The 43,567-nt window shown below is 72.2% G+C and carries 40 protein-coding genes and 1 pseudogene; 21 read left to right on the forward strand and 20 right to left on the reverse strand.

Going from position 1 to position 43,567, the window contains the following annotated elements:
* Positions 1-43 precede the first annotated feature (43 nt).
* Both FRZ03_RS23190 and miaB read right to left on the reverse strand, forming a co-directional pair.
* The gene (locus FRZ03_RS23190) at positions 44-751 is read right to left on the reverse strand and encodes a class III extradiol dioxygenase subunit B-like domain-containing protein (protein ID WP_146467079.1); all 708 of its coding nucleotides are present in this window, start codon (positions 749-751) and stop codon (positions 44-46) included.
* A gap of 316 nt (positions 752-1,067) precedes the next feature.
* Positions 1,068-2,594: a tRNA (N6-isopentenyl adenosine(37)-C2)-methylthiotransferase MiaB gene (miaB, locus tag FRZ03_RS23195; RefSeq protein WP_146467080.1), complete on the reverse strand. Its 1,527-nt coding sequence runs from the start codon at positions 2,592-2,594 to the stop codon at positions 1,068-1,070.
* 141 nt (positions 2,595-2,735) lie between these two features.
* On the opposite strand from miaB, the gene FRZ03_RS23200 reads away from it, so the two are divergent.
* Both FRZ03_RS23200 and FRZ03_RS23205 read left to right on the forward strand, forming a co-directional pair.
* A complete protein-coding gene (locus tag FRZ03_RS23200; RefSeq protein ID WP_146467081.1) occupies positions 2,736-3,095 on the forward strand; it encodes a DUF6204 family protein in 360 nt (119 codons plus the stop codon).
* Positions 3,096-3,169: 74 nt separating this feature from the next.
* Positions 3,170-3,610 (forward strand): MarR family winged helix-turn-helix transcriptional regulator, encoded by a 441-nt coding sequence (locus FRZ03_RS23205; protein WP_146467082.1) that lies wholly within the window; start codon positions 3,170-3,172, stop codon positions 3,608-3,610.
* 45 nt (positions 3,611-3,655) lie between these two features.
* On the opposite strand, the gene FRZ03_RS23210 is transcribed toward FRZ03_RS23205, so the two are convergent.
* Positions 3,656-4,099 (reverse strand): pyrophosphohydrolase domain-containing protein, encoded by a 444-nt coding sequence (locus FRZ03_RS23210; protein WP_146467083.1) that lies wholly within the window; start codon positions 4,097-4,099, stop codon positions 3,656-3,658.
* A gap of 107 nt (positions 4,100-4,206) precedes the next feature.
* Between FRZ03_RS23210 and FRZ03_RS23215 the strand changes: the two genes are divergently transcribed.
* Positions 4,207-5,205, forward strand: a complete 999-nt coding sequence (locus tag FRZ03_RS23215) for a TAXI family TRAP transporter solute-binding subunit (protein ID WP_146467084.1) — start codon at positions 4,207-4,209, stop codon at positions 5,203-5,205.
* Here the strand turns inward: FRZ03_RS23215 and FRZ03_RS23220 are convergent.
* Complete coding sequence (locus tag FRZ03_RS23220; protein ID WP_146467085.1) at positions 5,195-6,640, reverse strand: sensor histidine kinase; 1,446 nt, start codon at positions 6,638-6,640, stop codon at positions 5,195-5,197. The genes FRZ03_RS23215 and FRZ03_RS23220 overlap by 11 nt on opposite strands.
* Before the next feature lie 9 nt (positions 6,641-6,649).
* Complete coding sequence (locus tag FRZ03_RS23225) at positions 6,650-7,336, reverse strand: response regulator transcription factor (protein ID WP_146467086.1); 687 nt, start codon at positions 7,334-7,336, stop codon at positions 6,650-6,652.
* A gap of 295 nt (positions 7,337-7,631) precedes the next feature.
* On the opposite strand from FRZ03_RS23225, the gene FRZ03_RS23230 reads away from it, so the two are divergent.
* The 8 genes from FRZ03_RS23230 to FRZ03_RS23260 all read left to right on the forward strand — a co-directional run bounded on the left by FRZ03_RS23230 (position 7,632) and on the right by FRZ03_RS23260 (position 14,072).
* Positions 7,632-8,408, forward strand: a complete 777-nt coding sequence (locus FRZ03_RS23230; protein WP_146467087.1) for an amino acid ABC transporter ATP-binding protein — start codon at positions 7,632-7,634, stop codon at positions 8,406-8,408.
* Positions 8,409-8,516: 108 nt separating this feature from the next.
* Entirely contained in the window at positions 8,517-9,350 is an 834-nt protein-coding gene (locus FRZ03_RS23235) for a glutamate ABC transporter substrate-binding protein (RefSeq protein ID WP_146467088.1), read from the forward strand.
* A gap of 75 nt (positions 9,351-9,425) precedes the next feature.
* The gene (locus tag FRZ03_RS23240; protein WP_146467089.1) at positions 9,426-10,091 is read left to right on the forward strand and encodes an amino acid ABC transporter permease; all 666 of its coding nucleotides are present in this window, start codon (positions 9,426-9,428) and stop codon (positions 10,089-10,091) included.
* Positions 10,088-11,023, forward strand: coding sequence for an amino acid ABC transporter permease (locus tag FRZ03_RS23245; RefSeq protein WP_146467090.1), 936 nt, complete (start codon positions 10,088-10,090; stop codon positions 11,021-11,023). The genes FRZ03_RS23240 and FRZ03_RS23245 overlap by 4 nt, the downstream gene beginning before the upstream one ends.
* Before the next feature lie 179 nt (positions 11,024-11,202).
* Positions 11,203-12,804: an FAD-dependent monooxygenase gene (locus FRZ03_RS23250; protein WP_146467151.1), complete on the forward strand. Its 1,602-nt coding sequence runs from the start codon at positions 11,203-11,205 to the stop codon at positions 12,802-12,804.
* Between the two features lie 161 nt (positions 12,805-12,965).
* On the forward strand, positions 12,966-13,037 hold the full coding sequence (locus FRZ03_RS41030) for a putative leader peptide (protein ID WP_309544753.1): 72 nt from the start codon (positions 12,966-12,968) through the stop codon (positions 13,035-13,037).
* Positions 13,038-13,104: 67 nt separating this feature from the next.
* The gene (locus FRZ03_RS23255; protein ID WP_261399308.1) at positions 13,105-13,662 is read left to right on the forward strand and encodes a cupin domain-containing protein; all 558 of its coding nucleotides are present in this window, start codon (positions 13,105-13,107) and stop codon (positions 13,660-13,662) included.
* Positions 13,659-14,072: a rhodanese-like domain-containing protein gene (locus tag FRZ03_RS23260; RefSeq protein ID WP_261399309.1), complete on the forward strand. Its 414-nt coding sequence runs from the start codon at positions 13,659-13,661 to the stop codon at positions 14,070-14,072. The genes FRZ03_RS23255 and FRZ03_RS23260 overlap by 4 nt, the downstream gene beginning before the upstream one ends.
* A 3-nt stretch (positions 14,073-14,075) precedes the next feature.
* Here FRZ03_RS23260 and FRZ03_RS23265 read toward each other — a convergent pair whose 3' ends face one another.
* Both FRZ03_RS23265 and recX read right to left on the reverse strand, forming a co-directional pair.
* Positions 14,076-16,604 (reverse strand): FtsX-like permease family protein, encoded by a 2,529-nt coding sequence (locus FRZ03_RS23265; protein ID WP_146467092.1) that lies wholly within the window; start codon positions 16,602-16,604, stop codon positions 14,076-14,078.
* A gap of 180 nt (positions 16,605-16,784) precedes the next feature.
* A complete protein-coding gene (gene recX, locus FRZ03_RS40505; RefSeq protein WP_261399310.1) occupies positions 16,785-17,717 on the reverse strand; it encodes a recombination regulator RecX in 933 nt (310 codons plus the stop codon).
* Positions 17,718-17,784: 67 nt separating this feature from the next.
* Between recX and FRZ03_RS23275 the strand changes: the two genes are divergently transcribed.
* Complete coding sequence (locus FRZ03_RS23275) at positions 17,785-18,429, forward strand: nucleoside/nucleotide kinase family protein (RefSeq protein WP_146467093.1); 645 nt, start codon at positions 17,785-17,787, stop codon at positions 18,427-18,429.
* 48 nt (positions 18,430-18,477) lie between these two features.
* On the opposite strand, the gene corA is transcribed toward FRZ03_RS23275, so the two are convergent.
* Positions 18,478-19,605: a magnesium/cobalt transporter CorA gene (gene corA / locus FRZ03_RS23280; protein WP_146467094.1), complete on the reverse strand. Its 1,128-nt coding sequence runs from the start codon at positions 19,603-19,605 to the stop codon at positions 18,478-18,480.
* A gap of 203 nt (positions 19,606-19,808) precedes the next feature.
* On the opposite strand from corA, the gene FRZ03_RS23285 reads away from it, so the two are divergent.
* The gene (locus FRZ03_RS23285; protein ID WP_146467095.1) at positions 19,809-20,603 is read left to right on the forward strand and encodes a class I SAM-dependent methyltransferase; all 795 of its coding nucleotides are present in this window, start codon (positions 19,809-19,811) and stop codon (positions 20,601-20,603) included.
* A gap of 374 nt (positions 20,604-20,977) precedes the next feature.
* Here the strand turns inward: FRZ03_RS23285 and FRZ03_RS23290 are convergent, their stop codons facing one another.
* From FRZ03_RS23290 to FRZ03_RS23305, 4 genes are all read right to left on the reverse strand, one after another.
* Positions 20,978-21,901: a carbohydrate kinase family protein gene (locus FRZ03_RS23290; protein WP_146467096.1), complete on the reverse strand. Its 924-nt coding sequence runs from the start codon at positions 21,899-21,901 to the stop codon at positions 20,978-20,980.
* Positions 21,886-22,794, reverse strand: coding sequence for a pseudouridine-5'-phosphate glycosidase (locus FRZ03_RS23295; RefSeq protein WP_146467097.1), 909 nt, complete (start codon positions 22,792-22,794; stop codon positions 21,886-21,888). Before FRZ03_RS23295 ends, FRZ03_RS23290 begins: the two co-directional genes overlap by 16 nt.
* A 153-nt stretch (positions 22,795-22,947) precedes the next feature.
* Positions 22,948-23,502 (reverse strand): methylated-DNA--[protein]-cysteine S-methyltransferase, encoded by a 555-nt coding sequence (locus FRZ03_RS23300; RefSeq protein ID WP_146467098.1) that lies wholly within the window; start codon positions 23,500-23,502, stop codon positions 22,948-22,950.
* A 44-nt stretch (positions 23,503-23,546) separates the two neighbouring features.
* Positions 23,547-24,416, reverse strand: coding sequence for a glycerophosphodiester phosphodiesterase (locus FRZ03_RS23305; protein WP_146467099.1), 870 nt, complete (start codon positions 24,414-24,416; stop codon positions 23,547-23,549).
* 277 nt (positions 24,417-24,693) lie between these two features.
* Between FRZ03_RS23305 and FRZ03_RS23310 the strand changes: the two genes are divergently transcribed.
* From FRZ03_RS23310 to FRZ03_RS23335, 6 genes and pseudogenes are all read left to right on the forward strand, one after another.
* Positions 24,694-25,551, forward strand: a complete 858-nt coding sequence (locus FRZ03_RS23310) for an MHYT domain-containing protein (RefSeq protein WP_146467100.1) — start codon at positions 24,694-24,696, stop codon at positions 25,549-25,551.
* A 40-nt stretch (positions 25,552-25,591) separates the two neighbouring features.
* Positions 25,592-27,742 carry an excinuclease ABC subunit UvrB gene (gene uvrB, locus FRZ03_RS23315; protein ID WP_146467101.1) on the forward strand — a complete coding sequence of 717 codons (2,151 nt, stop codon included), beginning with the start codon at positions 25,592-25,594 and terminating at the stop codon, positions 27,740-27,742.
* Between the two features lie 156 nt (positions 27,743-27,898).
* Positions 27,899-28,474, forward strand: coding sequence for a TerD family protein (locus tag FRZ03_RS23320; protein WP_146467102.1), 576 nt, complete (start codon positions 27,899-27,901; stop codon positions 28,472-28,474).
* Between the two features lie 55 nt (positions 28,475-28,529).
* Positions 28,530-28,883 (forward strand): annotated as a pseudogene (locus FRZ03_RS41265) (TerD family protein); the annotation flags it as partial.
* 449 nt (positions 28,884-29,332) lie between these two features.
* Entirely contained in the window at positions 29,333-30,334 is a 1,002-nt protein-coding gene (locus FRZ03_RS23330) for a TerC/Alx family metal homeostasis membrane protein (RefSeq protein WP_146467153.1), read from the forward strand.
* A gap of 136 nt (positions 30,335-30,470) precedes the next feature.
* Positions 30,471-31,571, forward strand: a complete 1,101-nt coding sequence (locus tag FRZ03_RS23335; RefSeq protein ID WP_146467103.1) for a calcium:cation antiporter — start codon at positions 30,471-30,473, stop codon at positions 31,569-31,571.
* Positions 31,572-31,755: 184 nt separating this feature from the next.
* Here the strand turns inward: FRZ03_RS23335 and FRZ03_RS23340 are convergent, their stop codons facing one another.
* Complete coding sequence (locus tag FRZ03_RS23340; protein ID WP_261399313.1) at positions 31,756-33,060, reverse strand: MFS transporter; 1,305 nt, start codon at positions 33,058-33,060, stop codon at positions 31,756-31,758.
* A gap of 174 nt (positions 33,061-33,234) precedes the next feature.
* On the opposite strand from FRZ03_RS23340, the gene aroQ reads away from it, so the two are divergent.
* Positions 33,235-33,696 carry a type II 3-dehydroquinate dehydratase gene (gene aroQ / locus FRZ03_RS23345; protein WP_146467104.1) on the forward strand — a complete coding sequence of 154 codons (462 nt, stop codon included), beginning with the start codon at positions 33,235-33,237 and terminating at the stop codon, positions 33,694-33,696.
* A gap of 13 nt (positions 33,697-33,709) precedes the next feature.
* Here aroQ and FRZ03_RS23350 read toward each other — a convergent pair whose 3' ends face one another.
* The 5 genes from FRZ03_RS23350 to FRZ03_RS23370 all read right to left on the reverse strand — a co-directional run bounded on the left by FRZ03_RS23350 (position 33,710) and on the right by FRZ03_RS23370 (position 38,046).
* Complete coding sequence (locus tag FRZ03_RS23350; RefSeq protein ID WP_146467105.1) at positions 33,710-34,462, reverse strand: amino acid ABC transporter ATP-binding protein; 753 nt, start codon at positions 34,460-34,462, stop codon at positions 33,710-33,712.
* Complete coding sequence (locus FRZ03_RS23355) at positions 34,459-35,370, reverse strand: amino acid ABC transporter permease (protein ID WP_146467106.1); 912 nt, start codon at positions 35,368-35,370, stop codon at positions 34,459-34,461. Before FRZ03_RS23355 ends, FRZ03_RS23350 begins: the two co-directional genes overlap by 4 nt.
* Positions 35,367-36,251: an ABC transporter substrate-binding protein gene (locus FRZ03_RS23360; protein ID WP_146467107.1), complete on the reverse strand. Its 885-nt coding sequence runs from the start codon at positions 36,249-36,251 to the stop codon at positions 35,367-35,369. The genes FRZ03_RS23355 and FRZ03_RS23360 overlap by 4 nt, the downstream gene beginning before the upstream one ends.
* A gap of 391 nt (positions 36,252-36,642) precedes the next feature.
* Positions 36,643-37,299, reverse strand: a complete 657-nt coding sequence (locus FRZ03_RS23365) for an MBL fold metallo-hydrolase (protein ID WP_146467108.1) — start codon at positions 37,297-37,299, stop codon at positions 36,643-36,645.
* Positions 37,300-37,359: 60 nt separating this feature from the next.
* Positions 37,360-38,046 (reverse strand): maleylpyruvate isomerase family mycothiol-dependent enzyme, encoded by a 687-nt coding sequence (locus FRZ03_RS23370; RefSeq protein ID WP_146467109.1) that lies wholly within the window; start codon positions 38,044-38,046, stop codon positions 37,360-37,362.
* A 222-nt stretch (positions 38,047-38,268) separates the two neighbouring features.
* On the opposite strand from FRZ03_RS23370, the gene uvrA reads away from it, so the two are divergent.
* Entirely contained in the window at positions 38,269-41,322 is a 3,054-nt protein-coding gene (gene uvrA / locus FRZ03_RS23375; RefSeq protein WP_146467110.1) for an excinuclease ABC subunit UvrA, read from the forward strand.
* Positions 41,323-41,515: 193 nt separating this feature from the next.
* Here uvrA and FRZ03_RS23380 read toward each other — a convergent pair whose 3' ends face one another.
* Together FRZ03_RS23380 and FRZ03_RS23385 are read right to left on the reverse strand one after the other, a co-directional pair.
* Positions 41,516-42,424, reverse strand: coding sequence for a carbohydrate kinase family protein (locus FRZ03_RS23380; RefSeq protein WP_146467111.1), 909 nt, complete (start codon positions 42,422-42,424; stop codon positions 41,516-41,518).
* On the reverse strand, positions 42,421-43,542 hold the full coding sequence (locus FRZ03_RS23385; protein WP_146467112.1) for a LacI family DNA-binding transcriptional regulator: 1,122 nt from the start codon (positions 43,540-43,542) through the stop codon (positions 42,421-42,423). Before FRZ03_RS23385 ends, FRZ03_RS23380 begins: the two co-directional genes overlap by 4 nt.
* Positions 43,543-43,567 lie beyond the last annotated feature (25 nt).

Consider the following 43,567-nt stretch of genomic DNA (forward strand, 5'->3'; position numbering starts at 1 on the left):
CTCCTGACCCCGCGGGGTCCGGGACCGGCCGACCCCGGAGGGTCTAGGACCAGGTGGCGACCAGATAGCCGACGCCGTAGGGCGCGTCCTCGTGGAGCAGGGCGCCGTCGAGGTCCGTGTCCTCGGCGGCGCCCGCGAGGATCTGCCAGGGGGCGCGGCCGGACGCCTTCAGTTCGCGGGCGAGCCCGGCGTCCAGCGCCCGGACGGCCTCGAGGTCGGCCGCGCCCAGTGCCCGGGCGACCGCCGCGTCGAACGGTGCCGCCCGCTCGTCCAGATAGCCCGGCGCCTTGACCGTGCGGCAGGCGCTGGCGTCCCCCATGACCAGCAGCGCCACGCGCCCGGCCCGGGCCGCGAGTTCCCGTCCGGTCAGCACACACCGCTCGGGCGTGAGCGTCTCCTCGACACCGAGCCCCTCGACCGGGGCGTCCCGCCGGCCGGTCCGCTCCAGCAGCCAGGCGCCGACCGCCAAGGACGACGGCAACTGCGGACCGTCGGCGGCGCCTTGGCCCAGCCGCACGTCCAGCTCCACCCCGAACCCCCGGAACGACCCCGGCGCGCCCTGCGGGAACACCCCGCCTCCGCCCTGTCCGGCGGGGCCGATCACCACCAGCAGATCGGGGCGGGCGGCCGCGAGCACCCCGAGCGCGTCCGTGCACGCCGCGCGGAGGGTGTCCAGTTCGGGTGCGGCCCCCGCGGCGACCTCGGGCACGAGCAGCGGCGGGCAGGGGCAGACGGCGGCGGCGACAAGCATGATCGGCAGCGTAACGCGGCCCCGGTGCGCACGGGCAGCCCCCATGGGGGTGCCCGTGCCGGCGGCCGGGGTCAGTAGCGCTGCGGCACCTCGCTGTCGGGCACCGGCTCGGCCACCGTGAACCGGGTCAGGTACGCGTCCCACCGGCCGTCGCTGACCAGCCGAAAGCCGTCAGCCTGCCAGAACAGGCCGGTCCTCCGGGGCCGGCGCGGATGCGCGGGCCGGGGCCGTCTCGACGATCAGTCCCCGTACGGCCGGCCAGCCCCCTCCCCTCCGGGTCGCCCGCCTGGGCGTCACCGCGCGGGCACCGCTCCGGTCAGTCGCAGCCGCAGCCGCTCGCGACGGCCGGCAGCGGGGCCGGGACGCCGACCTTCGGCAGGCCGAGCATGACGCCGACGGGCTTGGCGGCCTCTTCGGCGGTGCGCTTCTCCCAGGCGTCGCCCGCGCGCGTGCGGCGCACGTCGAGCACCGCGCCCTCGGCGAGGAGGTGGTGCGGGGCGGCGTACGTCACCTCGACCGTGACCACGTCGCCGGGGCGGACCTCCTGTTCCGGCTTGGTGAAGTGGACCAGGCGGTTGTCGGGGGCGCGGCCGGAGAGCCGGTGCGTGGCGCCGTCCTTGCGGCCCTCGCCCTCGGCCACCATCAGTTCGAGGGTGCGGCCGACCTGCTTCTTGTTCTCCTCCCAGGAGATCTCCTCCTGGAGGGCGACCAGCCGCTCGTAGCGCGCCTGCACGACCTCCTTGGGGATCTGGTTCTCCATGGTCGCGGCCGGGGTGCCGGGGCGCTTGGAGTACTGGAAGGTGAAGGCCTGCGCGAACCGCGCCTCGCGGACCACGTGCAGGGTCTGCTCGAAGTCCTCCTCGGTCTCGCCGGGGAAGCCCACGATGATGTCGGTGGTGATGGCCGCGTGCGGGATGGCGGCGCGCACCTTCTCGATGATGCCGAGGTAGCGCTCCTGCCGGTACGAGCGGCGCATGGCCTTGAGGACCGGGTCCGAGCCGGACTGGAGCGGCATGTGCAGCTGCGGCATCACGTTCGGCGTCTCGGCCATGGCGGCGATGACGTCGTCGGTGAAGTCGCGCGGGTGCGGGGAGGTGAAGCGGACGCGCTCCAGGCCGTCGATCGTGCCGCAGGCGCGCAGCAGCTTGCTGAAGGCCTCGCGGTCGCCGATGTCGGAGCCGTACGCGTTGACGTTCTGGCCGAGCAGGGTGATCTCGGAGACGCCCTCGGCGACCAGCGCCTCGACCTCGGCGAGGATGTCGCCGGGGCGGCGGTCCTTCTCCTTGCCGCGCAGCGCCGGGACGATGCAGAAGGTGCAGGTGTTGTTGCAGCCGACGGAGATCGACACCCAGGCCGCGTAGGCGCTCTCGCGCCGGGTGGGCAGGGTGGAGGGGAACGCCTCCAGGGACTCGGCGATCTCGACCTGCGCCTCCTCCTGGACGCGGGCGCGCTCCAGCAGGACGGGCAGCTTGCCGATGTTGTGCGTGCCGAAGACGACGTCCACCCAGGGCGCCTTCTTGACGATGGTGTCGCGGTCCTTCTGCGCGAGGCAGCCGCCGACCGCGATCTGCATGCCGGGCCGGGAGGCCTTCTTCGGCGCGAGCCGGCCGAGGTTGCCGTACAGCCGGTTGTCGGCGTTCTCGCGCACCGCGCAGGTGTTGAAGACGACCACGTCCGCGTCGCCGTCCGCGCCCTCCGGGGCCCGTACGTACCCGGCGTCCTCCAGCAGACCGGCCAATCGCTCGGAATCGTGGACGTTCATCTGGCACCCATAGGTGCGGATCTCGTAGCTCTTGGGTGCGGGCACGTCCACTGCGGGGCTCCGGTCGCTGCTGCTGGTCATGGGTCAAGGGTAGGCGGTCCCGGACGCGCCACGGCCCGCGCTGTGGACAACCCCGCCCGTCCCGCCCGGGGCCCGGACGGGACGGGCCGTGGCGGGAAAAGCCGGTGGTGGACCGGGCGCCGGTCCGCCTAAGGTCGCCGGATGAGCATGCGAACATTCCGTATCACCGTGCGCGGTGTCTTCGACGGCCTCACCGAGGACCAGCGGGCCGCGCTGCTGGCGGACGCCGCCGCCCATGACGTGCTGCGCGCGGCCTTCACCCCCGAGGGGACCCTGACCTACGACATCGCCGCCCGTCCGGCCTTCGTCTTCCGCTTCTCCGCCACCGGGGAGGAAGAGGAGGACATCCTGGAGGCGACCGAGCAGGCCGAGGCGGCGGCCGAGGCGTGGCTGACCGAGCGCGGCTACGGTTTCAAGAACCTCCGCTCCTCGGCCGAGGACCTCTCCCAGGCGCCGTTGAGCAAGCGGCAGCGCCGCGCGGCCCGTTCGACGGAGGCATGAGGCAGTGACCTTTCACCCCATAAACTTGAGTAGTCAAGGAATACGCAAGGAACCCGGCAAGGGAACGGCGGGTCATGAGTGACACCCTGGACGCGGCGCTGCGGCTGATGCGGGCCCAGGCGGCGCTCGTACGGCGGTTCGACGCGCGGCTGGGCGGGCTGCACGGCGTGAGCCTCGCGGACTTCACGCTGCTGCTCCGGCTGGCACAGGCGCCCGGCGGCCGGATGCGCCGGGTCGACCTCGCTGAGGCGCTGGGGCTGACCGCGTCCGGGGTCACCCGGGCGCTGGCCCCGCTGGAGCGGATCGGCCTGGTGTCCCGGGAGCCGGACGCCCGGGACGCGCGCGTGGCCTATGCGTCACTGACCGGGACGGGCCGCGAGCGGCTGCCGGAGATGCTGGCCACGGCCGAGGAGACGGCCGACGAGCTCTTCGCCGCCCCGGCCTGGGGCGAGCGGGACGTCCCCGTGCTCGCGGGCCTGCTGACCCGGCTCGGCGGCACCGGGCTGCGCTCCTGATCCGGCCGCACGGCGGACGGTGGGTGCCTAGCCCGCGCCCGCGGGCTAGGCACCCACCTCCGTGGCACCCACCTCCGTGGCACCCTCCTGCGCCGCCGGCGTCCAGCCCTGGCGGCGCAGGACGGAGGACACGTCGGGCGCCCGGTAGAACTCGCCCTTGAGCACCTTGCCGTCGGCCCGGCGCGCGACCTGTCCGTCCGGGCCGAGTTTGCTCATGTTGGCGCGGTGGATCTCGGCGATCACCTCGTCCAGGTCGATGCCGTGGACCAGGGCGGTGCCGTACGCCACGTAGACCACGTCCGCCAGTTCGTGCGCCAGCTTGTCCAGCGGGCCCTCGACGGAGACCTCCTCGACCTCCGCGGCCTCCTCGGCGAGCATGTCCCGGCGGTGGGCGGCCAGTTCGGGGGACACCTCGGCCGGCGTGCTGCGGACGTCGAGGCCGAAGGCGCGGTGGAACTCACGGACGAGGTCGGCGGGGGAAGTGCTCATGCGACGACTCTAGCCGCGGCCACCGACGGCGCCCGCCGCCCGGTCCCGGGCCGCCGTACCGCCCCGGCCCTGGTCAGCGCCGTACCTCGGCTGGCAGGATCACCGCCATGTCCAAGCTGTTCCTCCGGGTCGGCGGGCGCCGGGCGCTGCCGGGCGCGGCCGCCGGTGTCGTCGCCCTCGGCCTGCTGCTGTGGTGGCTGCTGCCCCTGGGCGAGAAGCCGCCGAGCGGGACGATCGTCTTCAGCACCGGCACGCCCAAGGGTGTCTACCAGGAGTACGGCGAGCGGTTGCGCAGCGAGCTGGCCAAGGACATGCCCGGGCTGAAGGTGAAGCTGCTCAACAGCGCGGGCTCGCAGGAGAACGTCCAGCGGGTGGCGACCGGGAAGGCCGACTTCACCATCGCGGCGGCCGACGCCGTGCAGACGTACGAGGTGGCGCACCGCAGCGGTGCCGGGCGGCTGCGCGGGGTGGCCCGGCTCTACGACGACTACGTGCACCTCATAGTGCGCAGCGACTCGGGCATCCGGAGCGTCGGCGACCTGCGGCACAAGCGGGTGGCGACCGGGCTGCCCGACTCCGGGGTGAAGCTGATCGCCGACCGGGTGCTGCGCGCCGCCGGCATCGACCCGCTCAAGGACATCACGCCGGCCGCCGACGGCATCGACGTCGGGCCCGACCGGCTCGAACAGGGCGGCATCGACGCGTTCTTCTGGTCGGGCGGCCTGCCCACCCGGGGGCTGGTCTCCCTGGCGAAGAAGGGTGCCTTCCGGTTCGTCCCGATCGAGGCCGACCTGGTCACCAAGCTGCACGCGCAGGGGCAGGAGACGCGCTACTACCGGGCCACGAACATGCCCGAGTCGGCGTATCCGGGTGTCCAGCAGGGCGAGGAGGTGCCGACGATCGCGGTGTCCAACCTGCTGATGACCCGCGCGGACGTGGACCCGCGGCTGACCGAGTGGGTGACCCGCACGGTGATCAAGAGCCGGGACGGCATCGGCGCCCATGTCCACTCCGCCCAGCTCGTCGACCTGCGCACCGCCATCTACACCGACCCGATCCCCCTCCAGGCGGGCGCACGGCGCTACTACCGCTCGGTCAAGCCCTGAGCGTCCGCGCCGCCGGCGCCCCGTGCGCCCCCTCGCCGTCCGTGTGCCTGGGCACCGACACCGTCACCCGCAGACCGCGCGGCTCGTGGTGGCCGTACTCGATCGAGCCGCCGCCGGCCGCGAGGAGGGCACGGGTGATGGACAGGCCGAGGCCGGAACCCTTGACGTTCTGGTGGCGGCCGCTGCGCCAGAAACGGTCGCCCACGCGCGCGAGCTCCTCGTCGGTGAGACCGGGTCCGGTGTCGGTGACGACGACCCTCGCGCTGTCGCCGTCGGCGGCGACGGTGACCTCGACCCGGCCGCCCCCGGGGGTGAACTTCACCGCGTTGTCGATCACCGCGTCCAGCGCGCTGGACAGGGCGATCGGATCGGCCCAGCCGGTGGTGGCCGGGCAGTCGCCGGTCAGCAGCACCCCCTTGGCCTCGGCGGCCGGTGCCCAGGCGGCCAGCCGCTCCTCGGCCATCTCGCCGATGTCGGTCAGGCACAGCTCGGCCTCGGCGTGCTCGGCGAGCGCCAGGTCGAGCAGGTCGTCCAGGACCTGGGCGAGGCGCTTGCCCTCGGTACGCACCGAGGCGATCTCCTCGTTGTCCTCCGGGAGTTCGAGTGCCAGCAGTTCGATGCGCAGCAGCAGCGCCGACAGCGGGTTGCGCAACTGGTGCGAGGCGTCCGCGACGAAGGCGCGCTGCTGCTCCAGCACGTCCTCGACATGGTCCGCCATCTCGTTGAACGACCGGGCCAGGCGCCGCAGTTCCGGCGGTCCGCCGGCCGCCGCCACCCGGGACTTCAGACGCCCGGTGGCGATGTCGTGGGTGGTGGCGTCCAGGACCCGGACCGGCCGGAGCACCCACCCGGTCAGCCGCAGCGCCGCGCCGACGGCCAGCAGCATGGCCGCGCACTCGCCGGCCGCGATGAGCAGCCAGTCGTGCAGGGTCCGCGAGCGCAGCGGCCCGGTCGGCGAGTCGGTGACGACGACCGCGACGACGTCGCCGTCCCGGATCACCGGTGAGGCGACGACCAGCCGGCCGCGCCGCCAGGGCCACACCTGCTCGGGGTCGTGGCTGCGCCGGCTGAGCAGCGCCTCGTCGAAGGCCGAGCGCACCTCCCCCGCCGGCGGTACGAACCAGTCGCCGGGTGCGTTGGCCATGGCGGAGCCGTTGCGGTAGAAGACGCCCGCGCGAATGCCGTAGACCTCGTGGTAGCTGTCCAGTTCGCTGCGCAGGGCCTCCCAGCGCTCGTCCGTGCTGGTGTGCCGGGAGCCGCTGGGCCCGTCGGTGACGAACTGGGCGAGGGCGGCGAAGCGCGCGGTGTCGTCGATCCGGTCCACGACGACCTTCTGCTGCTCGGCGGCGGCCATGCTGGCGGCCAGCGGTACGCCGAGGGCGAGGAGGACGGCCGCCATCAGGACGATGAGCAGCGGCAGCAGCCGTGTGCGCACCCGTCCCCGCTAGGCGGCCGAGGCGACGAGACGGTAGCCGACGCCGCGTACGGTCTCGATCAGGGCGGGCATGCGCAGCTTGGCGCGCAGGGAGGCGACGTGCACCTCCAGGGTGCGGCCCGTGCCCTCCCAACTGGTGCGCCAGACCTCGCTGATTATCTGTTCCCGCCGGAACACCACGCCGGGGCGCTGGGCGAGCAGGGCCAGCAGGTCGAACTCCTTGCGGGTCAGCTGGACGACCGAGCCCTCCACGCTGACCTGGCGGGTGGGCAGTTCGATCCGCACCACTCCGAGGTGCAGGCTGCTCTCCCCGCCCTGCGCCGACTCCTCGTGGGTGGTGCGCCGGCTGACGGCGTGGATCCGGGCGAGCAGTTCCCCGGTGTCGTACGGCTTCACCACGTAGTCGTCGGCGCCCAGGTTGAGCCCGTGGATGCGCGAGCGCACGTCGGAGCGGGCGGTGACCATGATGACCGGGGTGGTGGTGCGCTTGCGGATCTTGCCGCAGACCTCGTAGCCGTCCTGGTCGGGCAGGCCGAGGTCGAGCAGGACCACGCCGAAGCCGGCGCCCTCCGGGACGAGCGCCTGGAGGGCCTCCTCGCCGTTGCGCGCGTGGGTGACGTCGAAGCCGTGCCGCTTGAGCACGGCGGACAGGGCCGCGGCGACGTGGTTGTCGTCCTCGACGAGCAGCAGTCTCATTCCGGCCCCCTCCGGTTCAGCGGTCGTACGGACGCGGTTCGCGTTCGCCCTGTAGATCGGATGCACACGCGCGTGCACCAAGGCAGTGACGCCGATGGAGCCGGACCCCGTCAAGAGGGTTCCGGTCGCCACCCGCTTCCGTTATCCGGCCGATATCCATCTGGTCACATCGTGCTACGAGATGTTGCCGATGGTTGTCCGATCGTGATGCTCAGATCTCCCTCAGATGTGATGACGCAGGTCACAGCCCCTCATTACTGTCCTCCGAAACCGAGGAGGACGGAGCCGGAAAGCGATGACCGAAGTACAGGTGGCCAAGGAGGACAGGGCCGCTTCCGACGAACTGGTCGTCCTGAAGAGCGTCAACAAGCACTTCGGCGCGTTGCACGTGCTCCAGGACATCGACCTGACGATCGACCGCGGTGAGGTGGTGGTGGTCATCGGACCCTCCGGGTCCGGCAAGTCGACCTTGTGCCGCACCATCAACCGCCTGGAGACGATCGACTCGGGCACCATCACGATCGACGGCAAGCCCCTGCCGCACGAGGGCCGGGAGCTGGCGCGGCTGCGCGCCGACGTCGGGATGGTCTTCCAGTCCTTCAACCTCTTCGCGCACAAGACCGTGCTCGAGAACGTGATGCTGGGCCAGATCAAGGTCCGCAGGGCGGACAAGAAGGCGGCCGAGGAGAAGGCGCGGGCCCTGCTGGACCGGGTCGGGGTCGGCACCCAGGCCGACAAGTACCCCGCACAGCTCTCCGGCGGCCAGCAGCAGCGTGTCGCCATCGCCCGGGCGCTGGCGATGAACCCGAAGGTGATGCTCTTCGACGAGCCGACCTCGGCCCTCGACCCCGAGATGATCAACGAGGTCCTGGACGTCATGCAGCAGCTGGCGCGCGAGGGCATGACGATGATCGTCGTCACCCACGAGATGGGCTTCGCGCGGTCGGCCGCCAACCGCGTGGTCTTCATGGCGGACGGCCGGATCCTCGAACAGGCCAGCCCCGAGCAGTTCTTCAGCAACCCGCGCAGCGACCGGGCCAAGGACTTCCTGTCCAAGATCCTGCACCACTGAGGGTGCGGGCGGCCACGGCCGCCGCGCCTCACCGGGTCCGGTTTCCCCACGGACCTCGGTCGCCTTTTCCGACGGACCTCGTTCTCTCCACTTCGAAGGATGTTCAGCATGCAGCTCCGCAAGGTCACCGCCGCCTCGGCCGTCGTCCTCGCCCTCGCCCTGTCCGCCACCGCGTGCGGCGGCGACAAGAAGGACGACAAGGGTTCCTCCGGCGGCAAGAAGATCGCCATCGGCATCAAGTTCGACCAGCCGGGCCTCGGCCAGAAGACCCCGCAGGGCTACTCGGGCTTCGACGTCGACGTGGCCACCTATGTCGCCAAGAAGCTCGGCTACGGCCCCGACCAGATCGAGTGGAAGGAGTCGAAGAGCGCCGACCGCGAGACCATGCTGCAGCGCGGTGACGTCCAGTTCATCGCCGCCACCTACTCGATCACCCCGGAGCGCGAGCAGAAGGTCGACTTCGCCGGCCCCTACCTGCTGGCCCACCAGGACGTGCTGCTGCGCGCCGACGAGTCGGGCATCAAGGCGCCGGGCGACCTGAACGGCAAGAAGCTGTGTTCGGTCTCCGGGTCGACCTCCGCGCAGAACGTCAAGGCCAAGCTGGCCCCGAAGGCGAACCTCCAGACGTACCCGACCTACTCGGCCTGTCTGTCGGGCCTCCAGAGCGGCGCCATCGACGCCCTCACCACGGACGACTCGATCCTCGCCGGTTACGCCGCCCAGACCCAGTTCAAGGGCAAGTTCAAGCTCGGCGGTCTCAAGATGACCAACGAGAACTACGGCATCGGCGTCAAGAAGGGCAGCGACCTCAAGGCCAAGATCAACAAGGCCCTGGAGTCGATGGTGTCCGACGGTTCCTGGGAAGCGGCCGTGAAGAAGAACTTCGGCCCGGCCGACTACCGCAACGAGCCCGCCCCGAAGATCGGCGACATCAAGAGCTGAGGCAACGCCCTGCCGGTGCGCCGCCCCTGACGGCGGCGCACCGGGGCATCCCTACACGCGGAAGCGCGGGAGATCGTGTTCGATTTTCTAGGACATTACGACGTACTGGGCGCCTTCTGGAAGACGGTGCAGCTCACCCTGCTGTCCGCCGTGGGCTCCCTGGTCTGGGGCACTCTGCTGGCCGCCATGCGGGTGGGCCCGGTACCGCTGATGCGCGGTTTCGGCACCGCCTACGTGAACATCGTGCGGAACATCCCGCTCACGGTGATCATTCTCTACTCCTCGCTCGGCCTGAACCAGACGCTGGGCGTCAACCTGGGCGCCAAGGGCTTCGAAACGATCAATTTCCGGCTGGCCGTGCTCGGTCTGATCGTCTACACCTCGGCCTTCGTGTGCGAGGCGATCCGGGCCGGCATCAACACGGTGCCGGTCGGCCAGGCGGAGGCGGCCCGGGCCATCGGTCTCGGTTTCTCCCAGGTGCTGGGCCTGGTCGTGCTGCCGCAGGCCTTCCGCGCGGCCGTCGGCCCGCTGACCAACGTGCTGATCGCGTTGACGAAGAACACGACGGTGGCCGCCGCGATCGGCGTGGCGGAGGCAGCCCTGCTGATGAAGTCGATGATCGAGAACGAGGCGCAGCTGCTGGCGATCTCGGCCGTCATCGCCTTCGGGTTCGTCTGCCTGACCCTGCCGACCGGGCTGATCCTCGGCTGGGTGGGCAAGAAGGTGGCGGTGAAGCGATGAGTTCGGTCCTGTTCGACACGCCGGGGCCCCGCGCCAAGCGGCGCAACGTTCTGTACACGGCGGGCTTCCTGGTCGTCCTCGCGGCCGTCGTCTGGTTCGTGTACTCCGCACTGGACGAGAAGGGACAGCTGGCCTGGTCCCTGTGGAAGCCGTTCTTCACCGGCACCGAGGCGTACACGACATACATCTGGCCCGGCCTGAAGAACACCCTGGAAGCGGCGGCGCTGGCGATGGTCATCGCGCTTCCGCTCGGTGCCGTGCTCGGCATCGCCCGGCTCTCGGACCACGCATGGGTGCGGGTCACGGCCTCGGTCGTGGTGGAGTTCTTCCGCGCGATCCCGGTGCTGGTCCTGATGATCTTCGGGCTGGCGCTCTTCGCCCAGTACACCGACGTCAGTTCGGACGACCGGCCCTTCTACGCGGTCGTCACCGGCCTGGTGCTCTACAACGCGTCGGTGCTCGCGGAGATCGTCCGCTCGGGCATCCTCTCCCTGCCCAAGGGCCAGTCCGAGGCGGCTCAGGCGATCGGCCTGCGCAAGGGCCAGATGATGCGGCTGGTGCTGCTGCCGCAGTCGGTCACCGTGATGCTCCCGGCCATCGTCAGCCAGCTGGTGGTCATCGTGAAGGACACCGCCCTCGGCGGCGCGGTCCTCACCTTCCCCGAACTGCTGGCCTCGGCCAACACCATGAGCGGCTACTACGGCAACATCATCGCCTCGCTCACCGCCGTGGCCGTGATCTACGTGGTCGTCAACTTCTCGCTGACCTCCTTCGCGCACTGGCTGGAGGGCCGGCTGCGGCGCGGCAAGAAGTCCACCGGTGCGGTGCTGGGTGCGCAGGACGTCGTGGACGTCGCGGGTGCGGCGGCGACCGGCGCCGATCCGGCCGGCGGTCCCTCCGGCACCAGTGACACCGTCGGCACCAGGAAGTGACGATCATTCAAGTCGCATGATTCGGCCGGGGGCAGTGGCATGATCGCCACTGCCCCCGAGGGTCACTTGACGCATACTCTGCCAATGGGTTGCATACGTTCTGTGATCGTGCACCCGGCCTCACCTTGCTGTTCACCCACCGCCGTCGAGGCATCGCCGCGGACGGGGGGCGCCGCGCCGTGGACCCGGTGATCATCGTCGGAGCGGGGCCCGTCGGGCTCACGCTCGCCCTGGCGCTGGCCCGCCAGGAGGTCCCGTCCGTCGTCCTGGACGAGGGACCGGGCAAGGAGGAGGCGCGCCCGGCGCGGACCGCCGTGCTCTTCGAGGACACGGCCGCCCTGCTGGCCCGTCTGACCGGCACCGATCTCGCGGCGCACGGGGTGCGCTGGACCGGCTGGCGCTCGCTGCGGCGCAAACAGGTGGTGAGCGAGATCGCCTTCGCCGAGGACGAGCCCGCGCCGCTGCACATCGCCCAGCATGTGATCACCGGGCTGCTGCGGGCGGCCGTGGCCGGCGAACCGCTGGTGGAGATCGCCACGGACAGCCGCCTGGACGCCGTCGAGCAGGAGGGCTCCGGCGTCACCGCGCACACCCGCGGCCCCAAGGGCACCTGGTGGCGCGGCAGTTACCTGGTGGGCTGCGACGGCACCCGGTCCACCGTGCGCAAACTTCAGGACATTCGCTTCCCCGGCCGTACGGCGGTGGAGCGGCACGCGGTCGCCGCGCTGCGCGCGGAACTCCCGTGGCAGGGCGAGGCGGTGCTCCACCGGTCGCCGCCGTGGCGGTCGTCCGGGCCCTTCGCGGACGAGGTGACCGCCCGCCCCCTCCCGGACGGCGTGTGGCGCCTGGACTGGCTGCTGCCGCCGGGCAAGGACCTGGTCACACCCGAACTCCTCGTGACCCGCGTCCGCGAGACCCTCGCGGGCTGGACCGACGGCTCGACACCGCCGTACGACCTGCTCGACACCGGTGTCCACACGGTGCACCACCGGCTGGCCCGCCGGTGGCGCGACGGCCGCGTCTTCCTCGCCGGGGACGCGGCGCACCTGCTGGGCGCGCTGGGCACCCAGGGGCTGGACGAAGGGCTGCGGGACGCCGACAACCTCTCCTGGAAGCTGGCCCCCGCCTGGCACCACGGGCCGCACGAACGGCTGCTGGACAGCTACCAGGCCGAGCGGCGCGCGGCGATCGCCGCCCGGCTGCGCGCCGCCGACCAGGCGCTGCCGGGGCTGCGCGGCGGGGGCGGGCTGCGCCACATCGTGCCGGTCAAGGCCCGCAACCAGGACGCGCTGCTCACCGATGGTCACGTGGGGCGGGGAACGCTCGGCGCGCCCGGGGCGTACGCCGGCTCCCCGCTCACGCCCCGTCAGCTGGAGGGCGAGATCGCCGTCGACACCCCGCGCGGCGCCCCGGTGGCCGATGTGCGGGTGACGGCGGAGGACGGCTCCTTCGTCCGGCTGCGCGACCGTCTCGGCCGCGGTGCCCTCCTCGTCGTCCTGGTCGCCCCGGGCACGGGCGTCTGGGACCGCAAACACTGGGTCTCCGCGGGTGTGATGCCCCGCCTCGCGGCGGCCGTCACCGCCCTCCCGCACGCCGCCGAACTCCTCGTCGCCGAGAGCTACCCGGGCGCCCCCGCCCACAGCGTCCTGCTGGTCCGCCCCGACAGCCACCTGGTCACCGCGCTGAGCGGAGTCCGCCCGGCCGCCCTGTACGCGGCGGCCGAGGCCACGGTGGGCGGACCCGTCGAGGAGGGGGCCGAGGCGGAGGCGGGGGCGCGGTGAGCACCGGTCCCGGGGCGTACGGGCCGTGATGCGCCGGGGCACGCCGAACCACGAGCCCCTGCCGTACCGCCGTGAGCCCCGTCACGCTCTGTCCACATGGTGACGGTCGGTTGACCCGCCCCCGGTGGCGTGCTGTACTCCCGATCGTGACCGACACCTATGTGCGCCTGTGGCGGAGGGTCCATATGGACCTCGTCCGCTATGCGGGCTGCGTGTGTCGGCCGTCCTGCTGAATTCGCCTTCCCTTTTTCCGGGCGCCTTCGTGCGCCCGTTCCGCGAACCCTCTTCAGGACGGTGCACGTGTCCCTCTCGTCTCCTTCGACGTCTCTTCCCGCATCCCCCGCCACCGCGCCGGCGCCGGCCTCCGCGCCCACGCAGGCGGACCTCCTCGACTTCGTGCGGCGGGCGGCGGCCGACGCCGAACTGCTCGCCTCCCTCCCGCTCGACCCCGAGGACCGCACCTGGGTGCGACTGGCGGGCCCCGGCGGCAGCGAGGCGTGGCTGATCGGCTGGCCCCCCGGTACCGGCACCGGCTGGCACGACCACGCCGAATCGGTCGGCGCCTTCCTCACCGCCTCGGGCGAGCTCAAGGAGAACGCGCTCGCCGCCCGGCTGCCCACCGACGGCTGGAAGACCCTGGAACTCACCGAAGGCGTCGACCGCGAACGCCGGATGCCCGCCGGACAGGGCCGCGCCTTCGGCCGCCACCATGTGCACGAGGTGCTCAACGAGTCCCCGGACCGACACGCCATCTCCGTGCACGCCTACTACCCGCCCCTCCCCCGCATCCGTCGCTACAGCCGCTCGGGCCAGGTGCTGCGCCTGGAGCAGGTCGAACGTCCGGAGGACTGGCAGTGAGCGGAACACCGTCCCCGCACCCGGTCGGCATCGACGAGTTGCTGGAGCAGGTGCGCACCCGCTACCGGCGCGTCGAGGCGCGGGAGGCGTACGACTCGGCGCGCGCCGGCGAGGCCCTGCTGGTCGACATCCGGTACGCGGCCCTGCGCGAGCGCGACGGGCTGATCCCCGGCGCCCTCGTGATCGAGCGCAACGAACTGGAGTGGCGCCTCGACCCCCGGGGCAGCCACCGCCTCCCCGAGGCCACCGGCCACGACCTGCGCATCGTGCTGATCTGCAACGAGGGCTACGCCTCCTCCCTCGCCGCCGCCTCCCTGCACCAGCTCGGCCTGCACCGGGCCACTGACCTGGTCGGCGGCTTCCAGTCCTGGCGCGCGGCCGGACTGCCGGTGGCGCCGGCGGGGGCCTGAGCGCTACTCCTTCGCCGCGGCCGCCGTCACCGCCGGCACCCGCAGCGCCACCCGCCCCGGCAGGGCGCCGGCCCCGACGGCGAGCAGGCCGGCGACCGCCACGACGGCGACGTAGAGCAGCGGCGTGACCGCGGGTGCCGCCCGGCCGGTCATCCCGACGCTGAACGCGGTGAGCACGGCGAGGGCGATACCGCTGCCGAGCACGGTGGCCAGGAGCAGCAGGGACAGCGACTCGGTGCGCAGCATGCGCAGCACCTGACGCCGGGTCGCGCCCGCGAGGCGCAGCAGGGCGAACTCTCGTATGCGTTCGGCCACGGACATGGCCAGCGTGTTGACCGCCGCGATGGCGGTGAAGGCCGACACCAGACCCATGGCGAGGTAGTTGACCTCGGCGTTCGTCTGCTCACGGACGGCACCGAGCGCCTGCGCGGCGGCCGGTGAGGAGACACGCAGCGCCGGGAACGCGCGCAGGTCGGCCGCGAGTCGGTCCTCGGTGCGGGGCGTGCTGACCAGGAGCGAGGCGGAGAGCGGGTCGTCGACGTGGCGGGCGACGAGGTCGTGGGCGAAGGTGAGGTCGCCGAAGCCGAGGCCCCGCTCGTAGACGGCGGCGACGGTCAGCGTGGCCGGTGTGCCGTCGCCGAGCGTGAGTCTCAGGGTGCTTCCGGGCCGCACATGCTGCCGGTGGGCGGCGAGCCGGCTGACGGCGACCGTGCCGGGGCCGAGCGCGTCCAGGGAGCCGGCGGTGACCTCCGGGTCCCAGGTGCGGGTCAGGCCGGCGGGGGTGACGCCCTGCGCCGGGTACTTGTCGAGACCGACGCGGACGGTCGTACGGACGACTTCGGTGACCGTGTCCTGCCGCGCGCGCAGGCGCTCCGCGGCCTCCCCGGGCACGCCGGGCCCCTGCGCGGTCACGACCCAGTCGGCCCTGATGCCCTCGCGGACCTGGGCGTGCGTCGCCTCGCCGAGCGTGGTCTGCACGAAGAGCACCGTGCAGGTCATGCCGACGAGCAGGGTGAGCGGGGTGACCACGGACGCCATGCGGGCGGCGTTGCCGCGCAGATTGGCGGTGGCGAGGCGCCCGCCGTGCCCGGTGAGCCGCAGCGGCCCGGCCAGCAGCAGCGCGGCCGGCCTGACCAGGAGCGGTCCGAGCAGGGCGACGGAGACGCACAGCACCACGACGGCCAGGAGGGTCACGGGAGTCGAGGCGGCCTCGGTGCGCAGGGAGGTGAGCAGCACGACGAGGACGATCCCGCCGGTGAGGCACACCAGCCCGGCGCCGATCCGGCCCCCGGCCAGTCGGGCGCGCTCGGTCGCGGCCTCCGCCAGCGCCTCGGCCGGTCGTGTCCGGGTGATCCGGCGGGAGGCGATCCGGGCCGCCGCCCAGGCGCCGAGCAGGGTGGCGGCGAGCGCTGCGAGCGGCGGGAAGACACCGACGGAGCGCTCCAGCGTGGCGGGTACGGCGCCCAGGGCCACGAACCTGGAGTACAGCCAGTCGCCCAGCGGAAGCCCGAGCAGGGCGCCGGCCGTGCCCGCGACCGCGCCGACGATCAGTGCCTCCCGGCCGAGCAGCCTGCGGATCTGTCCGGGTGTGGCGGCCACGGCGCGGAGCAGGGCGAGTTCACGGTGACGCTGCTGGACGGTGAGCGCGAAGGTGCCGACGACCACGAGCACCGCCACCAGCAGCGAGGTGCCGCCCATGGCCGCGCCCATGCTGACGAGCCGGGTACGGGCGGCGGCCGCGTCCAGGAACTCGAGGGGGCCGCGGGCGTCACCGGCGGTGACCCGCGCGGTGGTGCCTTCCAGTGCCCGCGCCACGGACTGCCGCACCCGCTCCGGGTCCGTGCCCGCGGCCGGCAGCACACCGAAGGCGGTGACCTGTCCGGGGTGTGCGGCGAGCCGGCGGGCCTCGGCGGCGGAGAAGAACAGGGACGTCTGGTGGCGTACGGCGGCGCCCGCAGTGGCGATGCCCGTGATCCGGTAGCTGCGCGGGGCGCTCGTGGACTGCACGGTGAGCCGGGCGCCGGGGCGCAGCCGGGCGCGGGCGGCGAGGTCGGCGTCCACGACCAGTTCGTCGGCGGCCCTGGGCGCGCGCCCCGCGCTCAGCCGGTACGGCGTCAGGGCCGCGGAGTCCCAGGCGTGTCCGTAGGCGGTTCGGCCGCCGGTGCCCGCCGGGACCAACGGCTGGGCGAGGAAGCTGAGTTCGGGGACGACCCGGGCCACCCCCGGGGAGCGCGCGATTCTGCCTTCCCATTGCCCGGACAGCCAGGCCCGTTCGGCGATGGGTTTCGCCTTGTGCTTGACCTTGGTCTTGCCGTGCCGGTGTTTGACGGTGGTCTGGTGCACGGACTGGTCGGCGAAGACCACGACGGGCGCGGCGGCGTAGCGCTCGGTGCGGATGGCGCCGCGCAGGCCGGTGTCCAGAAGTGCACCGCAGGCACTGATCAGGGCGGCCGCGCACATCAGGGCGACGAAGGCGCCGAGAAAACCCGCTTTGCGGGCGCGGACGGTCCGCAGGGCGTATCGCAGCATCATCGGGGCGGACTCTCTTCCGCTGGGCGGTCGGCAGGACCGCGCTGACCGCCCCGGTCGGTCTGGCACGCTGCTTCGGGGCGTGCCTCCACTCTCGCCGGAACGGAGGTGCCGGCACACTGCGGTGCCCCGGTGTCCCGGGCGGGGGTTATCCCCCCGCCGGCCCGCGCCGCCCGCCTCTCGTCACAGGCCGGACTCGCCCAGGAAGTCGGTGTCCTCGCCCTCTTCCTCCAGGGCCCGGCGGACGATGCGCAGGGACATCCCCTCCGGGTATCCCTTGCGGGCGAGCATGCCGGCGAGGCGGCGGATGCGCTTGTCGCGGTCGAGGCCCCGGGTGGCGCGCAGCTTGCGGGCGACGAGTTCCCGGGCGGTCGCCTCCTCCTGGTCGGAGTCGAGCTGTCCGACGGCCTCCTCGATCAGCTCCGAGTCGACCCCCTTGGTGCGCAGTTCCCGGGCGAGGGCGCGCCGGGCGAGCCCCCGGCCGTGGTGGCGGGACTCCACCCAGGCGTCCGCGAACGCGCCGTCGTCGATCAGTCCGACCTCCTCGAACCGCGACAGCACCTCCTCGGCCACGTCGTCGGGGATCTCCCGCTTGCGCAGGGCGTCCGCGAGCTGCTTGCGGGTGCGCGGGGTCCCGGTGAGCAGGCGCAGGCAGATCGCCCGGGCCCGCTCGGCCGGGCAGCCCGGGAACAGCCGGAGGATCTCGGCCGCGAACGCCGCCGTGAACCGCTCGTCCGCGACCCCCCGGCGCCGCGCGTCCCGCGCCCGCCGCCGTCGCCGGGCCTCCGCGTCCGCCAGACAGCGCTCCTCCGCGCGGGCCAGCGCCGCCTCCTCCACGAGCACACCCTGCCGCTCGTAACGGCTCTTGCGCCGGTTGAACCGCACCACCACGACCGACAGCCCGCTCTCCTCCCGCGATCTGCGGGTCAGCGCCGTGTCACCGCGCGGCAGGAAGACCAGATGCCCGAGGTCCGCGCAGTCCAGACAGCGCGGCGCACCGTCCTCCAGCACCAGCAGCGACAGCGGACCACGCCGGCAGGCGGCACACCGCGGGTGCCTCAGCGGCTGGACGGCGACAAGTCGGCCCGGAAAGCGGGGAGTCGGGGCATGTCCCATACGCCCTTCCTTCCCCGTCCGGCAGGGCCGCGCACCGCCGCTTCGCCGCACCCGGCATCATGGGCCTGTGCGACTCGAAGCGATCACCTGGGAGCGACTCGCCGAGCGACTCGCCGAGCGGCTCGCCGACCGGCTGGCCGGGCTGGAGACGGCCGACGGCGGAGCTTGGGCGCGCGTCGCTTTCGACGGCGCCCCGGCCGCCCGCCCCGGAGACCTGGCCGAGCGGGTGGGGGAGGCGCTGCGGGTGCGCGGCCGGCCCTCGCTGGTGGTCGGCGCCGAGGGCTTTCTGCGCCCCGCCTCGCTGCGGCTGGAGCACGGGCGGCGCGACGCGGAGTCGTACTACGGCGGCTGGTTCGACACCGGCGCCCTGTGGCGGGAGGTGTTCGGTCCACTCGACCCCGGTGGCAGCGGGCGCGTCCTGCCCGACCTGTGGGACCCCGTCACCGACCGCGCCACCCGCAGCCCGTATGTCCGACTCCCGCCCGGTGGCGTCCTGTTGCTGCACGGCCCCCTTCTGCTGCGGCACTGGTTCCCCTTCGACCTGACCGTCCACGTCCTCCTCTCCCCGGGCGCCCTGCGCCGTCGCACCCCCGAATCCGACCACTGGACGCTCCCCGCCTTCGAGCGCTACGAGGCGGAGACGGACCCGGCCGGGGCGGCGGATGTGGTGGTGCGCGCCGACGACCCGCGCCACCCCGCCTGGAGCGGCTGACCCCCGACGGCCGCACGGGCCCGCGGTGCCGCCTCGGCGGCTCACCGGTCAGAGCCAGCCGTTGCGCCTGAAGCCCCGGTACAGCGCCAGGCACGCCAGTGCCATCACCCCCATGGCCAGCGGATAGCCGAACCGCCAGTGCAGTTCCGGCATGTGGTCGAAGTTCATGCCGTACACGCCGCACACCATCGTCGGCACGGCGATCACGGCCGCCCATGCCGTGATCTTCCGCATGTCCTCGTTCTGCGCGACCGTCACCTGCGCGAGGTGCGCCTGGAGGATGGAGTTGAGCAGCTCGTCGAAGGCGGCTATCTGCTCCGTGGCCCGGATCAGATGGTCGAGCACGTCCCGGAAGTAGGCCTGTATCTCGGGAGCGACGACCCGTATGGGCCGGGTGGCCAGGTCCTCCACGGGGCGGGCGAGGGGCATCACCGCCCGCTTCAGCTCCAGCAGTTCGCGCTTCATCTGGTAGATGCGCCCCGGATCGAGCCGGGCGCCCCCTTCCGAGAACACCTCCGTCTCGACCTGGTCGATGTCGGCCTGGACCGCGTCCGTCACGCCGAGATAGCCGTCCACGACATGGTCGGCGATGGCGTGGAGCACCGCCGCGGGTCCCTTCGAGAGCTGGTGCGGGTGGGACTCCAGCTCCTCGCGCAGCGGGCCGAGCGAGCCGTGCCTGCCGTGCCGCACCGTGATGACGAAGTCCTCGCCGACGAAGACCATGATCTCACCGGTGTTCACCACCTCGCTGGTCGCCGTCAGCCGTTCGTGCTCGACGTAGCAGACCGTCTTGAACACCGCGAACAGCGTGTTGCCGTAGTGCTCCAGCTTCGGCCGCTGATGGGCCTCGACCGCGTCCTCCACCGCCAGCGGATGCAGGTCGAACAGCTCGGCGACGCCCGCGAACTCGCGGTCCGTCGGTTCGTGCAGCCCCAGCCAGACGAAGCCCTCGCCGGTCTTGCGGACCATGCGCACCGACTCCAGCAGATCGGTGCACTGCGGCACGCGCACACCGTCCTGGTACGTCACGCAGTTGACCACCGAGGAGCCCAGGGGTGAGCGGGCGGGATGACTCAGGTCCACGCGCGGCCGCCGCCGGGCCAGCCGCGCGACCTTGCGCAGGCCGCCGACCGGGCTCAGTCCCGTGACCTTCCGCAGATTCCCTGCCATGGACATCTGGATCTCCTCGGGTGGATCTCCTCGTACGACGCTCGCGCGCCTTGATCCGAGAGTGTGCCAGTCCAGGGCAAAGCGCGGGTAAGGCTGTGGGAACACTGCGTTCCGCTTTGTTCCCGCCTGTGGACGACACACCGGGGCCGGCCGTGCGCCGAGGAGGAGCCGACCGGCCGGACAGGCCGTACAACTGGGATGATTCCCGCATGACACCATCCGACGGGTACCTCCTGGACAACCGGCAGCGCGAGGCGGGGGAGCGCTTCGACGCCTTCGCCACCCTCTTCGACCCCACGACCTTCCGGCACGTCGAGGCGCTCGGCATCGAGCCGGGCTGGCGCTGCTGGGAGGTCGGGGCCGGCGGGACCTCCGTGGTGTCCTGGCTCGCGGAGAAAGTGGGGCCGGCCGGTCAGGTCGTCGCCACCGACATCGACACCTCGCGGCTCGCCCCGGTGGGCCGGCCGCCGGTGGAGGTCCGCGTCCACGACGTGGGCGCGCAGGAACCGCCGGGAGAGGGCTTCGACCTGGTCCACGCCCGGCTGGTGCTCGTCCATGTCCCGGACCGGGACCGGGCGTTGCGGTCCATGATCCGGGCGCTGCGCCCCGGCGGGTGGCTGCTGATCGAGGACGCCGACCCCGCTCTCCAGCCGCTGACCTGCCCCGACGAGTCCGGCCCCGAGCAGCGGCTCGCCAACCGGCTGCGCCAGGGCTTCCGGGGACTGCTCGCCGAGCGCGGCGCCGACCTCGCCTACGGCCGCAGGCTGCCGCGGCTGCTCCGGCAGGCCGGGCTCCACGAGGTCGAGGCCGACGGCTTCTTCCCCATGACCTCGCCCGCCTGCACCGCCCTGGAAGCCGCGACGGTCCGCCAGATCCGCGACCGCCTCATCGACGCGGGCCTGGCCACCGCCGAGGAGATCGAACAGCACCTGGCCAACGTCGAGGCCGGCGACATGGACCTGACCACCGCACCGATGATTTCGGCCTGGGGCCGGAAGGCGTAGCAGCGGTCCGGCCGCAGGGCGGAACGCCGGCCCGCGCCAGGCCCCGGACGCGGCCGTCTGCCAGCCCGCTTCCGAGACCGACGGCCGTCTGCCGGTCCGCTTCCGAGACCGACGACCGGCTTCCGACGCGGGGGACCGGCGGCCGGTCCCCGGTTACGGATGGGTCGGACTGGCGGCCGGTCCCGGTTACGGATGGGTCGGACTGGCGGCCGGTCCCGGTTACGGATGGGTCGGACTGGCGGCCGGTCCCGGTTACGGATGGGTCGGACTGGCGGCCGGTCCCCGGTTACGGATGGGTCGGACTGGCGGCCGGTTCCCGGTTACGGATGGGGTGGACCGGGGGCTGGCTTACGGATGCGGTGGACCACGACCGGCTATGGATGCGGTGGTCTGGCGCCGACCCGGCTCACCGCTTCCGCGCCCGCTCGGCATCCCCGTGCCGCTGCTCCCTCCGGGTCGCTGCCCGTCAGGAGGGCGGCGAGGAAGGCGCCGGTGAAGGCGTCGCCGGCGCCCGTGGTGTCCCGCGGGGTCGCCGGTACGGCGGGGACCCGCACGGGCGCGCCGCCCGCCCGGGCCACCAGCGCACCGTCCGCCCCCGCCTTGGCCACCACCAGCGGCACGGTCTCGCTCAACCTGGCCGCCGCGTCCGCCGGTTCGTGCAGTCCCGTCAGCAGGCACGCCTCGTCCCGGCTGGGCAGCAGGACGTCCAGCCCTCGCGCGAAGGCGAGGAAACGCCCCACCCCCAGCTGTTCCAGGAAGCCCGCCGAGGCCGGATCCATGCTGACCGGAACGCCCCGCGCACGTGCCGCCGCCAGCGCGGTCCGCACGAGCGCCCGGCTCGACTCGGTGAACAGCAGATAGCCCGACAGATGCAGCCGGCCGACCCCGTCGAGCAGCGCGTCCGACCAGTCGGCGGGCTCCAGTCGCAACGACGCCCCGCTGTCCGTGAGGAACGTACGCTCGGCCGCCGCCCCCGCGTCGACCAGGCACACCACCGTCCCCGTCGCCGCCTGCGGATCGGTCACCAGCAGGGGACGGACCCCGGCGGCGTGCAGCTCCCGCTCGTGCCACACCGCCGCGTCCGCCCCCACCCGGCCCAGCAGCCGTACGTCGGCACAGCCCGAACGCGCCGCCCAGCAGTCCACGTTGGCGCCCGCGCCGCCCGGCAGCGTCCGGATCACCGCCGCGGTGTCGGTACCGGCCGCGAGCGGGCCACGGTGCCGGGCCACCACATCCGTGACCACGTCCCCGACGACCAGCAACGCCCCGGCACGCCCCCCGCTCACCCCCGCGCCCACGCCGTGGCGATCCGCGCTCCCAGCCGCACATTGCCGCGCACCGCCGCCAGGTTGGCGTTCAGCGACGCGCCGTCCGTGTGCCGGACCAGGTGGTCCAGCAGGAACGGCGTCACCGCCTGACCCGTGACACCTCGCTGCGCGCAGGCGGCGAGCGCCTCGTCGAGCACGCGCGCGTGCAGCTCCGGGTCGAGCTGCTCCGCCTCCGGCACCGGATTGGCCACGATCAGTGCCGACCGCGCCGCCCCGAGAGCGTCCTGCGCCCGCATCACCGCGGCGACCTCTTCGGGACTGTGCAGCGTCCAGTCCACCGGATGCCCCGAGTCGGACAGATAGAAGCCGGGGAACCGGTCGGTGCCGTACCCGGCGACGGCCACCCCCAGTGTCTCCAGCCGCTGCAGGGTGGCGGGCACGTCCAGGATCGACTTCACGCCCGCGCACACCACCGTGATCCCGGTCCGCGCCAGCAGCCCCAGGTCGGCCGACTCGTCCTGGGTCACCGTCCACTCCCGGTGCACCCCGCCCAGCCCGCCCGTGGCGAACACCCTGATGCCCGCCAGCGCGGCCAGCCGCGCGGTCGCCGACACCGTGGTCGCCCCACTGGCCCGCGCCGCCACGGCGAGCGGCAGGTCGCGGTGGCCCAGCTTGCGGATGCCGTCCTCGTTGGCGACCCGCTCCAGCTGCGCCTTGTCCAGGCCGATCAGCGGGCGCCCGTCGAGCACGGCGACCGTCGCCGGTACCGCGCCCTCGCCGCGCACCGCCTCCTCCAGCTCCAGGGCCACCCGCAGATTGCGCGGGCGGGGCAGACCATGGGCGATGATCGTCGATTCGAGGGCCACCACCGGCCGCCCCGAACCGAGCGCTTCCCGGACCTCTTCCGACACCACCAGCACCATGTGCCCGCCTCCTGTCCGCCGGTCCCTGCCCGTCATCCCTCATCTCTGGCGGGCGCCGGCCACGGCTAAACGCGGGGCGGCCCGGCCGGCGCGCTCGGCGGCCGGAGACGGCCGAACAAGGCGACGGCCCGGCCGGATTCGCGCGCCGGCCGGTCAGAACAGCGGCTCGGGGAGCACCCCCTCCAGCGCGAGCAGCTTCCGCTTGGTCTCCAGACCGCCACCGAACCCTCCGATCCCGCCGTCGCTCTCGACCACCCGGTGGCACGGCACGACCACCGGCAGCGGATTGGCACCCATCGCCGCGCCGACCGCCTGCGCCCCGCCGGGCTGACCGACGCGCCCGGCGAGGTCGCCGTACCCCACCACGCTGCCGTACGGCACGCCCGACGCCAGCTCCCGCAGCACCTGCCGGTTGAACCCGGAGATCAGCGACCAGTCCAGCGGGAGCTCGAAGTCCTGCCGCTCACCCGCGAAGTACGCCCGCAGCTGACGTATCGCCTCGGCCAGCGGCGGCGCGTCCGGATCCGCGACGGGCGCGCCGCCGAACCGGGCCGCCAGCCGCTCCAGCGCCCGCTCGCGCACCGCGTCGGTGGCGTGGAAGACGACGTTGACCAGCCCATTCGCGGTCGCCGCCAGCATCAGCGGGCCGATGTCCGTCTCCACGACGGTCCACACCACCCGCTGTCCGTCCTGCCCATGGCTGTCCATGCGCCCACGGTACGACCCGCCACTGACAACGCCCGCCGCCCGGCTCACCGCCCGCGCAGCGCCGCCCGGACCACGTCGGCCTCGCTGCTGATGATCCCGTCGACGCCGTACCCCGCCACCTTCAGCGCGGTCGCCTTGTCGTCCACCGTCCACGCGTACACCCCGAGCGGCCGGCCGTGCGGCCCCCGGACGCCGTGCACCGCCGACACATAGGCCTTCGACAGCGATCCGTACGACGGATTGATCAGGTCGGCGAAACGCGCGTACTGCTTGAGCCGAGAGACCGGGGGCGCGCCGAGGCAGGCCGTGGTCAGCGCGGGCTTCAGCTCGTGGACGGTCCGCACGCTGGCGGCGCTGAAGCTCTGTACGACCAGCCGCTTGAGATGCGGGCGGTCCAGCCAGCCGTCGTTGCCGAGGACCTTCAGGATCTGCCGCTCGATGCCCGGATACAGCTCCGGGTTCTTGATCTCCAGGAGAAGGCTCTGGTGGTTGTGCTCGACCCGGCGCATGTACTGGTCCAGGGTCGGTACACGCGTGCCCTTGTAGGCGGGCGAGAACCAGCTCCCCGCGTCCAGGCGGGCGATCTCGGCGGCGGTGAAGTCCTTCACCTTCCACGGCGCCCGGCCGGGGTAGACCTGCTTCGCGTCCGTGGTGCGCTGCAGGCTGTCGTCGTGGACGACCACCAGTTCGCCGTCCTTGGTGCGCTGGACGTCGTTCTCCACCCAGGCGGAGCCCACCCGGGCCGCCTTGTCGATCGAGGGGAGCGTGTTCTCGGGGGCGTAGGCGGGGGCGCCCCGGTGGCCGATCACCAAGGGCGTGCGCACCTCGCCCGCCCGGGCGTCGGAGGTGGGGCTCACCAGGGTCACCGCCGCCAGGACGGCGACGGCCGAGGTGGCGACCACGCGCGCGTGCATGCGTACTCCTCACGTCGAGCGAAAACCGACAGGACCAGACTGACAGCAGCATGACCGCGGCACGCGGACGCACGAAGGCCACACATACCCTGGAGACGTCGCCGCGTGCTCACCGGTGCCTCACAACTGGGGCAAGGGCGTGTTTCTTTGTCGGAAAGTCGTTCGACCATTCCGGTGGGGGTCATACTCTCTGCGACACCCCGGCCGCCCGCGCGGTCCCGGGACGGCGCGGATTTTCGGGATATCCGGGACACACGAGGGCGAAGGGCAGCCGCGGATGCAGGGCACGGTCGACGGTTTCGGCTACGGGGCCGTCACCCCGTTGGTGGCCTATCTGATGGCCTGCCTGGGCGGCGCCCTGGGGCTGCGCTGCATCACCCGGTCCCTGCTGCTCACGCACTCCCGGCGGCCCGCCTGGCTGGCCCTGGGCGCGGCCGCGCTCGGCTGCGGCATCTGGACCATGCACTTCATCGCCATGATGGGGTTCAGAATCGAGCGGACGCCGGTCCACTACGACGAGCCGATCACCTACGCGAGCCTCGGGCTCGCCGTCGTCATGGTCGGCATCGGCGTCTTCATCGTCGGCTACCGGGGGGCCACCGGGGCACCGCTGTTCACCGGCGGCACCATCACCGGTCTGGGCGTCGCCTCGATGCACTACCTCGGCATGGCCGGAATGCGCTTCCACGGGCAGTTCGTCTACAGCATCCCCACCGTCGTCGCCTCCGTTGCCATAGGGGTCGTCGCCTCCGTCGCCGCCCTGTGGGCCGCGGGTCGCTCCCACGGCCTGCTGCCGACCGTCGGCGCGAGCCTTCTGATGGGGCTCGCCGTCAGCGGCATGCACTACACGGCGATGGCCGCCCTCAGCGTCCACCTCGACGGCACCGCCGAGACCACCGTCGACACCCGGACCACGTCCGCGCTCGTGCCCATGCTGATCGGCCCGGTGGTCATGCTGGTCCTCGTGGGCGTCGTCGTGATCCTCGACCCGATGCTCGTGGTGCGCCGTCCCGCGCCGGTGCGCGTCGAGCGCCGGCCGGGCGTCCCGGCCGCCGCCCGCACCGCCTCCCACCAGGGACACCGCCCGGACCGCCGCCCCGTGCGGCAGGGCGTCCGCACCCCCCAGAACCGCTGACCGCGACCCGTTGTCAGTGCGGGGTCGTACGGTGGATGACATGCGGCCCGTTTCCCACATCGAACGCACGGTGGCGCCCATCGAGGTCGTCAGCCCCTACCAGCCCAGCGGCGACCAGCCGGCGGCCATCGCCGACCTGGCCAAGCGCATCAAGGCCGGTGAGAAGGACGTCGTCCTGCTGGGCGCGACCGGCACCGGCAAGTCCGCCACCACCGCGTGGATGATCGAGCAGCTCCAGCGCCCCACCCTGGTGATGGCGCCGAACAAGACGCTGGCCGCCCAGCTGGCCAACGAGTTCCGCGAGCTCCTGCCGAACAACGCGGTCGAGTACTTCGTCTCGTACTACGACTACTACCAGCCCGAGGCGTACGTTCCGCAGTCGGACACCTACATCGAGAAGGACTCCTCGATCAACGAGGAGGTCGAGCGGCTGCGCCACTCGGCGACCAACTCGCTGCTCACCCGCCGTGACGTCGTCGTGGTCGCCTCGGTGTCCTGCATCTACGGCCTCGGTACTCCCCAGGAGTACGTGGACCGGATGGTCCCGCTGCGCGTCGGCGACGAGATCGACCGGGACGAGCTGCTGCGCCGCTTCGTCGACATCCAGTACACGCGCAACGACCTGGCCTTCACCCGCGGCACCTTCCGCGTCCGCGGTGACACCATCGAGATCTTCCCGGTCTACGAGGAGCTGGCCGTCCGCATCGAGATGTTCGGCGACGAGATTGAGGCGCTGTCCACGCTGCACCCGCTGACCGGCGAGATCATCAGCGACGACCAGCAGCTGTACGTCTTCCCCGCCTCCCACTACGTCGCCGGCCCCGAACGCATGGAGCGGGCCGTCAACGACATCGAGAAGGAGCTGGGCGAGCGCCTGGCCGAGCTGGAGAAGCAGGGCAAGCTCCTGGAGGCCCAGCGGCTGCGGATGCGCACCACCTACGACATCGAGATGCTCCGCCAGATCGGCACGTGCTCCGGCGTGGAGAACTACTCGATGCACTTCGACGGCCGCTCGCCCGGCTCCCCGCCCAACACCCTGCTCGACTACTTCCCGGACGACTTCCTGCTCGTCATCGACGAGTCGCACGTCACCGTTCCGCAGATCGGCGCGATGTACGAGGGCGACGCCTCCCGCAAGCGCACCCTCGTGGAGCACGGCTTCCGCCTGCCCTCCGCCCTGGACAACCGGCCGCTGAAGTGGGAGGAGTTCCAGGAGCGCATCGGGCAGACCGTCTATCTGTCGGCCACCCCGGGCGCCTACGAGCTGTCGCGCTCCGACGGCGTCGTGGAGCAGATCATCCGCCCGACCGGCCTGGTCGACCCGGAGGTCGTGGTCAAGCCCACCGAGGGCCAGATCGACGACCTGGTGCACGAGATCCGCAAGCGCACCGAGAAGGACGAGCGCGTCCTGGTCACCACGCTCACCAAGAAGATGGCCGAGGACCTCACCGACTACTTCCTGGAGCTCGGCATCCAGGTGCGCTACCTGCACAGCGACGTCGACACCCTGCGCCGGGTCGAGCTGCTGCGCGAACTGCGCTCCGGCGACTACGACGTCCTGGTCGGCATCAACCTGCTGCGCGAGGGCCTCGACCTGCCCGAGGTGTCCCTGGTGGCGATCCTCGACGCGGACAAGGAGGGCTTCCTGCGCTCCGGCACGTCGCTGATCCAGACCATCGGCCGCGCGGCGCGCAATGTCTCCGGCCAGGTCCATATGTACGCGGACAAGATCACCCCGGCGATGGAGAAGGCCATCGAGGAGACCAACCGTCGCCGGGAGAAGCAGATCGCCTACAACAAGGCCAAGGGCATCGACCCGCAGCCGCTGCGCAAGAAGATCAACGACATCGTCGCGCAGATCGCCCGTGAGGAGGTCGACACCGAGCAGCTCCTCGGCAGCGGCTACCGCAAGTCGAAGGACGGCAAGGGCGCCAAGACCCCCGTGCCGACGGCCGACAAGACGGGCAAGGGTGCGAAGGGCAAGGCGGCCAAGGGTGCGAAGGGCAAGGCCGCGGCCGCGGTGCCCACCGACCGCCCGGCGGCCGAACTGGCCGAGCAGATCGAGGAGATGACCGAGCGGATGCGCGCCGCCGCCGCGGAGCTCCAGTTCGAGATCGCGGCCCGGCTGCGGGACGAGGTCTCCGAGATGAAAAAGGAGCTGCGCCAGATGCGGGAGGCGGGCCTCGCCTGACCCGGGCACACCGCCGGACCCCGGCGTACGCGCGGAGTGTTGCAACACCGACACAAAGCGCGGGCCGGGGTTCGGCGCCCTCGGCGCCCCTGCGTAGGGTTTCGATCAGCCGCGCGGAACGGGCGGCCAACAGGGGACTTCGAGAGGGGATCAGCCGTGTCCGTCAACTTGAGCAAGGGTCAGGCCATCAGCCTGGAGAAGAACGACGGGGGCACCCTCACCGCGGTCCGCATGGGCCTGGGCTGGCAGGCGGCGAAGCGGCGCGGTCTGTTCGGCTCGCGCACCAAGGAGATCGACCTGGACGCCTCCGCGGTGCTCTTCGCCGAGAAGCAGCCGGTCGACGTCGTCTTCTTCCGGCACCTGGTGAGCGACGACGGCTCCGTGCGCCACACCGGCGACAACCTGGTGGGCGGCGTCGGTCAGGGCGACGACGAGGCGATCCTCGTGGACCTGGAGCGCGTCCCGGTCCACATCGACCAGATCGTCTTCACCGTGAACTCCTTCACCGGCCAGACCTTCCAGGAGGTGCAGAACGCTTTCTGCCGGCTGGTGGACGAGACCAACGGCCAGGAGCTCGCCCGCTACACGCTCGCGGGCGGCGGCGAGTACACCGCCCAGATCATGGCCAAGGTGCACCGGGTGGGCTCGGGCTGGACGATGACCGCCCTCGGCACCTCCGCCAACGGGCGCACCTTCCAGGACCTGATGCCGGCGATCCTGCCGCATCTGTAGCCCCCGGGCCGCCGGGCGGGGCACGGACCACAACACGACACGGGGGGCGACGGGGATGACGGCCGAGCTGGTGCGGGGGCAGAACCACCCACTGACCCAGCTCCGGCTGGAGATCCGGATCTCGGCCGGGACACCGGTCCTGGCCGGCGCCACCCTGGGCGACGAGAACGGCACGGTGCACGGCTCCCCGTGGGTCGCCCACCCCGGCGCGCCCGTACAGCCCGGCATCGAGGTCTCCCGGCGGGCCGCCGGCGGACACCGCCTGACCGTCGACCTGTCCGCCGTGCCCGAGGCCGTGCACCGGGTCGGCGTCTTCCTCGCCCTGCCCGCCGGGGCCTCGGGCTCGGACACCTTCGGCGCCGTCGCCGCCCCGCACACCGCGGTGCACGGCCCCGACGGCACCGGCGTCCACCTCCTGATGGTGGCGGACCGCGCGGACGCCGCCGACCACGGCCCGCTGCTGGACCCGCTCTGGCGCTCGCTGACCCGGCTCACCCCGGTCCCCGACGATCACGTCGCCGACCCCTGGGTGGGCCATGCCTGGACCTATGAGCCCGCGCTGGTCCCGGTCGGCAGCCGGGTCCTGGAGCGCGTGCTCGGAGAGGTGGCCACCGCTCGGGCCAAGAAACAGTAAAGCCGTCATGATCAGGGGATTTGAACTTACCTTTGCCTTCCTCTTTACCAATTCTTGGTGATTGGGGTACTGTCGTCCGTGCGGAGGGGAGTACTCCCTGACTGCGGCGCACCCGTCAGTACGGACCGGTTCCGGTCCCGGGGCGTCGGCCCCGCGCGGGTGGAAGAGACCTCCGGCAGTGACAACGCATATGTGCTTGCCATCTCGACATGCCGGAGGTTGCCGTGGAAGTCTCCACGACCCTGTGGGTCCTGACCGTCCTGGGTCTGGCCGCCCTGATCGGAATCGACTTCCTCATCGGGCGCAAGCCCCATGAGGTGTCGGTCAAGGAAGCCGGTGTCTGGACCGTCGTCTGGATCGTCCTGGCCGCCCTCTTCGGTGTCGGCCTTCTCGTGTTCGGCGGCGGACGCCCGGCCGGCGAGTTCTTCGCGGGCTACATCACCGAGAAGTCGCTCAGCGTCGACAACCTCTTCGTCTTCGTCCTGATCATGACGAAGTTCGCGGTGCCCGCCCTGTACCAGCGGCGCGTCCTGCTCGTCGGCGTCCTCATAGCCCTGGTGCTGCGTGCCGTGTTCATCGCCGCCGGAGCCGCGATCGTCACCAGCTTCTCCTGGGTGTTCTTCCTCTTCGGCGCCTTCCTGATATGGACCGCCTGGAAGCTCGTCCAGGAGGCCCGCGCCGACGACGCGGACGAGGAGGAGTTCGAGGAGAACAGGCTGCTGAAGGCCGCGGAACGCAGGTTCGGCGTGGCCGACCGCTACCACGGCACCAAGCTGTGGGTGCGGCGGAACGGCAAGCGGATCATGACCCCGATGCTGGTCGTGATGCTGGCCATCGGCACCACGGACGTCCTGTTCGCCCTGGACTCGATCCCCGCGATCTTCGGCCTGACCCAGGACCCGTACATCGTCTTCACCGCCAACGCCTTCGCGCTGATGGGCCTGCGTCAGCTGTACTTCCTCCTCGGCGGCCTGCTGAAGAAGCTGGTGCACCTCTCGTACGGCCTGTCGGTCATCCTCGGCTTCATCGGCGTGAAGCTGGTGCTGCACGCACTGCACGAGTCGGGCGTCCCGGTGGCCCAGATCAGCATCCCGGTCTCGCTCGGGGTGATCTGCGCCGTCCTGGCCGTCACCACGCTCACCAGCCTCATGGCCGCCAGGAAGCAGGCCGCAGCGGCGGCCCGCGCGGACGCCGAGGGCGAGCAGAGGGAGGCCGTGGACGCCTGACCGTAGGCGCCCGCGAGAGACCCGGAACGAACACGCGGGGCCCGGCCGAGTACGGCGCCGGGCCCGGCGGGGAAGGTGCGGAAGCATCCGGAAAGAACAGAATGCGAATCCTGTGACTGTCTGCGACGATCGCGGCATGATCAGTTGGCTGCGATCGCTCGCCCGGCGGTGGACCGTCCCCGTGCCGGTGCTCGCTATCGTCCTGCTGGTCCTCACCTGGCACCGGGCCATGCCCGCCCCGGTCATCGCCCTGGTGACGGTCGTGCTCGCCGGGGCCGTCCTCGCGGCGGTGCACCACGCCGAGGTGGTCGCCCACCGGATCGGCGAACCCTTCGGCTCCCTCGTGCTGGCCATCGCCGTCACCGTCATCGAAGTGGCCCTGATCGTCACGCTGATGGCCGACGGCGGCGACAAGAGCTCCACCCTGGCCCGGGACACCGTCTTCGCCGCGGTGATGATCACCTGCAACGGCATCGTCGGCATCTGCCTGCTCGTCGGCTCCCTGCGGCACGGCACGGCGGTCTTCAATCCCGAGGGCACCGGCGCAGCCCTGGCGACGGTGGCGACACTGGCCACGCTGAGCCTGGTACTGCCGACCTTCACCACCAGCAAGCCCGGACCCCAGTTCTCCTCCCTGCAACTGACGTTCGCCGCGCTGTCCTCGCTGATCCTCTACGCCCTGTTCGTGACCACCCAGACGGTGCGCCACCGGGACTACTTCCTGCCCATCACCCGGCAGGGCGAGGTCATCGGCACCGAGGACCACGCGAGCCCGCCGTCCAAGCGCACCGCCCTGATCAGCCTCGGTCTGCTCGGGCTGGCCCTGATCGGCGTCGTCGGTCTGGCCAAGGGCGTCTCGCCCGCGATCGAGGCAGGGGTGGCGGCGGTGGGTCTGCGCCAGGCCGTCGTCGGAGTGATCATCGCCCTGCTCGTGCTGCTCCCCGAGACGATCGCCGCACTGCGTGCCGCGCGCCGGGACCGCGTGCAGACCAGCATGAACCTCGCGCTCGGCTCGTCGATGGCCAGCATCGGCCTGACCATACCGGCCGTGGCACTCGCCTCGCTGTGGCTGCCGGGGCCGCTCATTCTCGGCCTCGAACCCGTTCACATGCTGCTGCTCGCGCTGACGGTGGTGGTCGCCTCCCTCACCGTGGTGCCGGGGCGGGCCACGCCCTTGCAGGGTGGCGTCCACCTGGTGCTCTTCGCGGCCTATCTGGAACTGGCGATCAACCCTTAGGGCGGGGTCCCACCGGCGCGGAGGCCGGCGCAACGATGTGTGCGCCGAACACGCGAGCGACATCCGCGGGCCGCTTCTCGCGAAACCTTCGTGCCGGCCGCGGGACCTGCCGCGCGGCCCCGCGGCCGGCACCGGCGCCGCGGGCCCCGGCCCGGCCGCACGGGGCCACCGCACCGCCGCCGGCTCAGCCCGTGGTGGCGGGCTCCACCGCCGCCACCCGCGAGGGGCGGGTCTCCGGCAGCAGCGCGAAACACCCCAGGCTGAACAGGGCCATGGCGGTCAGATACACGCCCACCCCCCAAGGGACGCGCCCGCTGCCCTGGGCCAGCGCGGTGGCCACGACCGGGGTGAGCGCGCCGCCGATGATCCCGCCGAGGTTGTAGCCCACCGAGGCGCCCGTGCAGCGCACCCGCGCGTCGAACAGCTCCGGCAGATAGGCGGAGATCACCGCGAACACGGTGACGAAGGCGAGCAGCGCGCCCAGGATGCCGAAGAACATCAGCAGCGGCTCGCCGGTCGCCAGCAGCGCCACCATGGGCAGCATCCACAGCGCGCAGAGCGCACACCCGGTCAGGCACATCGGCCGGCGCCCGCAGCGGTCGCCGAGCAGCGCCGCGGCCGGAACGAGGGGGGCCTGGACGACCACCGCGGCCATGACACAGGTCAGCATCACCGTGCGGCTCACCCCGAGCCGCTCCGTGGCGTACGACAACGACCAGGTCGTCACCGTGTAGAACACCGCGTACCCGACGGCCATCGCCCCCGCCGCCAGCAGCACCAGCCGCCCATGGCGCCGTACGACCTCCACGAGCGGCATGCGCACGGGATCGTCGATCTCCAGGAACCGGGGGCTCTCGGCGAGCGACGAGCGCAGCCACAGCCCCGCCAGCGCCGGCACGGCGGCCGCCCAGAACGGCACCCGCCAGCCCCACTGCGCGAACTGCGCGTCGGACAACCCGGCCGACAGCGCCACCATGACACCGTTGGCGAGCAGAAAGCCGATCGCGGGGCCCGCCTGCGGAAAGCTCGACCACAGGGTGCGCCGCTCGGCGGGCGCGTGCTCCACGGTCAGCAGCACGGCCCCCCACTCGCCGCCGAGCCCCAGCCCTTGCAGGAAGCGCAGCAGAAGCAGCAGCACGGGCGCGGCCACGCCGATCGACGCGTACGAGGGCACACAGCCCACCGCGATCGTCGAGGCGCCGGTGAGCAGCAGCGAGGCCACGAGCACCGGCCGCCGGCCGCGCCGGTCGCCGAGGTGCCCGAACAGCACCGAGCCCAGTGGTCTGGCCACGAAGCCCACGCCGAACGTCGCGAACGCCGCCAGCGTCCCGGCGAGCGGCGAGAAGGACGGGAAGAACAGCCGCCCCAGGACCAGCGCCGCGGCGGTCCCGTAGGCGAAGAAGTCGTAGAACTCGACCGCGGTCCCGGCGAGGGAGGCGGCGGCGAGGCGGGGCAGAGAGGCGGAGGTGACAGGACGTGCATCGTGCATGGTGCGTCAACTACCCACCGTGATCACGGGTTACGGGGGCGTGCGGGGGTGACCGAGTGACCGCAGCGCGCGCCCGGGGCGAGAGGGCACGGGGCCGGGGTGCGCGCCGGGGTCGTGATAGACCGGGGGCGAGCGGCGGTCGCAGTCGTACCGCCTCGAACGACCGGAGGAACCGTGCCCCGCACCCTGGCCAACGCCCCGATCATGATCCTCAACGGGCCCAACCTGAATCTGCTCGGCCAGCGCCAGCCCGAGATCTACGGCAGGGAGACCCTCGCGGACGTCGAGGCGCTGTGTGCCAAGACGGCGGCCGCGCACGGCGGTTCGGTCGACTTCCGGCAGTCCAACCACGAGGGCGAACTGGTCGACTGGATCCACGAGGCACGTCTGCACCACTGCGGGATCGTCATCAACCCCGGCGCCTACTCCCACACCTCGGTCGCGATCCTGGACGCGCTCAACACCTGCGACGGCATGCCCGTGCTGGAGGTGCACATCTCCAACATCCACCGGCGCGAGACGTTCCGGCACCACTCCTACGTCTCGCTGCGCGCCGACGGCGTGATCGCCGGCTGCGGTGTGCAGGGCTACGCGTTCGGCGTCGAGCGCGTAGCGGCACTGCTGGCCGACGCGTAACCCCGCGCGCCGTCTACAGGCGACCGGCCTCGACGAGCCGCCGCAGAAAGCGCCGGGTGCGCTCCCGGCGCGGCTGACCGAACACCTGCTCGGCGGTGCCGCGCTCCAGCACCACCCCGCCGTCCAGGAAACAGACCTGGTCGGCGACATCGCGTGCGAAGCCCATCTCATGGGTGGCCAGCACCATGGTCATGCCCTCGTCCTTCAGCGACCGGACCACCTCCAGCACCTCGCCCACCAGCTCGGGATCGAGCGCGGCCGTGATCTCGTCCAGCAGCAACAGCCGGGGCCGCACGGCGAGCGCCCTGACGATCGCCACCCGCTGCTGCTGGCCGCCGCTGAGCCGGTCCGGGTAGGCGTCCGCCTTGCCGGCGAGCCCCAGGCGCTCCAGCAGCTCCCTGGCCCGCTCCTCGGCCGCCGCGCGGGAGACGCCGTGCACCCGGCGCGGGGCGAGCGTGATGTTGTCCAGCACGCTCATGTGCGGAAAGAGGTTGTACGCCTGGAAGACCACGCCGATCCGGCGCCGTACCGCGTCCTGGTCGGCCCGGGGATCGGTGATCTCCTCACCGTCCAGCCAGATCGCGCCGTCGTCGATCTCCTCCAGGAGGTTGGCGCACCGCAGCAGCGTGGACTTGCCGGACCCGGAGGCGCCGATCAGCGCGGTCACCGTGTGCGGGGCCACCTCCAGGTCGACGTCGCGCAGCACCACCGAACCGCCGAAGGTCTTGCGGACCGACTCCATGCGCAGCACGGGCGCGTCGCTCATAGGGTTCCTCCCTGGTCCCGCCGCCGGTCCAGCCGGGCCGTCACCCAGTCCGTGAGGCGCGTCATCGGAATGGTCAGCGCCACGAACACCAGTCCCGCCACGATGTACGGCGTGTAGTTCAGACTGCGGCCCACGATGATGTCGGCCGCCCGTACGGCGTCCACCGCGCCGCCGATCGACACCAGGCCGGTGTCCTTCTGCAACGACACCAGGTCGTTGAGGAGCGGCGGCACCTGCCGGCGCACCGCCTGGGGGAGCACGACGTACCGCAGCGCCTGGCGGTTCGTCAGGCCCAGCGAGCGTGCCGCCGCGCGTTGCGAGGGGTGCACCGACTCGATGCCGGCCCGGAACACCTCCGCTACGTACGCCGAGTACGTCAGCGTCAGCGCCGTGCCGCCGAGCAGCACGGGATCGACCGTCACCCCCTGGAGCCGCAGCGCGGGCACGCCCAGGACCACGATCATCAGGTTGATGATCAGCGGCAGTCCGCGGAAGAAGTCGGTGTACGCCGCCGCAAGCACCCGCAGCGGGAAGAACACCGGGCCGCGCAGGGTCCGCGCGATCGCGATCAGCATGCCGAGGACCAGCACGGCGGCGCCGCAGACCACCAGCAGCCGGACGTTCAGCCACAGCCCTTCGAGGACCTTGGGCAGCGCCTCGCGCGCGTAACCGGCGCTGAAGAACGTCTCCTTGGTGCGCGGCCAGCCCGGCGCGTGAACCACGACCAGGTAGAGCACGGCGGCCGTGACGAGGGTCGACAGCGCCGCCACGGCCGTCGCGCGGCGGGCCCGCGCCCGTTTGTGGCGCTCGCGCTCGAGCCGCCGCTCGGAGGGAACGTAGCCGTCGACGGGCACGGCTGCCGCGCCGTCCGCCCGCTCCGGGACGGACTCGCCCTTGGTGACGGTCACTTGAGCACCGGGGCGCCGACGGCGTCGGACAGCCACCGCTGGTCGAGCCGGGCCAGCGTGCCGTCCTCGCGCAGCGCGTCGACGGCACGGCTCACGCACGGGGTCAGCGCGCTGCCCTTGTCGAGCACCAGCCCGAACTGCTCGGGCGTGCCGCCCTGGTTCTCGAACTGGCCGACGATCCTGGCGTTCGTCACCTCGGCCGACGTGATGTAGAACGCGGTCGGCAGGTCGGTGACGACGGCGTCCACCTGGCCGTTGCGCAGCGCCGACTTGGCCTGGTCGTTCTTGGCGTAGACGGCGGGCTCCCGGTCGGGCTTCACCACGTCGGTGATGTAGTCGAGGCTCGTGCTGCCCACCTGGGCACCCAGGCGGAGGCCGCGCAGGTCCGCGATGCGGGTCGCCCTGGCGGCCTTGCCGCCCTTGAGCGCGATGACGGCCTGGCGCACGTCGTAGTAACCGGACGAGAAGTCGACGGCCTTCTTGCGCTCGGCGCTGACGGAGACCTGGTTGATGTCGAAGTCGAAGGTCTTCACGCCGGGCGCGAACGCCTTGTTGAAGGGCACCCGCTGCCAGACCACCGCGTCCTTGCCGTACCCGAGCCGCTTCGCCACGGCGTACGCGACCGCCGATTCGAAGCCCTTGCCGTTGGCGGGCTGGTCGTTCTCGAACCAGGGCTCGTAGGCGGGCTGGTCCGTGGCGATCGTCAGCTTCCCGGGCGTCCTGGTGGCCGCCTTGCCCTTGGCGCAGTCCGCGCCGGCCGAACCGCGCACGTCGGCCGACGGCCGCGGCTCGGGCTGCGGGGCACAGCCGACGGCGGTGGCGAGCAGGGCGAGGGTGGCGGCCGCTGCCGCGCGGCGCACTGTACGAGGGGCGAGATGCATGGCGGGAGAGTGGCAGCGAACCCGGCCCTTGTCGAGGCCGCGATCAGTTGTGTCCGCATAGTGGGAGCGGGTGTTGCCGCCGTGTGAACGGGGGCCGCGGGGGGCGTGAACGCCCTGGCCCGGGCCGCCGGCCGAGGGCGGGATGGGAAGACCGGCGGCCCTTCCGCTCAGGAGCCGTCATCCTGTGCGGCTGCTACCAGTTGACCGCGCGGGACCGCTCCGGGGGAGCGCGCGCGTGCGCCGGGCGCGCGCGAAACGTTCACACGGGGCGCGCGGGACGGCATTCGCGCCGCGCGCGTGAGCCGGTCGTACGCCGGGCGCGCGGTACGCCCCCTGTCGGCATGCCGCGGTACACCTCTGCCGGCATCCCACGCAGGGGGCGACCCGGGGCTCACCAGCCGCGCGCGTGCCACTCCGGCAGATGCGGCCGCTCGTCGCCGAGCGTGGTGTCGTTGCCGTGACCGGGGTAGACCCAGGTCTCGTCCGGCAGCGCGTCGAAGATCTTCGTCTCCACGTCGTGGATCAGGCTGGCGAACGCCTTCGGGTCCTTGTGCGTGTTGCCGACGCCGCCCGGGAAGAGGCAGTCGCCGGTGAAGACGTGCGGGTGGCCGTGCGGGTCGTCGTAGACCAGGGCGATGGAGCCCGGCGTGTGCCCCACGAGGTGGCGCGCCGTGAGTTCGACCTGGCCCACGCGGATGACGTCGCCGTCGTCCACGAGCACATCGGTGGGGACCGGGATGCCGGGCGCGTCCTCGCGGCCGGCGTGGGTGCGCGCGCCGGTCGCGGCGACGACCTCGGCGAGCGCCTGCCAGTGGTCGCCGTGCCGGTGCGTGGTGACGACGGACGCGATGCCGTCGTCACCGATCATGCCCAGGAGCGTGTGCGCCTCGTTCGCGGCGTCGATCAGGAGCTGCTCGTCGGTGGCCCGGCAGCGCAGCAGGTAGGCGTTGTTGTCCATCGGGCCGACCGCGATCTTGGTGATCATCAGGTCCTTGAGCTCGTGAACGTCCGCCGGTCCGCCGACCCTGACCTCTCCTGTGTACGTCATGTCGATCAGCCTATAGCGGTGCGGCGCCCGGCGGGCCGTCCTCGTCGCACGGGACGGGGCCTACAGCGGCGGCAGCTTCGGCAGCGCGCCGCCCCGAGCGGTCAGCCGGGAGCCGTCGCGCCGCCCGGCGAGCCAGCCGACCAGCTCCGCCGCCGGGCCCGAGACGGTCACCTCGGGCTCGTCCGCGGCCCTGCCGGTGTCCCAGGTGCGCGTGCCGTCCGTGATCCGTGTCGCGGGGACGTCCGGGTTCCCCGAGAACCGCTGGGTGAGGAACCCGGTCTCCCGCTCCAGGAACTCCGCCGGGACGTCCTCCAGCTCGTACCCGGCCCCGAGGTCCACGTGGTGCAGCTCCACCTCGGCCCACCGCCGGAACGGCAGCCGGGCCGCGGCGTCGGTGACCCCGTTGCGCAGCTCCACCGTGCGCGTCCAGTCCGCGGGAGCGTCCCCCGCCGCCCGGAACCGGTCCGCGCTCTCGCGCAGGTCGGCGAGCTGGACGTCCAGGGGGCGCGCCGCGCCGTCCTCGATGTCGGCGTCCCGCGCCGCGGCGCTCGCGTACATGGGACGGCCCTCCAGGGCGTTCACGAGCGCGTCCGCGTTGCGGGCGAGGTGGGCGAGGACGTGTCCGCGGGTCCAGCCGGGAAGCCGTGACGGCTCGGCGAGCGAGGCGTTGTCCAGTCGGGCGACCGCGCGCAGCAGCCGGTCGGTCGCGTCACGTACACATGCCAGGTCATGAGCGTGATCAGTCATGGGCCCGACCCTAGCCGTGCCACACGTTCGGGTGAAGCTCGTGAAGCTCGTCCGCAAATCGAATGCGCGTGCTATATCGTCGATGGCGGCGTCGGGCATGCTGGAAGGCCGGGGATTGTTATGCAACCGGGCAATCCGACCGGCGTTGTCAGTGGCTCCCCCTAGTCTGGAGAAGACGGGGGCCCGCCCCTGTCACTTCTCCCAAGAAAGGTGCGGACCGGCGTGGCCGACCGTCTCATCGTCCGTGGCGCGCGCGAGCACAACCTGAAGAATGTCTCGCTCGACCTGCCTCGCGACTCGCTCATCGTCTTCACGGGCCTGTCCGGGTCGGGCAAGTCCTCCCTGGCCTTCGACACGATCTTCGCCGAGGGCCAGCGGCGCTACGTGGAATCCCTCTCCTCGTACGCACGGCAGTTCCTCGGCCAGATGGACAAGCCGGACGTCGACTTCATCGAGGGCCTGTCCCCGGCGGTCTCCATCGACCAGAAGTCGACCTCGCGCAACCCCCGCTCGACCGTCGGCACGATCACCGAGGTCTACGACTACCTGCGCCTGCTCTTCGCGCGCATCGGCAAGCCGCACTGTCCCGAGTGCGGCCGCCCGATCTCGCGCCAGTCGCCGCAGGCCATCGTGGACAAGGTGCTGGAGCTGCCGGAGGGGAGCCGCTTCCAGGTGCTCTCGCCGTTGGTGCGTGAGCGCAAGGGCGAGTTCGTGGACCTCTTCGCCGACCTCCAGACGAAGGGCTACTCCCGCGCGCGCGTGGACGGCACGACCGTCCAGCTGTCCGAGCCGCCGACCCTGAAGAAGCAGGAGAAGCACACCATCGAGGTGGTCGTGGACCGCCTCACGGTGAAGGACTCCGCCAAGCGCCGCCTCACCGACTCCGTGGAGACCGCCCTCGGCCTGTCCGGCGGCATGGTCGTGCTCGACTTCGTCGACCTCCCCGAGGACGACCCCGAGCGCGAGCGCATGTACTCGGAGCACCTGTACTGCCCGTACGACGACCTGTCCTTCGAGGAGCTGGAGCCGCGCTCCTTCTCCTTCAACTCGCCCTTCGGCGCCTGCCCCGAGTGCACGGGCATCGGCACCCGCATGGAGGTCGACCCCGAGCTGATCGTCCCGGACCCCGACAAGTCCCTGGACGAAGGCGCCATCCACCCCTGGTCGCACGGACACACCAAGGACTACTTCGGCCGCCTGATCGGCGCCCTCGCGGACGCGCTCGGCTTCCGCACGGACATCCCCTTCGCGGGCCTGCCGCAGCGCGCGAGGAAGGCCCTGCTGTACGGCCACAAGACCCAGATCGAGGTGCGCTACCGCAACCGGTACGGCCGCGAGCGCGTGTACACCACGCCCTTCGAGGGCGCGGTGCCCTTCGTCAAGCGCCGGCACAGCGAGGCCGAGAGCGACGCCAGCCGGGAGCGCTTCGAGGGCTATATGCGCGAGGTGCCCTGCCCCTCCTGCCAGGGCACCCGCCTCAAGCCGATCGTGCTCGCCGTGACCATCATGGAGAAGTCGATCGCCGAGGTCTCCGCGATGTCGATCAGCGACTGCGCGGAGTTCCTGGGCGAGCTGAAGCTGAACGCGCGGGACAAGAAGATCGCCGAGCGGGTGCTCAAGGAGGTCAACGAGCGGCTGCGCTTCCTGGTCGACGTCGGCCTGGACTACCTCTCGCTCAACCGCGCCGCCGGCACCCTCTCCGGCGGCGAGGCCCAGCGCATCCGCCTGGCCACCCAGATCGGCTCCGGCCTGGTCGGCGTGCTCTACGTGCTGGACGAGCCCTCCATCGGCCTGCACCAGCGCGACAACCACCGGCTGATCGAGACCCTGGTCCGGCTGCGCGACATGGGCAACACGCTCATCGTGGTGGAGCACGACGAGGACACCATCAAGGTCGCCGACTGGGTGGTGGACATCGGCCCCGGCGCGGGTGAGCACGGCGGCAAGGTGGTGCACAGCGGCTCCCTGAAGGAGCTGCTCGCCAACACCGAGTCGGAGACCGGCGCCTACCTCTCCGGCCGCAAGGCGATCCCGCTCCCGGACGTCCGGCGCCCCCGCGACCCCTCCCGCCAGCTCACCGTGCACGGCGCCCGGGAGAACAACCTCCGGGACATCGACGTGTCGTTCCCGCTCGGCGTGTTCACGGCCGTCACGGGTGTGTCCGGTTCCGGCAAGTCCACCCTGGTCAACGACATCCTCTACACGCACCTGGCGCGCGAGCTGAACGGCGCCCGGACCGTCCCCGGCCGCCACACGCGCGTCGCGGGCGACGACCTGGTGGACAAGGTCGTGCACGTCGACCAGTCGCCCATCGGCCGCACCCCGCGGTCCAACCCGGCGACCTACACCGGCGTCTTCGACCACATCCGCAGGCTGTTCGCCGAGACCACCGAGGCGAAGGTCCGCGGCTACCAGCCGGGCCGCTTCTCCTTCAACGTCAAGGGCGGCCGCTGCGAGAACTGCGCCGGTGACGGCACCATCAAGATCGAGATGAACTTCCTCCCGGACGTCTACGTCCCGTGCGAGGTCTGCCACGGCGCCCGGTACAACCGGGAGACCCTGGAGGTCCACTACAAGGGCAAGTCCATCGCCGAGGTGCTGAACATGCCGATCGAGGAGGCCATGCACTTCTTCGAGGCGGTCCCGGCGATCTCCCGCCACCTCAAGACGCTGAACGACGTCGGCCTCGGCTACGTCCGCCTCGGCCAGTCCGCCACCACCCTCTCCGGTGGCGAGGCCCAGCGCGTCAAGCTCGCCAGCGAGCTGCAGAAGCGCTCCACCGGGCGCACCGTCTACGTCCTGGACGAGCCGACCACCGGCCTGCATTTCGAGGACATCAGCAAGCTGCTGACGGTCCTCGGCGGCCTGGTCGACAAGGGCAACACGGTCATCGTCATCGAGCACAACCTCGATGTGATCAAGACCGCGGACTGGCTCGTGGACATGGGCCCGGAGGGCGGCGCCGGCGGTGGCCTGGTGGTCGCCGAGGGCACGCCCGAGGAGGTCGCCGGGGTCCCGGCCAGCCACACCGGCAAGTTCCTGCGAGAGATCCTCGGCGCCGAGCGCATCAGCGACGCGGAACCCGTCAAGGCGCCGCGCGCCACCCGGAAAACGGCCGCGGCCAAGTCGGCGACGAAGAAGACGGTGACGGTCAAGGCCAACAGCACGGCGACCAAGAAGGCCGCCGCGGCCACGAAGAAGACGGCCGCGAAGGAGGCGACACCCGCGAAGAAGGCGGCACCCGCGAAGAAGGCGACGCGGGCCCGCAAGGCCTGACACCGGATCAGGTCCCGTCCGGTTCGACCAGGGCCTGATCAGGACCCGATCGAGACTTGATCGGGACAAGACCTGACATCGGATCAGAAAACCGGCGCCCCGCGGGAACTCCCCGTGGGGCGCCGCTCGTTCCACCATCAGCCGCCCGGAGCGGCGGCCGCTCCTTGACAAGAGCAGAGAGGAACCAGGCGGTTCACAGATCACCCAGCTCGGTCGCGTACGGCGGCTCCGCCCCCGCCCGCGAGCAGGTGATCGCCGCCGCGCGCGCCGCGAAGCGCAGCAGCCGGGTCCAGCCCTCCGTCCCGAGGGCGGCCAGCGCCTGAGGCGACAGCGCGTCCTGGGCGGCCAGACCGTGCAGCAGGGCGGCGTTCACCGTGTCCCCGGCGCCGATGGTGTCCACGACGTCGACCTTCTCGCCGGGCACGGAGTACTCCCCGCCCTCGGTGAACACGGTCAGACCGTCGCCGCCCCGGGTCACCACCACGGCCGACGGCCCCTCGGCCAGCCACTCGCGCGGCGTGCCGCCCAGCCATGCCGCGTCCTCCGCGGACACCTTCAGCAGCGTCACCGAGGGCAGCCAGCTCGCGAAGCGCGCCCGGTAGGCGTCCGCGTCCGGGATCAGTCCCGCCCGGATGTTGGGGTCGAGTGCGGTGAACAGCCCCTGTCCGGCCGCCCGTCGCAGCAGCACCTCGTAGGCGCTCGCCCCCGGTTCCAGGACGAGCGAGAGGGTGCCGAAGGACACCGCCCGCGTGCCCGCCGGGAGCGCGAGGGGCGCGGTGAAGAGACGGTCGGCGGTGCCGTCGACGTAGAAGGAGTACGCGGCCGAGCCGCCGTCGTCGATCGTGGCCACCGCGAGGGTCGTCGGCTCCGGCCCGCGCTGCACGCCGGACACCTTGACACCCGACCGCCGCAGCCCGTCCAGCAGCGCCTCGCCGAAGGCGTCGGACGACGTCCGGGAGCAGAAGGCGGTGGGCGTGCCGAGCCGGCCGAGGGCGACCGCGGTGTTGTAGGGGCCGCCGCCGGGCGCCGGCTTCAGGGCCGCCAGGGCGCCGGGGCCCTGCGGTACCAGGTCGATCAATGCCTCACCGGCGACGACGATCACGAGGCGGTTCCCTTCTCGGACGGGGGCACGGGCAGCGGCTCGGACAGGGCGGACGGCACGGTGTGCGGCGCTGCTCCGGGCCGCTCGGGGCCCTCCGGGCAGCCGCAGGAGCCGCGGTGGACGAACGCGCAGGGCAGCCGGACCGTGCGGGGCGGGCGGTCCGGCTCGGCCAGGCGCTCCAGGAGCAGCCGCACGGCCTGGGCGCCCAGTTCCCTGCTGGGCTGGGCGATGGCGGTGAGCCGGGGCGAGAACAGGTCGGCCCAGGGGAAGTCGTCGAAGCAGCACAGGGCGAGATCGCCGGGCACGGACAGGCCGTTCCCGGCGAGGGCGCGCAGGGCCCCCAGCGTCATCGCGTTGTTGGCGGTGACGAGCGCGGTGGGCGGATCGGGCAGGGCGAGCAGGGCGGCCGTGGCCCGCTCGGCACCGGCCGACTCGGAGTTGCCGGACACCAGCAGGCGGTCGTCGAGGGGCAGGCCCGCGGCGGCGAGGCCGTCCCGGTAGCCCGCGACGCGCTCACGGGTCGTACTGAGCCCCGGCAGGCCCGCGACCAGGCCGATCCGGCGGTGTCCCAGCCCGGCGAGATGGGCCACGAGCCGAGCCGTCGGCCCGGCGCTCTCCGCGCACACCTGGTCGAAGCGCGGGGCGCCCGGGCCGACAGCCGCGTCCGCGCCGTCGATCAGCCGGTCCAGGAACACGGTCGGTACGGCATGCCGGCGCAGATAGCCGACCAGCTCGCCCGGCTGCGCGGAGGGGGCGATGATCATGCCGTCCACCCGGCGCTCGTGGAGGAGGCGCGCGACCTTCTGTTCGTGTCCCGGGTCGTCGTGCGGGTCCGCCAGGAGCAGGCCGTAGCCCGCGTGAAGCGCGGCGGCCTCGACGCCCTGGAGGATCTCGGTGAAGTACGGGTTGCTGATCGCCGACACCGCGAGCCCGATGGAACGGGTCCGGGCGGTCACCAGGGAGCGGGCCAGGGTGTTGGGCGTGTACCCGAGGGCGTCCACGGCGTCCAGGACGGCCTGACGGGTGCCCGGCAGCACCGGACGCGTGCCGTTGAGCACGTGGGAGACGGTCGCCACGGAGACCCCGGCGCTCCGCGCGACGTCCGCCATGGTGGGCATCGCGTTCCCCTCCCTGCCCGTCCGT

The sequence above is a fragment of the Streptomyces misionensis genome (assembly GCF_007896895.1).
GTDB classification, from domain to species: Bacteria; Actinomycetota; Actinomycetes; order Streptomycetales; family Streptomycetaceae; genus Streptomyces; species Streptomyces misionensis_A.

What these genes read in the sequence shown, in the direction of transcription:
- FRZ03_RS23190 (WP_146467079.1), bottom strand. Translation starts at nt 751, where the DNA reads ATGCTTGTCGCCGCCGCCGTCTGCCCCTGCCCGCCGCTGCTCGTGCCC.
- miaB (WP_146467080.1), bottom strand. Translation starts at nt 2,594, where the DNA reads ATGACCAGCAGCAGCGACCGGAGCCCCGCAGTGGACGTGCCCGCACCC.
- FRZ03_RS23200 (WP_146467081.1), top strand. Translation starts at nt 2,736, where the DNA reads ATGAGCATGCGAACATTCCGTATCACCGTGCGCGGTGTCTTCGACGGC.
- FRZ03_RS23205 (WP_146467082.1), top strand. Translation starts at nt 3,170, where the DNA reads ATGAGTGACACCCTGGACGCGGCGCTGCGGCTGATGCGGGCCCAGGCG.
- FRZ03_RS23210 (WP_146467083.1), bottom strand. Translation starts at nt 4,099, where the DNA reads ATGAGCACTTCCCCCGCCGACCTCGTCCGTGAGTTCCACCGCGCCTTC.
- FRZ03_RS23215 (WP_146467084.1), top strand. Translation starts at nt 4,207, where the DNA reads ATGTCCAAGCTGTTCCTCCGGGTCGGCGGGCGCCGGGCGCTGCCGGGC.
- FRZ03_RS23225 (WP_146467086.1), bottom strand. Translation starts at nt 7,336, where the DNA reads ATGAGACTGCTGCTCGTCGAGGACGACAACCACGTCGCCGCGGCCCTG.
- FRZ03_RS23230 (WP_146467087.1), top strand. Translation starts at nt 7,632, where the DNA reads ATGACCGAAGTACAGGTGGCCAAGGAGGACAGGGCCGCTTCCGACGAA.
- FRZ03_RS23235 (WP_146467088.1), top strand. Translation starts at nt 8,517, where the DNA reads ATGCAGCTCCGCAAGGTCACCGCCGCCTCGGCCGTCGTCCTCGCCCTC.
- FRZ03_RS23245 (WP_146467090.1), top strand. Translation starts at nt 10,088, where the DNA reads ATGAGTTCGGTCCTGTTCGACACGCCGGGGCCCCGCGCCAAGCGGCGC.
- FRZ03_RS23265 (WP_146467092.1), bottom strand. Translation starts at nt 16,604, where the DNA reads ATGATGCTGCGATACGCCCTGCGGACCGTCCGCGCCCGCAAAGCGGGT.
- recX (WP_261399310.1), bottom strand. Translation starts at nt 17,717, where the DNA reads ATGGGACATGCCCCGACTCCCCGCTTTCCGGGCCGACTTGTCGCCGTC.
- corA (WP_146467094.1), bottom strand. Translation starts at nt 19,605, where the DNA reads ATGTCCATGGCAGGGAATCTGCGGAAGGTCACGGGACTGAGCCCGGTC.
- FRZ03_RS23285 (WP_146467095.1), top strand. Translation starts at nt 19,809, where the DNA reads ATGACACCATCCGACGGGTACCTCCTGGACAACCGGCAGCGCGAGGCG.
- FRZ03_RS23295 (WP_146467097.1), bottom strand. Translation starts at nt 22,794, where the DNA reads ATGGTGCTGGTGGTGTCGGAAGAGGTCCGGGAAGCGCTCGGTTCGGGG.
- FRZ03_RS23300 (WP_146467098.1), bottom strand. Translation starts at nt 23,502, where the DNA reads ATGGACAGCCATGGGCAGGACGGACAGCGGGTGGTGTGGACCGTCGTG.
- FRZ03_RS23305 (WP_146467099.1), bottom strand. Translation starts at nt 24,416, where the DNA reads ATGCACGCGCGCGTGGTCGCCACCTCGGCCGTCGCCGTCCTGGCGGCG.
- FRZ03_RS23310 (WP_146467100.1), top strand. Translation starts at nt 24,694, where the DNA reads ATGCAGGGCACGGTCGACGGTTTCGGCTACGGGGCCGTCACCCCGTTG.
- uvrB (WP_146467101.1), top strand. Translation starts at nt 25,592, where the DNA reads ATGCGGCCCGTTTCCCACATCGAACGCACGGTGGCGCCCATCGAGGTC.
- FRZ03_RS23335 (WP_146467103.1), top strand. Translation starts at nt 30,471, where the DNA reads ATGATCAGTTGGCTGCGATCGCTCGCCCGGCGGTGGACCGTCCCCGTG.
- FRZ03_RS23340 (WP_261399313.1), bottom strand. Translation starts at nt 33,060, where the DNA reads ATGCACGATGCACGTCCTGTCACCTCCGCCTCTCTGCCCCGCCTCGCC.
- FRZ03_RS23350 (WP_146467105.1), bottom strand. Translation starts at nt 34,462, where the DNA reads ATGAGCGACGCGCCCGTGCTGCGCATGGAGTCGGTCCGCAAGACCTTC.
- FRZ03_RS23360 (WP_146467107.1), bottom strand. Translation starts at nt 36,251, where the DNA reads ATGCATCTCGCCCCTCGTACAGTGCGCCGCGCGGCAGCGGCCGCCACC.
- FRZ03_RS23365 (WP_146467108.1), bottom strand. Translation starts at nt 37,299, where the DNA reads ATGACGTACACAGGAGAGGTCAGGGTCGGCGGACCGGCGGACGTTCAC.
- FRZ03_RS23370 (WP_146467109.1), bottom strand. Translation starts at nt 38,046, where the DNA reads ATGACTGATCACGCTCATGACCTGGCATGTGTACGTGACGCGACCGAC.
- FRZ03_RS23385 (WP_146467112.1), bottom strand. Translation starts at nt 43,542, where the DNA reads ATGCCCACCATGGCGGACGTCGCGCGGAGCGCCGGGGTCTCCGTGGCG.